We start from the raw sequence: 56,766 nt of genomic DNA on the forward strand, positions 1-56,766 counted from the left end.
CGGTGGTATAGAGATCCGCAAGGATACGGAGATATCGGTTGTTCGACAGTTTGCCGGCAGCACCGAGAAATCCGAAGACCACCGATACGGCGTAGGAAACCAACGAGACCTGCAGGGTCATCAACAGACCCCAGGCGAATTCATCGCCCCAGCCCTCTCCTCCCCAGGCAAGCAAGTGCCAGTATGCGTCCATGCGTTGTTACCTGTCTGGCATTCTGAATAGCGGGCTAGCACGTACGCCAAAACGGGGTACCGTGCATGCTTTCGCTTACGCAAATGAAGCCGCCCGTTTAGCTATGCTGGCGCTGTATTGCGCAACGGCACGGCTGAACGCGCGGCCAACATATGGGCTATTTTTTGCCTTGCACCCATTTCGCGTCGAGCTGCTCAAGCAGCTTTTCGGCCTTCAGGGCAGCAAGCGCGGCGTCGATCCTGCCCAGAGTGACTGCATCCCCTTTGTGAACAGCGTAGGCAATTCCGTTGCCCAAAACCGCGTTTGAGGGAAGTTCGAGCTTGACCTCGAAGTCAGCGCCTTGTGATCCGCTCACCAAAGCTTTGCCAATCACATCGGGCAGAAGAGCATAGTCCAATCGGCCAGCGACCAGATCCGCTACGGCGTTGTCCGCTGTGTCATACAATTTGACATCCGTTTCGGGCAGGAACTTTGCCAAATAATTCGCTTGTGCGGTGGCAGTTTGCGTGCCGATGATCTTGCCCTCGAAACTCGCGTCGCCAAGTACCTTTCCCGAACCATCCGGGGCGTCGATTGTGGCGATGGGAGCGTCATGACCTTTAGGACCAACAAGGGTCGTTCTTTCTTTGTAGTAGGGCGAACTGAAGTTCACAATTTTCTTGCGTTCAGAAGTGATTGCGAAGCCGGCAATCGCGAAGTCGATCTTACCTTCCGTAAGCGACGGGATTAGACCATCCCAGGCCATCGACTGAAGTTCACATTCCACATCCATCTTCGCGCAAAGGGCTCGCGAAAGGTCTGCCTCGAATCCCTCCCACTGACCGGCAGCGTTCACCTGCGTGAAAGGCATAAACGGCTCCGGCGACATGCCGAGCCGGAGCTTGTCCTTGGCATCGGCATGGCCGGTTGCTGTAAGCAATGTCAATGCTGCTAACGTAAAGAAACTCAAACCCCTCATAAAATTCTCCTCCGAATTGCGTTTGAATTGTTTGTTGGGCGAAGCCAGGAAACTGCAGTTCGATGCGTTCAGATGATCCGCCAGTTGGCGTCAAACTCCCAATCATCTTCGAACGCTTCAACACTCCTCCTCGCAAGCGTGCTTTCATTTGTTTGCGTTCGCCACTAGAGCCATTGGATACTTGCCGATTGGCTAGTGGAACAATATGTGCAAAATGCACATATTGCAATATGCACGAAATTATTGGAGCGAAAATGAATGCAGTAAAAAGTTCATCCCGCCATTACGTCTCCTACCGTCTGGAATTACTGGCGCGCAGCGTCAATGAGCCTGTCGACAGGATCTACCGAGAGAAATTTGGATATGACATCCGGCAGTTGCGAGTCCTTCGCGTAATTGACGAATGTCCTGGCCGATCCGTCTTTGTCGTGGTGCAAGAATCCTTTCTGGAGCGTTCTCTTGTCTCCAGAATCATCAGCTTGTTCGTACGCAAAAAACTTGTCCAACGGACTATTTCCCCCAACGACGCACGGCAGTATCTGCTTGAAACGACGCCTGCCGGCAACGAACTGGTGCGCCAAGCCGATATGCTCGGGGAGGCATTAAACAATGACTTTCTCGATGTGTTGGATAGCCACGAGATCGAGGTGTTCGAACGCTGCCTCGTAAAACTCGCGAACTGGCGCCCAGGCAAACAAGTTGCCTGAGCTCCACCTTCGGCAGAAGGCGTAACTGCGATCTACGAGATTCAACGATGAGCTGATTAATTCTTGGCGAGGACCCAGTGGTCGGCCAGCTTTTTCAGCGTGCCATCCTTGTCGAGCTCGGCGAGCGCTGCGTTGATCCTGTCGAGCATGGACGCATCACCTTTCCGGGCAATATAAGCGATGCCTTCGCCCAATGTGGTGTTTTTCGGAATTTCGATTTTCACCTCATAGTCGGCGCCTGCATCCGATTTCAGGAACGTCTGGGTGTAGAGATCCGAGGTCAGGATGTAGTCGACTCGGCCCGAGATAAGGTCGGCAACCGAGTTGTCGCCTGTGTCATAGCTCTTGACTTCGATCCCCGGCAGGTATTTTTCGACGTATTTTGCCTGCACAGTCCCGGCCTGAACGCCGACGCTCTTGCCGGAAATGGTTGCCGGATCGATGGCCTTGCCGCTACCGTCAGGCGCATCGGCCGTGCCGATCTTGGTGTCATCGGACTTGGCGCCGAGAAAGACCGTGCCTTCGGCGTAATACGGTGTGCTGAAGTCCATGGTCTTGCGACGTTCGGCGGTGATCGAGAAGGCGCCGATGATGAAGTCGACCTTGTTCTCCTTCAGCGACGGGATGAGGCCGTCCCAGGCCATCTGCTTGATCTCGCATTTGGCCTGCATCTTGACGCACAGCGCACGCGACAAGTCGGCCTCGAGGCCTTCCCATTCTCCTGCCGTGTTGATCTGCGAGAAGGGCATGGTGGGCTCGGGTGTCATGCCCAGGCGGATGGTATCCTCGGCATGCGCCAGGCCGACTGACAAAACGAACCCAATGCCAGCTGTAATTGTTGTTCTAAGGCTGTTCATATTTTTCCTCCCAGTTTTGCCTTTCAGGCGTTTATTGGCTGCTCCGCCAATCGAAGCTTCATTCCCCTTGATTATCGAAGTGAAGTCCCGGCCAAATGTCTGCTGGCTGCTCAATGTTACCGGCAACCTGCTGCAGGGTGATACGGGCGGCTTCCCACTCATCAGGCCCATGGCGGAACGTTTTTAGTTGCCGGTCGTCAAGCCTATCGGGCAGATCGGCCGCCGGCATGGCGAACATGGCGCCTTGATCTGCCTCATCAAGTTCGATCACAAGCCGGACACGGTCGTCAGGGTTGCAGTCGCCATGCAAGTGGGCAATGACCGATGGGCCGCAATCCAGTTTAACAATGCCGGTCCGCCAAGGCAGCATTTCCTTGAAGTAGGGATCGCCGGTGACACGCGTGATGGTCGCTGCCACCAAGACGCCGTGATTGTCGACATCGTTCCAGACCAGCTGATCGGAAAGGCATTTCCCGCATATGTCGCGCGGTGGATATTGTACCGTGCTGCACTCCTCACAGACCTGCAGGGCAAAGCGCTCTTGAATCGCTGCAAAACGCAAGCCCTGTGCGGCCAGACTGCGCTGCTGTGGTGGCAGAGGGTTTCTATTTTCGGATTTTTCCATCATGCATCCTGAGCCGCTAGCAAAGCTGCCGCGGAGCAAAGCCCCCGGTCGTAATTGATCATGCCAAAACCTGAAACCAGTCCGATTTTTGCGTCGGCAACGGGGGCGCCGAGGGGCGCTCCGGTCAATTGCCGGACCGCTTCGACAAGGCCCAAACTGCCACCGGCGGCCCCTGCCTGGCCGACGGAAAGCTGGCCACCAGACGTGTTGTGCGGAAAACTGCCGGTGTTGGTAAAACTATGGGAACGGACAAAGCCTGGTCCTTCTCCCTTTGCACAAAACCCAAGATCCTCAAACTGCATCATCGAAATGACCGGATAATCGTCGTAGGTCTGGACAAAATCGACGTCATCCACGGTAATGCCGGCCATTGCCCATAGCTCGTCCTTATCGACAGCCCAGCCGCCACGTTCCTGTATCGGATCGGTTGCATATGCATTGTGACGCTCGATGGCAGACAGCAGCCTGGCATGGCGAACGCCCAGCGCGGCTGCGGTTTGCGCACGCATCACGGCATAGGCTTCCGCACCCGCACACGGCATCACGCAATCGAAAAGTGTGATCGGGTCTGAAATCGGCCGTCCAGCCAGATATTGCTCAAGACTGAGCGGTTTTTTCATCAAAGCATGCGGAAAAGCCATCGCATTGTGTCGCTGGGCAACGCATAATTTGCCAAAATCTTCCCGTGTCGCGCCATATTTGCGCATGTAATGATCGGTCAAAAGCGCAAAACTGGCATTGGGGCCGCCTGCGCCGTAGGGGTAGGTGGCGTCTTCCGAAAATCGGCTGAAACGAGCGAGTAGATTTTGAAACGAGCCCGGCTGGTTGGTATCGCCTGCTACGCACACAATGATATCGGCATCGCCGCTTTGCACCGCGCGGGCCGCGCGTCGCAGCGCAACCAGACCCGATGCGCCACCAAACGGAATATGATCCAGCCAGCGCGGCGACAGGCCAAAATGCTGGGTTAGGGAAACCGCACTGTCCGAACCCAGTGTAAAGCTCGAAACACTCAGGCCATCAATGGCATCCGGCGTAATCCCAAGTTGGTCAATCACGCCGCGGATCGCTCTGCCAATCCACCAATGCGCCGGTTTGGCAGAGGTTTTTTCATAGGCAACAGTTATGGGAGCAGCAATCGCCACACCATCGTAGGAGGCCCGGTTGCTGGTGCGATGTCGGTTCATCATCAGCGCGTGACCTTATAGCCGGCAACATCGCGATCCCAAGTATTCTCGGTAACGCCCCGCTCACGCAATTTGAATTTCTGAACCTTGCCGTTTTCCGTAGTTGGCAGTTCTTCAACGAATTCGACAAAGCGCGGCACGGCAAAATATGGCATACGTGGTTGGCAGAAATCGAGCAACTCCGCTGCCTGCAAGGCAACGCCTTCCTTCAGTACAATGGCGGCCATCACTTCGTCCTCCGCCAGCTCCGATTGAACCGGAAATACAGCCGCGTTGCGCACGCTGGGGTGGCCGACCAGCACCTGCTCGACTTCAAACGAAGAGATGTTTTCTCCACGGCGCCTGATGGCGTCCTTCATGCGGTCAATGAACTGGAAATAGCCGTCTGCGTCTCGCACAACGCGATCACCGGTGTGGAACCACAGGTTTTGCCAGGCCTCGACAGTTTTTTCCGGCATTCCAAAATAGCCGGTTGCCATGGAAAACGGTTCATCGGCGCGGATGACGAGCTCACCGGGTTGACCATCGGGGACCTGGTTGTCCATCGCATCCACGACACGCGCCTGAAAGCCTGGCCTTATACGCCCCATGCTTCCGGGCCTTTGTTCGCCGAGCAGAGAGCCGATGGCGAAATTGGTTTCAGTTGAACCGTATCCATCCAGGATCTCAATGCCGAACCGGTTCGTGAACGCATCATGAAATTGCGCAGGAACGCCGGGGGCCAGCGTTATCCGCGTTTGATGGGCCTGATCATCAGGGCTTGCATCCTTGGAAAGCAGAATTGGAACCATCGCGCCGAGCAGATAGGTGACCGTTGCCTGATGGCGGGCTAGCGACTTCCAAAAACCGGAGGCCGAGAACCGGGGTTCCACCACCAACGTTGCCCCGGTCAGGAGCGCCTGATAAAAAGTATTCAACGCATTTGTGTGAAATAGGGGCAGGCAGGTGAGCAGAATGTCGGTTTCGCCGATATCGAGCAGGGTTGCCGTGTTGATGCCCCACCAATAATATTGCGCGTGCGGGCAGCAGACGCCTTTCGACAGTCCTGTCGTGCCGGATGTGTAGAGAATGGCAACCGTATCGGACGGACGCGATGGATGCGCCGCCCGTTCTTCCGTCCCCAGCGGCATTTCAATACACGGCACGTTGAAGATGGCGCCCGTTTCCGCTTTTCCAATCGTCCAGATTTTCTCGAACGACAATTGCTTGTCGCCAAGTCCCGTTATCGCCGACAAATATTGGGCTTCGACGACCAGAAGGCGGGCAACGCTGTTGTTCAGGATGTGCTCTAATTGACTTCCACGTGATGCGACATTGACGGGTACAGCAACGGCGCCAAGCCAAGCGCAGCCCAGATAGATGTCGATGAACTCAATGCGATTGCTGCAAATGATTGTAACAGCATCACCTGGCCGCACGCCTGCATCATAAAGTGACGCCGCTACTTGCGCCGCAACTTTGCAAGCGTCGTTAAAACTACGTGCCACCTCATTGACGACGATCAGGCGTTTATCGCCATGGCGCTCTGCTTGCTGTACCAGCAAGGCCGGCAATGTACGCGCTTCGGGCGCAAAGGATACCGGCAGTTCAGCTGAGAACCCGGAATTGCTTTTCGTCGCTGAGAGGCAGGTCATTCCCGTAGCAGGCATTGTTCATTTCCATAGTTATGAAAACCGGACCCAATAACCAAAACGACTTGATATTGGTGACGCCGATAAAGATTGCAGCCGTTGCGATCGCGTGGGCGATAGCCCGGAAATCGTAATGCTGACGAAACTCCAATGAATTAAGCCCTGGCGGCGTCAATAATCAAACGACTATCATTGCTATGACGATTACTTCTAGTAATATCGATTGTAGCAATGCGGACATATCAGGGAGTGGGATATGGAGCTAAGACAACTTCGGCATCTGGTCGCCGTGGCGCGGTTTTCCGGCTTTGGCGCTGCCGCCAATCACCTCAATCTCACCCAGCCGGCGCTCAGCAAAAGTGTGCGGACGTTGGAGCATTCGATCGGCGTTCGGCTGCTGGAGCGCGATCCATCTGGAGTGCGGCCTACCATCTACGGCGAACGCCTGATCGAATATGGCAAATTGATATTGGCCCTGACGCAAGAGGCGGAGATAGAAATAGACGCCATGCGAGGCTCTCGCCGCGGCACATTGCATATCGGTGCCTTGACATCGGCTTTGCGGGAAATTGTTCCGCAGTCGCTCAAGCGATTTCTAATCAATTACCCGGACGTAGATATTCGTATCAATGAGGAGTTGAATGAAGCGCTCTATTCGGCTTTGCTGAATGGCTCCATCGATCTGGCCATCATGGCGCGCCCTGTCGATCCCAATATGGAGGAAACCGAGTATAAGACGCTGATCGAAAGCCCCATTGATGTCATCGCAGACAAGGATCATGCGCTAGCCGGCCGCGTCGATATTTCGCTGGCAGAGTTGGTGCCATACTCTTGGGTCATTCCGCCTCGTCCGGAGCCAGACAGGCTGAAACTGGATGCATTGTTCGTCGCGGCAGGCCTGCCCAGGCCGAAAGCCATCACCGAAACAACATCAGCGCCGTTTCAGGCGTCGATGATTGCCGGTTCGCCTTGGCTTAGCTATCTGCCGCGATCGAGCATTGAAAACCAAATTGGAGGCGGACGCTTTATCGCACTCAAACTTGCTCAAAAAACATGGTCAAGATCCGTTTGCGCTGTATTCAGGCGACGCGGTATTGTGCGCCCGACGGTTCTCTCATTTTTGCAAGAATTAGAGACGACATGCAAAAAGATGGAATCCAATATTTCATCATAACTGTTTGCTGTGATGGGTGACACTGCGCGATACTTCCGGATGAGGGTATAGCACTATCCGCAGTCGCGACGAGCATTATTTCTAATGCAGCCTACTTTCGGCAACGCGGCGTGACGGTGAAATACTCTGCTTCGTGAAGCCTTCCCATGACATCAAACAGGCCCCAGTATGACGGCTGAGCTGATCACCCTCAATGAGGCCTGACGCCAAGCTTTGGCCTTCGGACGCGAAGAGAGTGCCGCGTCCGTCCCGGGGCGCGACGCTGCCGAAGTAACTTGGCAGCTTTGGCGCGAAGCGGAAATTATTTCCGCATTTGGCCCGAAACCGCCATTAGGCTGTCACAAAAGTCGATAGCGAAACGTAGACCCTTGCGCAGGATGTTGCGACAGCGACGTGCTCCACCTTGTCGTGAAGCTCAGGATTTGCGCGACGTAATCACGGCATTTGCTGCCTCAATGAAGCCGGCACCGCCTGGCCCGCGTGTGATCCAACGTGGCGGCTGCGGGAGTTGGTCCAGATAATCTGCCACGGTAGAGACACCTACTGTGTGCAGAAAGAACGAAAACATGGGCGCGTCGTTTGTGGAATCCCCGGTATAGAGGACGCTTGAACGGTCGGCATCTATATCGAGGCCGTAGTGGTCGAGAAGCACTCGCCGGGCCATCGCCAGCTTATCATACCCCCCGAGCCAACCGAGCACCCAAAGGTTGTTGACCGTCGCATCGGCCGAGGCGCGTTGCAATGCATCGAGAATTGCAACGCGCGTTTCTGCATTCTGGGGCTTCGCAAAGGCAAAGCTGGTGAGCCTGAACGGCTGATCGTCGGCAAAGCGCGCCGAAGGAACAGCACGTTGCACCTGCTGCCCGATCTCCGCGAGTTGTTCGGATATGACCGGGCGTTCCTTGTCACCGTGCCAGAAATGCCGCTCGATCCCATGTCCGTCATCACGGCGGCGGAAAAAGAACCCGCCATTCTCCCCGATCACGCCATCCACCGGCCACATACGGGCCATCTGGTCGCACCAGCCCGCCGGCGCGGCGGTCACCGGAATGACTTTCACCCCTGCCGCTTGGAGTTGCTCAAGAGCTGCATAGGTTCCGGCAGCGAGCCGCCCCTGATAGGTCAACGTCTCGTCCATGTCAGTGAGGACAAAACGCACATCGCGAAACTTAGTAATATCAGCTTGCTCTAGCGGCCGCACATAGTTCTCCAAAGCATGCTTTCGCGAAAATCTCGATGAATGCGCCCCTTATTCCAGACTTTTGCGACATGGTAAGATGGATAATGTCGCGACAGCCGGAATGACCGCTCATGGCGCGAAGCTGCTGTGATGAGTCGGCAGCTCTTGGCCGGCCTGAAGGAGACATTCTGGATGCGGTTTACAACTCAGCCGGTTGAGTCATTTCAATAATCCATTGTTTCTGGCGTATTTATCCCGCGCGAGGATGAATTCCCTGCTCCAGACATCAACGGCATGATAGCCGCGATCCAGCATTTCCTGGAGGGCAGGGTCCGTGTCTATCTTGTCCACCCGTACCCACTGATTGCGAGGATATTCCGGCCCAAAGGCGTTGATGAGTTGCGTCATGATGGTCGTGTAGTGGCGCAATTCCATTTCTTGAAACGCATCCCGAACAATGGGAGCCAAAACGCCGGATGAGTTCTCAAAGAACTGATGGAGGCCACCATTGGCGACTTCCCCGTCGAAAATCACCGTAGCATAGAGATAGACATAAGGCTGACCCAGCCGTTCGACCGTCCCCGGAATAAGTTCATCTTCAATGTTAATCCCGCGCTCGGCCTGCTCGAGCGCTTGCCTTAGAAGCCAGTCATCGAGCGAGCCTAGATCATTGTAAGACGTCGTCATCATTACTCCCAACCATCCAAGCCGACCTACACAAGGTTGTTGATACAGTACGGGAAGTCACAAACGGAAAACTGCTCGGAGGGAGCCAGGCCTTGCGTAGAGAATCGAAGGAAATTTGGATTTTTGGGTTCCGAACCGCCGTGTCTACGGAGCGGCCGCATTGGGGACGCTGATTTGTCGACCATCGCTCTACCCTTTCGCTTCCTGCCACAACCAGTGAGACATATCGCGGGTTTTTGGGACGTTTTCCCCGCTAGGCTAGATAGCAGATTCATGCAACATTGGCGAGTGGTCGGGACGATGGCCAAGCATAATCGGCAGCGATTCGACAGCTTTATTCAGGCATGGAATGCATTTGCATGAGAAGTATATCAATAGGAATGGGACTTGCGCCCAGGAACTCCCATCAAACAATGCGTCTAGTCATGAAGCGGTTAACGAAGCCAATAACCCGCTCACGCCCAAAATCACGATCAACTTCCAAGACTACTTCGTTCCGAGTATGCATGGAATACCGGACAAAAGTGCGAACCAGTTCCTCTTTCGCGGGTTGATACCAGCCGATCTGTTCGGTGCGCCACAACTTTTCCGGTTCACGCTTCCGGTCGCAACTTCTCCGGAGTTTCCGCACGGCTCTGTAACAGGCCTGGGTGACTTGACCCTGATGGACCTCTTCGTCTTTCCGAAGGTTGGTGACGTCACATTCGCGGGCGGCCCACTGCTCGTGGTGCCCACGGCTACTGACGACGCGCTGGGCGCAGGCAAATGGCAAGCGGGTGCGTCAGGCGTTGTAATGGCACCCCAGAGCTGGGGCATTCTCGGTGGGCTTTTCACCTACCAGACGTCGTTTGCGGGAGATGATGACCGTGAAGACGTTTCCTTGGCGACGGTGCAACCCATCGTCAACTTCAATCTTTCCGATGGTTTTTACCTACGTTCAACAGCCGTGTGGAATTTCAACCTTGAAAACGGCAACCATTTCATCCCCGTCGGTCTCGGGCTAGGCAAGGTCATTCCCGTCAATGACAAGATCACGATGAACGCTTTCATCGAACCCCAATACACCATCGTGAATGAAGGGGCGGGCAATCCCCGGTGGCAAATTTTTGGCGGGCTGAACTTTCAGTTTGCGCTTGGACAATGATCGGGGAGAACAGGGCATGTCAAGATTTGGAAACTCTACACTGGTCGTGGCATTGGCGTTGTCTGCCTTCGCGTCGATACCAGCAAGTGCGGATGAGGGCGGCGTCGCTTTCTGGGTGCCGGGCATCAATGGTAGCTTCGCTGCGGTTCCGGGTGAGCCCGGTTGGTCGTGGGTAACTGTCTACTACCATACGAGCGTGAGCGCAGGCGGCGACATAGAGTTTCCAAGCGGCGGCGATGTGCAGCTTGGGATACGCGGCCGGGGCGACCTGGCGATGTTCGGCCCGAGCTACACGTTCGAGGAAACCTATCTCGGTGGGCAGCTTTCGGTAAGCTTGCTCGGAGTTGCCGGGCGCAACCAGGCCTCCGTCGATGCCACGCTGACTGGGCCCAATGGGAACTTGATCTCTGGCTCGCGGACCGAAGCGCTAACATCCATCGGCGACGTCGTGCCGCAGGTCACTATGAAATGGAATGACAGCGTCAATAACTACATGACCTATGTCACGGGCGACATTCCCGTCGGTGACTACAATCCGGATCGCCTGGCAAATCTCGGCCTAGGTCACGGAGCCGTGGATGCCGGACTGGGCTACACCTATCTCAATCCGGCGACGGGTCGGGAATTCTCCATCGTGGGCGGCATGACCTACAACTTCGAGAACCCCGATACCGACTACAAGAATGGCATCGACGGTCATATCGACTGGGCTGCGTCGCAATTCCTGAACGAGCAGTGGCATGTCGGTGTGGTCGGTTATGCCTTCCAGCAGCTGACAGGCGACAGCGGGAATGGCGCGACGTTGGGCGACTTCAAGTCGCGGGTTTTCGGCATAGGACCGCAAGTGGGATACAAGTTCCCCGTAAGCGAAGCTGCGGCAGGCTATGTCAACCTCAAAGGCTACTACGAGTTCGGCGCGAAGAACCGGCCAGAGGGATGGAATATGTGGCTGACGCTCGCCTTCTCTCCGGCAGTGCCAAAGGCCGTTGGCCAATAGCGATGTTACCGTAACGTACTTGCCATTCCGGCGAGCCCGCCGCACCAAGATGGTATCGTGGAGGAAAGAATGCGTGCATTTCTTGTGTTTCTTGCGTTGTTGCTAGTGTCGCCAGCCGCATATGGAAAGGATCGTGATGGCGATATCGATCATCAGATTATGCGTGGCCGGGCTGCCCAAGCCGTTATCTGGGGCATGGCCGCCGTCAACACTGACCTCATGCTGCAAGCAGCGAAAAAGGCAGGGGCTAAGGAGAACGAAGTCGTATTCTGGTCCAGGCCGCCCGACTGGCGCAACCAGACCCTGACACCCAATCCCGACGCGGTCTATTTCATGGTGTTCTTCAATACCAAGGATGGCCCGGTAGTGATCGACGTGCCGCCAGCGGGAGCGGACGGATCGTTCACAGGCAACATCGACGATATCTGGCAAATGGCGCTCGAAGACGTCGGCAAGTTGGGCGTGGACAAGGGAGCCGGAGGCAAGTTCGTGGTCACCCCTCCGGGCTATTCCGGAAAGGTCCCGGATGGATTTTCCGCACTGCCTGCCCGCACTTATTCCGGTTACGCATTGATCCGGTCTGAGCCTCCAAGTCACAGCGATGCCGATATCGCCAAAGCCGTCGCGTACGGCAAGAAACTCAAAGTTTATCCACTGGCTGCAGCCACCAACCCGCCAGCCACGAGATACACGGATGCGACCGACGATATCTTTGAGGCGACGATTCCCTATGACGTCAGATTCTTCCGGTCGCTTGCGAGGGTGGTTGACGAGCAGCCCTGGCTAGAGCGTGACAAGGCAATGATCGATCCGCTGAAGTCGATTGGCATCGAAAAGGGAAAGCCGTTCAAGCCCGACAGCAAGCTAGAGGTTGCGCTGTCTGCTGGAGCGGGGGATGCCCATCGGTGGCTCGACCGTAAGCTGCCCACCGCGTTTGAACCCTATTTCCCCAATACGCATTGGGCAGTGCCAGCTTCGCCGGACTTGGTGAAGGCTGGATCGAATGGCTATTCCGATGCGGACATCTATCCGACTGACGCGAGGGCCATCACCTATTCAATTGGTTATGTCGGCATCAAACGGCTGGGAACCGGTCAATTCTACTTGCTGTCTGCCGCAGACCGGAAAGGCAGAGAACTGGATGGAGGCCGCCGTTATCGCCTGCATGTTCCTGCCGACGCTCCTGCGCACCAATATTGGTCCGTCACAGCATACAGCCGAAAAACGCACGGACTCATCAAGAACGTCGAGCGAGCAAGCCGGTCGTCGCAGCTAACGGACCTGGTCAAGAACGCGGACGGTTCGGTCGATATCTACTTTGGGCCGAAGCCGCCTCCAGGCAAGGAGGCCAACTGGGTGCCGACGAAGAAAGGCGAGAATTTCGAGCTTCTGTTCCGACTGTATGCACCGACGAAAGCCCTGTTTGAAAAGACCTGGACGCTTCCCGATGTTGAAAGGGTGAAGTGACAGATCGCTCATCACGCTGATCGCCGCAGCTGCAGGTGAAACTGAGTCCAACGAAAAAGCTGTGGCTGGAAAACAGATTCACATGAGGAGAACCCCGATGCATTTCGCGACGCTTGCGTTCACCGCTCTTGGATGGCTGGCTGTTTCTGTGCCGATTGCAGGAGCGCAGGATTACGAGTTCAAGGGCGGCTATCCGACGGCCGAGACGGCAGCCCATGTTCAGGACGAGCAGGATTACCAGCGGGCGATCCAGACATACCGTTTCTTCTACCCGACCGTTTCCATGGAGGGGACCTTTCAGGGAACACGTGAGGCTGGCGTTCTCGACAACAAGGGGGTCCTCGTCCTTGCGGGTGGTCCACGCCACACCCTTTACACGGGAAACTCCGACACGCCTTACATGGGCGGCGTGCTGAATCTGAAGGAAAGTGGGCCTTTCGTCATCGAGCTGCCGCCAGGCGCATATCTGGGTATCGTCAACGACCATAATTTCGGGTGGATCGCGGACATCGGTCTTCCAGGCCCCGATGCGGGCAAAGGTGGCAAACACCTGATTTTGCCTCCTGACTACAAGGGTGAAATTCCGCCGGGCTACTTCGTCTCGCAGTCGAAGACCAACATCGTACTGGTTGGGGCACGTGCGCTTCCCCCGAACGGTGACATGAAAGCGGGCGTGGAAGCGCAGAAGAACATCAAGCTCTATCCGTTGTCGCAGGCGGACAATCCGTCACCCTATCAGTACGTGGATCGTACCAACGACGAGGTGGATGTCACGCCGCTGCGATGGGAAGACAATTTTCAATACTGGGAAAAGCTGAACAAGGTCGTCCAGGAAGAAACCGCCCCTGAAGAGTTCCGGCCGATGTATGGCATGCTCGCCATGCTCGGTATCGAAAAGGGCAAGCCGTTCCAGCCAGATGACCGCATGAAGGCGATCCTTCAAAAGGCGGCCAAGGCAGGCCGGGACCAGATGCTGGTTGCGGGCTTTGCCAGCAGCCGTCCCGACCGTTTTGTGTGGCCGGACCGCAAATGGGAATATGCGACCCTTCGCTGGGAAAACGGTGACTTCGAATTGCCGACAGGCATCGATCTTGAGGCCCGCGACCGGTGGTATTCACAGGCCGTGGGAATGTCTCCCAAAATGGTCCTTCGGGTGGAAGGGGCCGGATCACTTTATTGGTTGGGGCTTCGAGATAAGGACAACGCATATCTCGACGGTAGCAAGACCTACAAGCTGAGTATCCCGCTGCCTGTTCCTCAGAAGCTCTTCTGGTCGGTCACCGTCTACGATGCCATAAGCAGATCGCAGATAAGGACTGATCAGGACAAGGCGGCGCTGCGTTCGCTGGCTGAGCTGAAAGACATACCAAAGGAAGGGACCGTCGATCTCTATTTTGGCCCCAACGAGCCGAGCGGCCATGAGGGGCATTGGATCAAGACGATTCCAGGCAAGGGATGGTTCGTCTATCTGCGGCTTTATGGGCCTGAAGGACCAGCTTTCAACGGTTTGTGGAAACCGAATGATTTCGAGGAAGTGAAGTGACGCTGCGGTAGTAGCGACATGGAAATCTTGCGTTCGACGGCGGCGCACATGGTTTGCGCCGCCTTTCCATGACCGCTATTGGCGCAGAGCAGCCGTGAGGTCATGGCAGCTATTGGGTCCACAGCGGACATTTGAGGTTAGATCGACCTACGGATGAATTTGGGGTCGGTAGCGGACAGGCAGGTTTCGGGCGGCTCCATTGCGAGAGCAGCCTTCATCAGGCGAATGGGACGCGTCGGTAACGCGCCCCCAGCGGCACCGCCTTGGAGACTGCATAGGCCCAAATGCGCAAAATGATTGGTTTCGCCATGATCCGGTCAGGATTGTTATCGCTGGCGATTGCGTGCCATAACCCTCTTCTGTTCATGTTTCTCTCCGATCCGAGTGCCAGCGAGACTAAACTACGATGTTCCAAGTGACTACGAGGCTGGCCTTATTGGTAAGCTGCCCTGCACGGGCAAGTGCTGCATCCCATGCAGCGTGAAACCTTCGACACCGTTATCCTCGGCGCGGGCGCGGCGGGCATGATGTGCGCGATCCATGCCGCTGCGCGCGGCGGCCGCGTGCTGGTAGTGGATCATGCGAAGGCACCGGGCGAGAAGATCCGCATCTCCGGCGGTGGCCGTTGCAATTTCACCAATATCGGCACGAGCGCGAAGAACTTCATCTCTGATAACCCGCATTTCTCCAAGTCGGCCCTGGGTCGCTACACGCAGCACGATTTCATCGCGCTCGTCGAAAAACACGGCATCGCCTGGCACGAGAAGACGCTCGGCCAGCTCTTCTGCGACACTTCGGCGAAACAGATTATTTCGATGCTTCTAGACGAGATGAACCAGGTCGGTTGCGAATTGTGCTTGGGCACCATGCTCGAATCAATCGAGCGCGACGTTAGCGGCTTTACCGTCACCCTCGGCGGCGATCGGGCAGCGATAATCCGCTGCCGGCATTTCGTCGTCGCCTGCGGCGGCAAGTCTATTCCAAAAATGGGCGCGACCGGTCTTGGCTACCAGATCGCGGAAAAATTCGCACTCGCCATCACCGAAACGCGCCCGGCACTCGTACCGCTCACCTTCGGCGAGGACGTCCTCGCCGGATTTAGAGAGATGGCGGGCGTCGCGGCCAACGCGCGCGTGTCCTGCGGCAAAACGGCGTTCGAGGAAGCATTGCTCTTCACGCATCGAGGCCTTTCCGGGCCGGCGATCCTGCAAATCTCGTCCTACTGGCGCGAAAGGCAGCCGATCCGCATCGCTTTTTTGCCCGGCGACAACGTCATTGCCTCGCTTGCCTCGGCCAAGCGAGAAAACGGACGCCGTGCGATCTCGACCGTGCTCAGCGACATCCTGCCCAAACGCTTGGCCGCCCATCTCGCCGAGACCCATGGCTGGACCGGACCGATCGGCGAGGCGAGCGACAGAAAGCTCACCGCCATCGCCGCGACTCTTCAGAACTGGGAGGTTTTTCCGATCGGCTCGGAAGGCTACCGTACAGCCGAGGTGACGCTTGGTGGAGTCGACACGGACGGTCTGATTTCGCGGACGATGGAGGCCAAAACCGTCGACGGGCTCTATTTCATCGGCGAGGTGGCCGATGTCACCGGCTGGCTCGGCGGCTACAATTTCCAGTGGGCGTGGTCGTCCGGCTGGGCGGCGGGCACGGCGATTTCGGAACGGGCGGCATGAAAAACGCGTTCGCTGAACATCTCGCCATCGCCGTCGGCGGTGTTTGCTCAAGGCAGTCACCCCGCGCGCTCGAACCGGAGGGTGCCGATGATGGAGGCAGCTTGACGCTCCAAGAACGACGTCTTTTGGGGAACTAACGGTCCCGTTTGAACGACCACAATGGGGTCGGGAGCGGACCTTCGCGAACGCTTCGTGATATGACCGCTATTGGCGCAAAGCGGACAGGCAGAAAGTCGAACCGAAAGCAGAAAAGATTTCCGCTCTTGGCTGTGGGTTCAACTGATCGCGGCAACTCAACGAACGTCCCAGAAAGACCTTGCGTTATCAGACCCCAGCAGAGAAGTTCGCACAGTGTGTTGCCGCGATCAGTTGAATCCACAACGCATTCCGGACGGGGCAAACGGCTGTTTTTGGCCCAATGCGGAAATCATTTCCGCTTTGCCGGGTGCTATATGTCTGAAATTACAAGTCTCTGTGTCATCAGGCCCCCGCAACCAAACATAAAGCCTGCTTTTGCAGGCTTTTTTTATGTAAATAGTTGAATTATTATAGCTTTCGGCTGTCAAATTGAATGCGACTGTCAGTCGACGCCGACATTTGTTATTCTACCAAAAGAGTTCCTGTTAGGACTAATTTTATCCCTGTCCTTCTTATTCAGAACCGATTTTCCCGGAGAAACCCGGAATAATTCGCCGTCAAAGGAATGTTTCTATCCCGGCCTGCGCGAACCGCTCAGAGTATTCATTCGGCCACGCAGCATAGGAATATTGGCCAACTCCAGTGGGCCGAAGGTTCGGGCTGATATCAAGAGCAATTCTCGTTGAAGAGTATATCGCTTTAGGACTGGCTATCTGAGTAATATGGCCTCGACAGCATCGCTTGCAGAAATTATCTATAAAATATGAACATTGCCACAGAAGACACGATTGCCAATCGCATCAGCCGCGTTCTCGCGGACCGGATTATCACTGGCGTGCTGGAGCCAGGCAGCAAACTCAGACAGGATCACATTGCCGAGGAGTTCGGTGCCAGCCATGTGCCGGTGCGGGAGGCTTTCCGGCGCCTTGAAGCTCAGGGGCTTGCCGTCAGCGAGGCGCGCCGTGGCGTGCGGGTCGCATCGTTCTCATTGGCTGAGGTGCAGGAAGTTGCCCGCATGCGCTCGGTTCTGGAAGGGCTGGCGCTCAGGCACGCGGCGCCGCATTTAACTCCGTTCATTCTGGATAAGGCGGATGCGGCGATGGTGGCAGGCGACGATGCCGCCGACATCAGGTCATGGGACGAATCGAACCGTCTGTTTCACAGGCTTCTCCTGGTGCCATGCGAGATGCCAAGGCTTTTGGCCGCCATCGACGATCTTCATATGGTTGGGTCGCGGTTCCTGTTTGCGACCTGGCGCTCCGGATGGGAGCCGAGGGTGGATGCCGACCATCACGCCATTCTCGACTATCTCAGGAAGGGGAAAGTCGATCAGGCAGTCGTCGTGCTCGAACGTCACGTTCAGCGAATTGGTCAGAAGCCCATTCAATACGCTTCAGGCGCAACACATGCCGCATTCGCAATCGAGGGATAGGTCTCGGCTCAACCCATTGATTTCCCCCAGGAGTATACCACTTCAGGGGCATCGGCCGGATCCCCTTTGCGACTCTAATCTCCTTCTGGTTGTCTGACTCGTCGTTCATTCGCGGAATGGGCGGTTGCCAGTTTGTGTCCTTTGCAAAATTATAGATAAAAATTGATTCTATCTATTATGAAGCAAGGGCGAGATCGCATGTGTCTGAATATTACGGCAAAGAATGATCGTTTTTCCGAAAATCGCGCCTCAAGCCAGACGATCACGCTGGTGGAGGCGCAGATTATCTATAATTCGCCGTTCAATGATCTTCTCTTCCGTGCACAACAGATTCATCGCCAGCATTTCGATCCGAACGCGGTTCAGATGAGCCGGCTTTTGTCGATCAAGACAGGCGGCTGTGCGGAAGATTGCGGCTACTGCAGCCAGTCCGCTCATTATCCCACCGGCCTCAAAGCATCGAAGCTGATGGAGGTCGAACGGGTCCTCGACGAGGCGCGCAAAGCCAGAAAGGGCGGCGCCACCCGCTACTGCATGGGCGCCGCCTGGCGCAATCCCAAGGATCGGGACATGGACGCGTTGGTCGCGATGGTTCAAGGCGTGCGTTCGCTTGGTCTCGAAACCTGTATGACACTCGGCATGTTGACGCCGGACCAGTCGCTACGTCTCGCGGCTGCGGGGCTCGACTACTACAATCACAACATCGATACATCGGAGCGCTATTATTCCGAGATCATTACTACCCGCACATTCGAAGACCGATTGGACACCCTCGCCAATGTTCGCGATGCCGGTATCAAGGTCTGCGCAGGCGGCATCCTCGGTATGGGCGAAACGGCCGAGGACCGCATTTCCATGCTGGTGACCCTTGCCAATCTGCCAACGCCCCCGGAGAGTGTGCCGATCAACATGCTGATCCCGATCCCGGGCTCCAGGCTTGAGGATGCTGCCCCGATCGATCCGATTGATTTCGTGCGCGCCATCGCGCTCGCGCGCATCCTGATGCCGCGTTCGTATGTGCGTCTGTCCGCCGGCCGCACCGATATGAGCGACGAGACGCAGGCGCTCTGTTTTTTCGCCGGCGCCAATTCGATTTTCGTCGGCGAGACACTTCTGACAGCGGACAATCCTGGCGAAGATCATGATGCGGCGCTCTTCCGGCGGCTCGGCCTGGTGCCCCTGTCGCTGGAGCCTGCGGAATGAGCGAGGCGGGGCTCGCCCGCTACGAGGCCACGATCGCGGGGCTGCGCCGCAAGGCCCGGATCCGGACCCTCGTTCCTCAGAACGGAATTGACTTCACTTCCAACGACTATCTGGGGCTCGCCAACGCGCCACGTTTGAAGGCGGCGATATCAGCCGCGCTCGACAGGGGTGTGCCTGCGGGTGTCGGCGGCTCACGGCTCCTGCGTGGCAATCATCCTGAGCATGAGGCACTTGAGGTGGAAGCTGCGCGCTTCTTTGGGGCGGAAAGGGTGCTTTACTTCTGTAGCGGATATGCTGCCAATGTCGCGCTTTTCTCGACCTTGCCACAGCGTGAGGACATCATCGTCCACGACGCGCTGATCCATGCAAGCGTGCATGAAGGTATGTCTCAGAGCAAGGCGAAGGCAATTTCCGTGCAGCACAACGAAGTCGAGGCTATTGACCGGGCGATCCGGCAATGGCGGCACAGCGGCGGCTCGGGTCATCCATGGATCGCGGTAGAAAGCCTCTATTCGATGGATGGTGACAGGGCGCCGATTTCCGAGCTTGCGGCGTTGGCTGACCGGCATGATGGCTTTCTCGTGATCGACGAGGCGCATGCGACGGGCGTGTTCGGGCCAGGCGGCCGCGGGTTCGGCGCGGAACTCCAGCATCGCCAGAATATTCTCGCGCTCCACACTTGCGGCAAGGCACTCGGCGTCTCCGGCGCGCTGTTGAGCACGCCGACTGTCCTATCTGACTATCTCGTCAACCGTGCCCGTAGTTTTATCTATTCGACGGCGCCATCGCCCTTGATGGCAGCCGGTGTTCGGGAAGCGCTACGTATTCTGGCCGATGAGCCGGAGCGGCGGGGCAAGCTCGAGAAGCTCAGGGCGTTTGCCAATGCGCAACTCAATTCGGCGCTTGGCATGGACGGAAGCGGTTCGCAAATCCTGCCCGTGATGATCGGCGACAATGCCCGTGCGTTGTGGATCGCCGAGCGGATGCGCGCTGATGGGTTCGATATCAGGGCGATCAGGCCGCCAACCGTGCCGGAGGGCACCGCGCGCCTTCGCATTGCCATCACGCTTAATGTCGATGAGGGCCAGATTGCCGACATGTTCGAGCGGCTTGCCAGGGTGATCGCGGAGGAGGGGCGACCATGACGCCTCGCTTTGTCGTCTCCGGCACAGATACCGGCATCGGCAAAACGATGCTGGCCGCAGCGCTCACCGATGCATTGGGCGGCTATTATTGGAAGCCCGTTCAGTCCGGGCTCGACGAGAAAACCGACAGCGAGACGGTCTCGCGGCTCGGGCGAATCCCGCGGGAACGCATTGTTCCGGAAGCCTATCGTCTCATAACGCCGGCTTCACCGCATCTTTCAGCCCGGATCGATGGCGTTGTCATCGACCCCGCACGCCTCGTTCCTCCGGTCACGGACGGAGCGCTGGTGATCGAAGGCGCGGGAGGTCTACTGGTGCCGCTTTCGGAGGGGGTGGTCTTCGCCGATATCTTCGCCCTCTGGCAGATCCCGGTCATCCTATGCGCCAGGACGTCATTGGGGACGATCAACCACACGCTGCTTTCGCTGGAAGCGCTGAGACATCGGGCTATTCCGGTGTTCGGCGTCGCCTTCATCGGCGATGAGAACCGCGAGACGCAACGGATCATCACCAAGCTCGGAGGCACCCGCTCGCTTGGTCGTTTGCCCCTGCTGCAGCCGGTCATTGCCGATACTCTCCGGGATGCCTTCCGGGAGAATTTCGACCTGGCCTGTTTTACGGAGACCTTCGCATGACCCGCTCGCCCGTCTGGCACCCCTTCACCCAGCATGCGCTGGAGCCGCCGATGAAACGTATCGTCGCGACAGAAGGCGCCTATCTCACCGATGAAAACGGCCATCGCATGCTCGATGCCATTTCGTCGTGGTGGGTCATCACGCACGGTCATCGCCATCCTACAATCATGCAGGCAATTCGTACGGCGACTGAAACTTACGACCAGATCATCTTCGCCGAATACACGCATGCCCCCGCCGAGCAACTCGCCAGGGGCCTGATCGAAATTGCGCCGGCCGGCTTGCAGCATGTGTTCTACTCGGACAGTGGCTCGACGGCAGTGGAGGTGGCGCTCAAGATGGCGCTCGGTTACTTCCACAATTCTGGCACGCCACGCAACCGGATCGTGGTGATGGAGCATGGCTATCACGGTGATACGATCGGCACCATGTCGACGGGTGCGCGCGGTGTGTTCAATGCTGCCTATGAGCCGTTGCTGTTCGGTGTCGATCAACTGCCATTTCCCGAACCGGGTGATGAACAAGCGACGCTTGCTGCTTTCGAAACGTACTGTAAATCCGGAGGTGTTGCTGCCTTGCTGATCGAGCCCCTGGTCCTGGGTGCCGGCGGTATGAAGATGTATGACGCGAAGGTGCTTGCCGGACTGAAAGAGATTGCCAGCCGCTATGGTTGCCTGTTCATCGCCGATGAAGTGATGACGGGCTGGGGCCGGACCGGCGCCATGTTTGCCTGCGAGCAGGCGGGAATCTTGCCGGACATAATGTGTACGTCCAAGGGACTCACCGGCGGCGCGTTGCCGCTCGCGGCGACGCTCTGCACCGGAGAAATATTTGACGCCCACCTTTCCACGGACCGGCGCAAGACCTTCTTTCATTCGAGTTCCTATACGGCAAACCCGATCGCCTGCGCGGCCGCCGTCGCCAATCTTGAGGTCTGGCGGACGGAACCGGTCGGGGAACGAATTCACGGCATTGGACAATTTCACAGAACGAGACTTTCCAGGTTCGAAGGTGACAAACGTTTTGCCAACATCCGACAGGCCGGAACGATCGCTGCACTCGATCTCAAAGTGCCCGCTGGCGGCTATCTCGCCGAAGTCGGGCCGCGGATGAGGGCTCTGTTCCGGGAACGTGGACTGCTCATCCGTCCACTCGGCAATGTCATCTATCTAATGCCGCCCTATTGCGTGAGTGAGTCCGATCTCGACCGCGCTTATGACGCTATCGATGAGGTTGCCTCCACCGTGCTGGGACAGGGCTGATGGTCTCCGCCTGCGCTTCCCGGCTTGTCGGTTTTGGCCATGCTGTTCCTGGCCGTCGCGTGGAGAATGCGGAGATCGAGAAGCAATTGGGTCTTGAGGATGGCTGGATCGAGCGTAGAACCGGTATCCGGACACGACATTGGGCCGAGGATGGGGACACGCTGAGCAGTCTGGCCGCAAAGGCCGGGAAGATGGCGCTTGACGATGCGGGAATTGCGCCGCAGGAAATCGCGCTGACGCTGCTCGCAACCTCGACGCCTGACCACCTGCTGCCGCCGTCGGCGCCGCTTCTGGCACATCGCCTGGGCCTCACGAACGCCGGGGCCATCGATCTGGCCGGCGCCTGTTCAGGTTTTCTCTACGCACTGACCCTGGCCGATGGCTTCGTCCGTACTCATGGTCGCGCGGTGCTGGTGGTCGCCGCCAATATCCTCAGCCGCCGCATCAATCCCGCCGAAAGGGCGAGTGCCATCCTTTTTGCGGATGCCGCCGGCGCCGTGGTATTGGCTCCGACGCGTGATCGTGGGAGCGGCGTTCTAGCGGCGGAATTGGCCGCAGACGGCAGTGGCTATGAACTGATTACCATCCCAGCCGGCGGCAGCAACAGGCCGTTCGCCAGCGACATAGCTGCGGAAGAGTTCCTGATGACAATGCGGGACGGCCGTGAGGTGTTTTCGCGCGCAGTCGCCCTGATGACAAAAACCTCTCGCAAGGCACTGGAGCAGGCGGGGTTAAATGCCTCAGACGTCACTCGATTTATTCCGCATCAGGCCAATGCGCGAATGTTCGACGCGGTCTGCGACACCCTTGGCATCGAGCCCACAAGGACAGTTCGCACAATCGAAACTTTTGGCAATTCTTCCGCTGCAACCATCCCGCTATCGCTGTCCATCGCGAATGGACAGCGGCGGTTGGAGTCTGGAGAAAAACTGTTGCTCACCGCTGCAGGGGCGGGATTGACAGGTGGTGCGATCGTCCTCGGCACGTAGCTGTCTGCGAAAATGGCGCATTGACTTGTTTTTGTCGCAAAATCTTCGCAGTAGAGAAATGCCGCCAGACGCTTGCTGATCCGATTGATGAGGCCGCGGGGGCTTGCCGAAACGCATCGTCATGGACAAGCTTCGCTCCTACGGTGCGGCACGGCGTCAGCTCATGCCTACGGTCGAGCACCGATCACACAAAGGCTTGAATAACCGCGCCGTAAATTCACAACCGACTCTGCGAAAGCGCGAGCGTGCGATGCAAGCGGTCCGAAATCTCTTCGTCCCGCCACGCTAGAAGCACTCAGCCATTGCCGTCCATCTGCATCGCCTCAGAGCGATCGCACATTGGAAGGCGGTCACCGGGACGGCGGCCTGATCCGAGCAGCAGCGCAGATGTCCCGCGCCTAGAAAGCGGCGCTGACGGTCAGGTGTCCGGAGACGAAGCCACCGGCCGTCAGAATCCGGCCTTCGAGCGATGTCATGGAAATTATGCTCCACAGTACGATTTACAAACAAAAGATTATGTTGTTATAACCTATCTCGGAAATGCGCACTACCCGATAAATTCACAGCACATTCCGAGGGGAAAAATGAAAACTTTGACCGGAATCACTTTGGCGGGGGCACTTGCAGCGTCCCTATTTGCGCCTTTTGCCGCCAATGCCCAGGACATCGAGCTCACGTATCTCACCCACTGGTCGCCCGAAACCGTCGCACTTCTCGAGAAGGCGGCGGGCGCCTACAGTTCCCAGCATCCGGGCGTCACCGTATCGGTCCGCGCGGTGCCGTTCGGTGACCTCCTGACGACCATCCGCTCGGGCGGCGCGCCGACTATTGCCAGCATCTACGACCTCTGGCTGCCCGAACTCGTGCGCGACGGGCTTGTCGCGCAGGCGCCGGAAGCCGTTGCCAAGGATGTCCAGGCCAACTGGTCCGAAGGCATCGCCGCGGCTGCGGGTGTCAAGGGAACGATCTACGGCATTCCCAACGAAATCAACGTCTACGCCCTGAACTACAACAAGGCGCTCTTCAAGGAAGCGGGCATCGAAAAGCCTCCGGCGACATGGGCGGAGTTCAAGGACGCGGCCGCCAAGCTGACCAAGAAAAATGGCGATCAAGTCACCCAGCAGGGTTTTGGCTTCATCAATTCGTGGGCGGCAGGCGTCGTTCATCCCTTCGCCTCGCTGCTGGCCTCGAATGGCGGCAACCTGATCGAGGACGGCAAACCCAAGCTCGACAGCCAGGCGGCCAAGGAGACATTCGAGCTCTACGATACCTTCGTCAAGGACGGCTATTCGGTTCCCGCCATGGGCACGGCCGACGCCAACACGACGGGTCCGTTCCTCGACAATTTCGTTTCCGGCAAGACCGGCATGATCATCATGGCCAACTGGTGGGAAAGCGCGCTGAAGGCCGGCATGGGCGACAAGTTCGCCGATATCGGCACGGCGCCCATCCCGGTCGGCCCGAGCGGCGACAAGGCTCACTCCATCTCCTATTCTTGGATGACCGTCGTCAACGCGTCTGCCAGCGACGCCGAACGCACGGCCGCCTGGGACTTCCTGGCCTGGCTGAATGGCCAGGGTTCCGGCGAGAAGGGCGCATCGGCGATGGCCGACATCCTGCAGTCCATGGGCATCTTGCCATCGCGGACCTCGGACATCGCCGCCTACAAGGATGCGCTTGGCCGTCCGTTCCTCGAAGGCTACGTCGCCTCGCTGGCCGATGCGCGCGCCTTCCCGGTGGTGCTCGGCGGGCAGGAATTCTCCGAGGAAATCCAGCAGACGCTCGAGCAGCTCGAATACGGCAAGCTCTCGGCTGCTGACGCCCAGAAGAACGTGCAGGAAAACGCCACGTCTATCCTCGAACGCGCAGCCCAGTAAGCGGCAGCGCTCGCGGTGGATTGCGCATGCAGTCCACCGCAATCACCGGAAAGCAGGCATGAACCGCGCATTGAAGCATCCCACCTTCGTCATGGTATCACCGGCGGTCGTGCTGATCGGGGTGTTCATCTTCATACCGATGGCGCTCACCATATGGTTGTCGTTTCACCAATGGTCGACGCAGACGAGTTTCGGCACGGCTCGTTTCGTGGGTCTGCGGAATTACGAGGATCTGTTCGGAACGCTTTCGGCGGGCCGCGACTTCCGCGGCGCCTTCATCAACACCGCGATATATACCGCGCTGTCGGTGGTGGTCATCCTGCCGCTTTCCGTGGCCCTGGGTCTCCTGGTCTACCAGACCCGCGTCGCGGGCGGGCAGCTGCTGCGCGCTATCCTGTTTTCCACCTACATGGTGCCGATGATTGCCGTGGCTCTGGTCTGGTCCAAGCTCTATTCGCCCACCGAAGGGCCCATAAACCAGATCTTCGCGTGGTTCGGGCTTGCGCCGCAGCCGTGGCTTTCGTCACCCGATACCGCGCTTGTCTCGATCGTCGTTCTCAATGTCTGGCAGCAGGTCGGTTATTTCACAGTGCTGGCCATCGCCGGCATGACCCAGATCCCCTCGACGCTCTATGAAGCGGCAAAGGTGGATGGGGCCAATCCGGTCCAGGAATTCTTCGGCGTGACGCTGCCGCTGCTCAAGCGGACCTTGTTGTTCAGCACCGTCATTGCCGTTATTAACGCCGTGCAAGTGTTCGAGCCAGTCGCGCTGATCACGCAGGGCGGGCCTGCAAACGCAACCAGTGTTCTGACCTTCTATATCCGCCGCGTCGGCATAGAGCGCGCCCAGGGCGGGCTCGGCTCCGCCATGGCGGTCATGCTGATGCTGTCGCTGATCGTGGTCATCGTCTTCATCTTTACGCTTGCGCGTGAAAAGGGAGAAGAAAAATGACCGTGGTTACAGGTCGCACCTTCAAAATTCGCCGTGCCCGCCGGCGCACGGTCGACGTGCTGCTGTTTGTCCTCATCATCCTCGTTGCCGTCGCATCTGCCTTTCCGCTTGTCTGGATGGTGCTTTCGAGCCTGAAGACACCGGCAGAAAGTATGCAGACGCCGCCGGTCTGGCTGCCGGGCTCCCCATCGCTGGCCGTCTATGGCGAAGTCGCCTCGGTCATCGATGCCGGCCGCTCGTTCTGGAATTCCGCCGTCATCGCCACGACCGCGACGGCGGGCATTCTCGTCACCTCGCTGATGGCCGGCTATGCATTTGCGAAATATCGCTTCTTCGGCCGGGACCTCTTGTTTGCCGTGCTCATCTCGACGATGTTTCTACCGCCGATCGTCACCCTTATCCCGCTCTATCGCATGGTTTCCGCGATGGAGCTGAATGCCAGCCTGATCGGGGTCATCCTGCCCAATCTCGCCAATGCATTCGGTATCTTCCTGATGCGGCAGTTCATTGCCGGCATCCCCGACGACCTGATCGATGCGGCCCGCGTCGACGGAGCCTCGGAGCTCCGCATCGTCTTCTCGGTCGTGGCGCCTTCGATCATTCCGGCAATCGCGGCGCTGGCGCTGTTCGCCTTCGTCTATCACTGGAACACCTATCTTTGGCCGCTGACCATCCTGCAGGGCAACACAGAAAACTACCCGATCGTCATCAGCCTCAGCCGCCTGCTGAGCTACAATCGCGGAGCGCTGAACACTAACCTGGTCATGGCCGGGGCGACGCTCGCGGTCCTGCCGCCGCTGGTGCTGTTTGTCTTCCTGCAGCGGTTCTTTGTCGACAGCATCGTCAGCGCGGGGGTCAAGGGATGAGCGCCGTCCTTAGTTTCGATCTCGGGGGTACGAATCTGCGGGCAGGCCTGGCCAAGGCTGGCGATGTGGTCGCGCCCGTGTCCCTTGGCCACTGGCCGGCACCGCAGGATCTCGCGGAATTTCGCGCTCGCATCTGTGGCCTGATCGAAGAGCATGCAGCAAGCCGGATCGGCATCGCCATTCCAGGCCTCGCATCCGGCACGCGCTGCGTCTGGGTGCCGAACCTGCCCTATCTCGACAGTGTAGATCTTGCCAGCCTCTTGCCCGATATCGTGATTGCGCTCGGAAACGATGCGCAGATGGCGCTGCTGGCGGAAGCCGCGCTTGGTGTGGCGCGCGGCCTTTCCGATGCGATCCTGCTTGCGATCGGAACCGGCATCGGCTCGGCGGTGCTCGCTGACGGGCGGATCGTTCGCGGCCATTCGGGCGGTGCAACGTCGTTCGGCTGGGCGTCGGCCGCTACGGACGATCCGGGTGACGAGGTTCACGGATGGCTGGAGCGCGTGGCGTCGGGACGGGCGATGGACGCGCTTGCCCGACAGGCGGGGCTCGCCAATGGCGCCGCCCTGGTCTCTCGGGCGCGTGGCGGTGACGAAAGCGCCCTCGCCGCACTTGAAGGGCCTGCCACTGCGCTTGGAACGGCACTGGCCGGTGCCGTTGCCCTGCTCGGTAGTCGCTCAGTGATCATATCGGGGGGTGTCGCCGACAGTCTCGACGTGCTGGCATCGCCGCTGCTGGCGGCGATGCGGCGCAACCTGCCGCCGCATCTGCGGGACATTCAACTCTTGGCGGGCGGCTTTGGCCCGCGGGCGAGCCTCATCGGCGCGGCCATCGCGGCCCAGGGCAGCCCACTCTGGAAGGAGATTTCGACATGACTGGTCCGGCCACTTTCGCCCGCCCCGACCGCCGGCGACCCGAACCGCTCTGGCATCAGGCCGGCGAAGCGCTCAGGGCGCTGATCGCCGACGGCACCTGGACCGACGGCACGCAGATACCCAACGAGGCGAAGCTGAGCGAACTCTTGGGCGTCAGCCGCATCACCGTTCGCCACGCACTGCGCAACCTCGAGGAATCGGGGCTGCTGCGGCGCGAGCATGGCCGGGGCACCTTCGTGCGCAGTTCCACCGTGATCGCCGGAGTCCGCGGGCTGACGAGCTTCACACAGGAAATGGCCGAGCGTGGCCTCGTCGTAGGGTCGCGCCTGATCGAGATGGCGGAGATCCCCGCCTCCTCCGAGGTCGCCGATGCACTGGAAATTCCCGCCGGCTCGCCTGTCTGCATGATCCGCCGCCTGCGCGGGGGCAACGATTTGCCGATCGGCATACAGACGGCCTACCTGCCAGTGAGCCGCGTACCCGGTCTTTCTGCGATGACCGGTCCACTGCCGTCACTCTACGAATTGCTGCGCAACCGCTACGGCATCGCCCCGCAGGTCGCGCGCGAAATCTACCGGGTCGGCTCGGTCAGCGCCGAAGACGCAGAGTTGCTCGATGTGCGCGCCGAAAGCCCTGCTTTCATCGTCCATCGCATCGCCGCCGATAATCACGGCCCCTTTGAATTCACCGTCTCGATCATGCGGGGCGACCGTTACGAGATCCGCTCCAAACTCTACCTCTAGAAAGCCAGGGAAAGGCAGAAAATCAATGACAACCATGTATATCAGCCGTCTGATGAAGCTTGCCGAACAGGCGGGCGAGGCCAACAGCGACGCCTTCGAAGCAGCCGCCAGCAAGCTCTCGGACAGTCTTGCGAACAAGGGCCTCATCCACCTCTATGGATCGGGCCATTCGGTGCTGCCGGTGCAGGAGACGTTTCCGCGCTACGGCAGCTATGTCGGCTTCAACCCCCTCACCGACCCGCGCGTCATGTGGCACAATGTGCTTGGCGCCGGCGGCGTTCGCGAACTTCTGTGGCTCGAACGCACCGAGCATTATGCAGAAAAGTTCCTCGATCATCAGCCGCTCAATCCGGGCGACAGTATCGTGATTTTCGGCCATAGCGGCCGCAATTCTTCCGGCATCGACACAGCCCTCTATGCCAAGAAGCGCGGCCTGACCGTCGTGGCGATTACGGCGAAATCCAATCTCGACAAGCCCGCCACCCACTCCTCCGGCAAACGGCTGGCGGATGCCGCCGATATCGTCATCGATACCTGCGCGCCGATCGAAGATGCAATCGTCGATGTCGAGGGCTGGTCGCGCCCCGTGGCCGGTTCGTCCACGGTGCTCGCGATGATCATGATGCATGAACTCGTCGCCCGCGTGGCAACGAAACTTGGCGAGCGCGGCATCGAACTGCCGACCTTCGCCTCTCCGACGATCGCCGGCGTGACGTTGCACGATACCGACCAGATCTACGGTATCTATCGCGAGCGGATGATCGACGCGCAGCAGAAGCACCTTGGTTTCTTCAAGGAGCGGATGGCCGGCGACAAGTAATCGCCGCCGAGGCAGTTGGCCGCCAGGTAATGGCCTGCCTCGCATGGGTTTGGCGGCAGGGCGATGGACTAGGCCTCCATCGCCCTCGCCTGCCCCGCTTTTGTTGAAAAGCCTTCTGAATGCCCGAGCCGACAGGAAAAACCAGCGTAATGGCCACTTTGCAACTCGAAAACGTCTCGAAGTCCTATGGCACGGTCAACGTCATCAGGAACGTCGATCTCGACATCGCCGAGGGCGAGTTCATCGTGTTCGTCGGCCCCTCCGGTTGCGGCAAGTCGACGCTTTTGCGCATGGTGGCCGGTCTCGAGGACATCACCGGCGGCGCGGTGAAGATCGATGGCGAGATCTGCAACGAGATGACGCCGAAGGAGCGTGGTATCGCCATGGTGTTCCAGAGCTACGCGCTCTACCCGCACAAGACGGTGTACCAGAACATGGCTTTCAGCCTGAAACTGTCGCGGCGGCCGAAAGAGGAAATTGACGCCCGGATCCGGGAGGCCGCCCGGATCCTGCAGATGGAGCACCTGCTCGACCGGCGCCCCAGCCAGCTGTCGGGCGGCCAGCGGCAGCGCGTGGCAATCGGCCGAGCCATCGTCCGCCATCCGAAGGTCTTCCTGTTTGATGAGCCGCTCTCCAACCTCGATGCTGCGCTGCGGGTCAGCATGCGTCGGGAAATCGCCAAGCTGCACGCCGATCTCAAGGCGACCATGATCTATGTCACCCATGACCAGGTGGAGGCCATGACGCTCGCCGACCGGATCGTCGTTCTCGACGCCGGCGAGGTTCAGCAGGTCGGTACGCCGCTGGAACTCTATCACAACCCGAAGAACCTCTTTGTCGCCGGCTTCATCGGCTCGCCGAAAATGAATTTCCTGCCCTGCAAGGTGTTGGGCGCAGACGCTGGCACTATACGGGTTGCGACCGACGCATTCGGCGAGGTCGCCGTTCCGGTGGCGCTTTCCTTTAAGGCCGAGCCGGGCGCGCTGGCGACATTGGGCGTACGGCCAGAAAATCTTGCTATAAAGCCCAAGTCGGATGGCCAGGGAGCGTTTACAGTCACACTGGTCGAGCAACTCGGCGACGAGACGCTGATCGAGATTGAAACGAGCGGCGGTGTCCAGTTCGTCGTCAAGACCGGCCCGATGGACGGAATGCGCGCGGGAGACCGGATAGGACTGAGTTTTGCGCCCGACGGCGCCCATCTTTTCGATGCTCAGGGGCTGGCATTCAAGCGCCGAACATCCTGATTTGCGCAGGCTCCGGGGCATCCTTACCGGCCCATGGATGGGTCGCCGCCCTGCCCTGCGTCATCGTCTGTCTGACTGTTAACGTCTTACCACCCTTCGTGGGTGGTGAGACGTTTGATGCTGATTTCGCCGAGAGGGCGATGACGGCGATTTAGAACGCCTTAGAGATCGATGTGCATATTCTCGATCGCGTGATCCACATCTGCGATGATGTCGTCAATATGCTCGATGCCGACAGAGAAGCGAACGAGGCCGTCGACGACGCCCATCGCCTCACGTTCCTGGCTTGGGATGTCGAGGAAGGCCATGGTTGCCGGGACCTGCGTGGTGGTTCGCAGACCGCCGAGGCTGGCGGCAAAGCAGCACAGCTTCAGGCGCTTCAGTAGCCGGACGCCCGACGCTTCGTCATCGACCTGGAAGGAGAGCATCGCTCCGCCGCCCTGTAGCTGCTCCTGCGCAGATGCATAGTTCGGATGCGACGGCAGGCCGGGATAGAATACCCGCTTGACGCGCGGGTGAGCCTCGAGATGCTTGGCGAGCGCCATCGCATTGGCGCACTGCTTTTCAAGGCGCAGCGACAGTGTCTGCGCACCGCGCAGCAGCAGCCAAGCGTTGAACGGCGAAAGTGGAGCTCCGAGCTTGTTGAGGGTGTTCCAGCGCACATCCTCCACCCAGTCAGCCGGCAGGATATCGGATTTCAGCGTGATAACGCCACCCACGGCGTCGTTGTGTCCGCCGATAAACTTGGTGGCGCTTTCAACGACGACATCGACGCCGAATTCGTGCGGACGGCAGACGGCCGGCGATGCGAACGTGTTGTCGCAGATGACGACGATACCGCGCGCATGTGCAATCTCGACCAGTTTGCGCAGCGGCGGAACCTTCATTGTCGGATTGGCGATTGCTTCGACATACAGGACCTTCGTCTCGTCAGTGAAGGCGTTTTCGACGGCGCGGACATCGGTGCAGTCGACCAGGCTGACCTTGAGGCCAAAATCCTGGGCGCGATGGTCGAAGAATTCATGCGTGCTGGAATAGGTCGTCAGGTCGGCAACGACATGGTCGCCTGCCTTGAGAATACCGAACAGCGCGTGGGAAATCGCCGCCATTCCGGATGCGGTGGCGAGGCAGGCGGTACCGCCCGTCAACTGGGCGACATGTTCCTCGAGCTTGTATTCGGTCGGGTTGCCGCAGCGTGAATAGATGTTCACTTCCTTGCGGGCACCACCGACGATCTGGTCATAGATGTCGCCGCCATACTGGAAATTCGCCGACATGTAGATCGGGTAGCTGATCGACTGGGAATGCTCTTCCGGCTCGTAGAATACGGCGCGGCTGGAAAAGTGGAGATCTTTTGACGTCATGGGTGTTTCTCCTGGTATGGCATTGCCCCGCAAAGGGCATGCGTTATTCTTTCACTGCGCCGCCCACGAGGGCTGCAGTGATCTGGCGTTCGAAGATGACGAAGAGGACGAGGGGCGCAAGCGCTGCGATCAGAATCGCCGCCAGCATCACCGGATAGTTGGTAATGTGCTCTCCGACGAAATCGGTGAGACCGACCGGCAGGGTCTTGCGCGCCGGATTGTTGATGAAGACAACCGGGAACAGAAAATCGTTCCACACCCAGATCATGTTGACGATCGCAACGGTGAACATCGCAGGCCGAGCGATCGGCAGCGCAATGCGGAAGAAGATTGTCCACTCGGAGGCCCCGTCGACGCGGCCCGCATCGTAGAGTTCGCGCGGAAGCGTGTTGAAGAAGGCCTGCATGATAAAAATGGAGACCGGAACGTTGAAGGCTGCTGTTGGCAGGATCACGCCGAGATGGGTGTCGAGCAGGCCCGCGCCGCGCAGCATGACCACCAGCGGTACAAGCGCCACATAGGCGGGGATGGCCATGGCGGCCGTCATGCCGAGTTCGACGACCGGCATCCAGCGTGGCCGATAAACAGCCAGCGCATAGCCGGCAGAGGTCGCGACGATCACGGTGATCAGGGTAGACCCGGCCATGATGATCAGCGAATTGATCGTGTAGCCACCGAGCGCGCCGCCGCTCCAGGCACTGATGTAGGCATCGAAGGAAAGGCTGGTCGGGAAGGACCAAACCGAACGCATGAATTCCTTGTTGGTCTTGAAGGTGCTGTAGATCATCCAGATGAACGGGAAGATGACGATCAGCACGTGCACCGAGAGAAACAGCAGGACGGTGGCGCTGGTGAAGTTGATACGGCGTTCGTCGGACATCATGCAGTCCCTCGGGCAAAGCGCGTCCGCGCGAGGTAGCGGAAGATGATCCAGGCGCCGATTGCCGTCAGCACCATCTGGGCAAAGCCGACAGTAGCCGCATAGCCCATCTCGAAGCTGCCGAAGCCCATCTTGTAGAGGTAGGTGGAGACCACCTCGCTCGCATGATTGGGCCCGCCATTTGTCAGGACGAAGACAAGCGAGAACGTCTTGAGCGAACCGATGATCGCCAGAAGCGAATTGGCGCGTACAGCGTCCCAAACCATGGGGATGGTGATCGATACGAATTTGTGAAAGTGGCCAGCGCCATCCAGCGCTGCCGCCTCGTAGACGCTTTCGGGGACGCTGCGAACCGCTGCGGTAAACAGCAAGACATAGAGGCCGAGATAGGTGAAGCTCATCACCACCACCACAGCCAGGAACGCCGTGTCGGATTCACCCAGCCACCCGCGTCGCAGGCTATCGAGACCGATGGCTTTCAGCCCAGCATTCACGAGGCCGAAGTAGGGATTGTACATGAAGCGCCAGAGCAGGCCGATGCAGATCTCGCTGACCATTACCGGCATCAGGTAGAAAAACAAGAAGATACGGCTGAAGGCAGGAACTATGCGTACCAGGCAATAGGCGATCAGCAGCGCCAGCAGTACCTGGAATACGATCGCAGAGGCCGCGACGAGAAGGTTCCTCAGCAGCGCGTGCCAGAACAGCGGGTCGCCAGCAAGGCGAATGAAATTGCCGGCGCCGACAAAGACAGGCGCCGAAGCACCATCCCAGGAAAACATCGAGAGCCAACCCGCATACGCAACGGGATAGGCAACGAAGCCGACGACCATCAACAATGCAGGCGCGAGAAAGGTCAGTGCCGCGCGATTGTATCGTCTCGCAAGGCCGGTCTCAGCATTCATGATCGTCGTCGCTTCCCTTCAGGCGCGGGCCGCATCCGGTTGGGATGCGGGCCGCGATTTTTATCTTGGACCAGCTTACTTGTTGGCCTTCAGTGCTTCTTCGAGGCGCGCGGCGGCATCGGCCGGCTTGACCGAACCATCCAGAACACCCTGGAGCGAAGAATAGTAGATGTTTGTTGCCGCCGGCGGCATCGCCGTGTCATAGAACGAGTCGAGATGGCCAGCTTTGTTCATCAGGTCATTGCTGATGCCGTACAGGACCGGTCCGGCTGCCGCTTCCGTCGTTGCACCCTTGACCGTCACCATCGTCTTGCGAAGCTCGACATACTTGGTCATCACTTCGGTCGACGACAGGAACTTGAGCAGCGTTACGGCGTCGACCTTGTTTGCCGCCTTTTCAGAAACCCCGAACGAGGCTGCCACGCCGGCCAGAACGTCGGACTGGTCGCCTGCGCCATCCTTGACGGTCGGGAAAGCGAAGAAGCCCAGCTCAAAGCCTTCCGGAGCATCGGCCGAGGCACCGATTTGCCAAGTTCCGTTGAGAAGCATTGCGGCCTGACCGTTGAGGAAGAGCATATTGGCTTCCTGGTCACTCATGCCGTTGAAGCCGGTCGGGAAGTAATCCTTCTTGGCAAGTTCTGCGACCATTTCAAAGGCCTTTGCGCCTTCTGTGCCGAGCGTCGCATTTGCATCCTGGTTGACGAAGGATGCAATGACGCCCGAACCCTTCAGGCGCATTTCCAGATACTGGAACCAGAATGTTGCCGGCCAGGAATCCTTGTTGCCAAGCGAGAAAGGTACGATGCCGTCTGCCTTGATCTTGTCTGCGAGCGCCAGCATTTCGTCGTAGGTTGCGGGAGCGGTCCAGCCCTTTTCGGCAAACAGTGCCTTGTTGTACCAGAACACGACCGAATCCACGTCGACCGGCACAGCATAGGCATGGCCGTCCTTGGTGGTCTGGGCAATCGCGCTTTCGAGGAAGCTGTTGCCCCAGCCATCCTTGGCCAGATCCTGATCCAGCGCATACATCTGCCCGCCCTTGACGAAGGCGTTCAGGAAGCCGCCCGGCAGGGTGTAGAAGACATCAGGAGGATTGCCGGAGGCCATGGCGGTGTTGAGCTTGGTCTTGTAGGACGACTGTTCCGCAGCCACGACGTCCAGCTTGATGTCCGGATGCTTCTTGGCAAATTCGCCCAGTGCGAAATTGATGAAATCGACCTTGTCCTGCTGGCCCGCATAGGCATGCCAGAAGGAGAGTTCACCGGCCATCGCCGGGAACGCGGACAGCGCAAACGCCGCACCGGCGATGAAAAGATTCTTAAGCCTCACGATATCCTCCCCAATAGTGTCAGTCAGCTTTGTATAGCTCGCCGCAGTGATGCCACACCAAAAATCTCATGTCTATAGTGACACCACAACGGCCGCATGCTAGTCACAGGTTGCTGGCGTCAGCCCGCATCAGCCGCAAAAGAGCCGCCATGAATGTTGATTTGCGTGGTCCATCAAGCCCAGCCAGCAGCCGGCTGCGGAGCGTCCTGCCGAAATTGTCGGACTCGGAGCGCCGTGTTGCCCTGTGGGTGCTCGACAACGTCGAGAGTTCGATCCGGCAATCCATGTCGGCAATCGCCCAGGCAACCGATGTCAGCGACACGACGGTTCTGCGCATGTGCCGCACGGCAGGATTTGAAGGGTTTACGGACCTCAAGCTTGCCTTGGCGCAGGAGCCACGCGAAAGCCGAGGCGAAGCCGCCGCCGAGCCGCACGCCGGCGATCTGCAAGTCGCAGGCCGGCTTTTCCGCGCGGTGGCGCAGGCGATCCACGACACGCATGGGGTCCTCGACGAGGCAATATTCGCCAAGGCCTTGGATCTGATCGCGGGCGCGCGCCATATCCTGGTTGGTGGTGTCGGTGGTTCGGGCATCGTCGCTCAAGCTTTCTACCAGCGCTGCGTTCGTCTGGGTCTGCGCTGTGACGCGCCGATCGATTCCCAGTTGCAGATCATGCATTCGGCATTGACGGGTCCGGGGGATCTCGTCGTCGCCATTTCCTATTCGGGCATTTCCAGCGATCCGGTCCTGGTGTTGCAGGAGGCGAAGGCACGCGGTGCCGCGACGCTCTGCATCACCGGCAACAGTGCCTCGCCCCTTGCCCGTCTTGCCGATGTCGTTCTCGTCAGTGTCTCGCACGAGCAGGGCAGTGAACCGATGGCGGCACAGATTGCGCAGATAACTATGGTCGATGCCCTCTACTCGGCGCTCGTCGCGCGCAATGTCGAGCGTGCGCAGCTCACCGAGGAGCGCATGGTCAATGCGATCCTGCCGAAATCAATGTAGTGGACCTTGCAGGCCCCGGCGCTGCCGCCTGCCCGCCGGCGCTTGGGATTCCGGCGGGCGTCCTTGAGTTCCTTCACGGCGCTTTCATAGGTCTGCGAGCCATTGCCCCAGATCAAGCTTCCTTCTGGTCGCAGCTTTTGGACAACAGCAGGAACGCGATCGTCGCATAGGGTAGAAGTGCCGGCACCGATGCTAGCCGCTCCGGCGTGTAGTAGCCGGCCTCATCCAGCAGATTGATTGTGCCGATTACTTCTCCGCCGACGACGACGGGAATGTTCGCATTGGATTCGCAGCCGAGGGACTGGATCAGTTCCCAGTCAAAGAAGACTTCGGCGATCTCCTCAATCCTCAGGCTGGAAAAGACCTCATGCCGGACCAGGACCTTGTCCCACCACTTGTCTTCCGAAATCGGCTTGAAGCCTCCAACCGGATAGGCGACCGGATTATCTGAAAACACCCGACGCGATTGCATTGCCTTCATATCGAAGACAGACGCGGTCAGAAGTTTGGTGCCGATCGTCGCCCGCACCAGTTCCGCCAGTGCCGAAAACGCGACATCCGCCGACTGCTGACGGACGGCATTCATAAATGTCTGGATTAGCTGTTCTGGCAACATGTGTCCCCCTCTTCTCATGGGCAAAAATAGTCGGTATTCAGTATGTCGACAAGAGCAAATTTTTAGTATGAGTGAAAAAATGCATGACGAGGAGTGGGCTTCATGCCAATGGTCAAGGCTCGTTGCCAGAACAAGGAGCATCCGATGGAGGTACCGGTGGACAACGGAACCAATCGCGCGACTTCACAACTGCGGTTGAGGCCCAGGATGCCCTTGCTATGATCGAGGCGAAACGCGAGTTTCTTGTTGCCATCGCGAGTGGGAGCACGAGAACCTGATCCAGGCTGGCGACGTCAACAACGCCGCTTTCCTTCCCGTCCACAGGCCCTAGTTTTTGCGTTAAATTCATCCTGCGTCAGGGGGCCGTCCCGCGATCCCGGCGCTTTGTATCAAAAGGAACCAACATGTCGTCAGCTCCCCGCCCTACCCCCATTTCAGATGCCGAACGCCAGTTGCGGCTCGGCCGACTGCGCGCAAGTATGGATGCGGCAAACGTGCAAGGCGTGCTGCTTGGTTCGACAGAAAGCCTGCGTTATTTCACCGGCCTGGTGTGGTATCCGAGCGAGCGCCTGCTTGGCGCACTCGTGACAGCAACGGGCCTCTTCTACATCGTGCCGGGCTTTGAGCTGAGCAAGGTTGACAGCATGCCGAAGCTAGCTGGCGAGATCGTCACCTGGCAGGAGGACGAGAGCAACGCCGAACGCATTTCTGCCTTGCTGGGACCGAAGGATCGGCTCGCGCTCGACGACGCATTGCCGCTTTTCGCCTATCATGCGCTGGCAAAAAGCTTCGGTGCGGACCGGCTGGTTGATGGTGGGCGGTTGATCCGCGATATCAGGCTGCGCAAGTCTGCAGCCGAAATCGACATCATTCAATACGCCATGAACCTGACGCTGGAAGTTCAGCGCCGTGCCCATGCCTTCATCAAGCCGGGCATCAAGGCGTCCGAGGTTATCCGCTATATCGACGAGCAGCATCGTGCACTCGGTGCCGCCGGCGGTTCGAGCTTCTGCATCGTCTCCTTCGGCGAAGCGACATCCTTGCCGCATGGCGCCGAAGGCGAACAGACCTATGCGTCGGGCGACGTCGTCCTGGTCGATACCGGTTGCCGGATCGACGGTTATCATTCCGACCTGACCCGGACATATGTTCTTGACGAACCCGATGCCGATTTTGCCCGCGCCTGGGCGATTGAACGCGAAGCCCAACAGGCAGTGTTTGACGCCGCCCGGCTTGGCGCTGCTTGCGGCAGCCTTGACGATGCCGCGCGTGCGACGATTGAGCGGCACGGATTGGGCCCGGATTATGCGCTTCCCGGCCTGCCCCACCGCGCCGGACACGGTCTCGGTCTCGAGATCCATGAAGAGCCCTACATCGTTCGCGGCAATGCTACCAAACTCGATATCGGCATGTGCTTTTCAAACGAACCCATGATTGTCTTCCCGGGTCGCTATGGTATCCGCCTAGAAGATCACATCTACATGACCGAATCCGGGGCGGCCAAATGGTTCACATTGCCGGCAAAGGGTCCTGCAGAGCCATTCGCCTGATCCGCAGTACTGAATTGTTGCGCCCTTTCCACGCCTTAGGCACGGAAAGGGCGCTTCTGGCGGCGTCCCATGCATTCGCGCGACGGCCGGCCGAGGCCTTTTCGAGGAAGGCACTCGACAGTCATGAAAGCACTTTTTTCTTTTTTTTCAGCTATTTGACTTTCACGCTGAACTGTCCCATCATCCCGCAAATGAACAACACGGCCTTTCTCATAGGCACTCTCCAGGTGCGGCTTCAAATAGGCCCTTAGCCCTGGTTCGAACCGTTGCATTGGCAACGTCGGGCCAGGGGACCTTTCTCACCCACTATTTCTCATAGGCAGATACGGTCCTGTGTCGCGTTTGACGTGGCAGGGCTTGTGGCTGCCGGAAAGGTACCTGCAATGGCCAAACGTATAGGCAATCGCGAAGCTCGCAAGCCAAAGAAACCCAAGGAAAAGAAGGCGGAATCCGGCTCGGTCTCAGCACTGAGCCCAAGCGGTTCCAACCTGCGCAAGGGTAAGTAAGGACGACTTTGTTTCCTTCTCACGCGAAGCTGGCCGGCATTGCAGACTGCATTGCCGGCCGCCTTCAAGAGAACCGCGAATGCCTTGACTTACCGGCACATTACTTTAGGACAGCGGCATGTTGGCATTGCATTTCCATATGAGACGGGAGCCTCTGCGTCTCAAAACCGGATCATAGCCCGGGCGCGACGCCTCGTTCGCGGTCGGGAATTATGTTTGCGCCGCAGCCCTCTCCATACGCTGCGAAGATGAAACCGACATCAGGAGCAATCCACCGCTGCCCTCCCCTTTGCGACCAAGGGTTCTAGACGCATGCTGGATTGGTTCGTCACACGGGCCACTATGAGACAAGCAAGCAACTGGTATGCCGACACGCTCCGCAAGCGTGAGCGCGCGCGAGCGTTTGGAAAAGATTTTTCGTCGACGGGGGGCCTTGTGGATCTTCGTGGGCTTGGACTTTGCGATGTCTCTTCTGCACTGCACGCCATGGATCGACGGATCCCCCGGCGCAATCGGGCCCGCTTCGGCCTTTTCTGCCCCCTCTTGGAAGACTAGGCCTGCGAGCATCCAGCCTGGATGAACGAAAACTCCTTCGGCAATAACGAGATATCAGCCCCCATGATCCAGACCCCCTACTACCTCATCGATAAGGCAAAGCTGCTCCGCAACATGGAAAAGATTGCCTATGTGCGCGAAAAATCCGGCGCCAAGGCGTTGCTGGCTTTGAAATGCTTCGCCACCTGGTCTGTCTTCGACTTCATGCGAGAATACATGGATGGCACTACCTCGTCGTCGCTCTTCGAGGTCCGGCTCGGTCACGAGCGGTTTGGCGGTGAAACCCATGCCTATAGCGTCGCTTATGGTGATAACGAGATCGAGGAGGTTGTCGCCTGCGCCGACAAGATCATCTTCAACTCGATCGGTCAGCTTGAAAGATTTGCCGGCAAGGCGGATGGGATTGCCCGTGGCCTGCGCCTGAACCCGCAAGTGAGTTCCTCGAGTTTCGACCTTGCGGACCCCGCACGCCCCTACAGCCGGCTTGGAGAATGGGATGTCGCGCGGGTCGAGCCGATCATGGATCGAATCAACGGCTTCATGATCCACAACAACTGCGAGAACAAGGATTTCGCCTTGTTCGACCGCATGCTGACGCAGATCGAGGACCGGTTCGGGTCGCTGCTCGGCCGGGTTGATTGGCTCAGCCTCGGCGGTGGCATCCACTTCACGGGTGAAGGCTATCCGGTCGATGCGTTTTGCGACCGCTTGAAGTCATTCTCGGACCGCTATGGGGTTCAGATCTACCTGGAACCTGGCGAAGCTTCCATCACCGGTAGCACCACGCTCGAAGTCACCGTGCTCGACACGCTGTTCAACGGCAAAAACCTCGCCATCGTCGACAGCTCGATCGAAGCTCACATGCTGGACCTGCTGATCTACCGCGAATCCGCGAAGGTTTCCCCCAACGAAGGTCCGCACAGCTACATGATCTGCGGGAAGTCCTGCCTTGCAGGCGATATTTTTGGCGAGTTCCGCTTTGCCGAGGAATTGAAAGTGGGCGACCGCATCTCGTTTCAGGACGCGGCCGGCTACACCATGGTCAAGAAGAACTGGTTCAACGGCGTAAAAATGCCGGCGATCGCCATCAAGGATCTGGACGGAAGCGTCAGGACAGTCCGCGATTTCACCTACGCGGATTATGAACAGAGCCTCTCATGAGGCTCTGCGATACACGGGCATAAGGAGATATCCCCTCAAATGAAAAAGAACGTTCTCATCATCGGCGCCGGTGGCGTAGCACAGGTCGTGGCGCATAAATGCGCCCAGAACAGCGATGTATTGGGAGATATTCACATTGCATCGCGCACCGTCGGCAAGTGCCGCACGATCGTCGAATCGGTCCTTCAGAAAAAGAGCCTGAAGAGCGATGTGAAACTGGAAGCACATGCACTGGACGCCATGGATGTCGAGGCCACAAAGGCCCTCATAAAGAGCACCGGCGCCCAGATCGTCATCAATGTCGGCTCTGCATTCCTCAACATGTCGGTGCTGCGCGCCTGCATGGACACCGGCACGGCCTATCTGGACACGGCCATTCATGAAGACCCGAACAAGATCTGCGAAACGCCGCCGTGGTACGGAAACTACGAATGGAAGCATGCCCACGAGTGCAAGCAGAAGGGTGTCACCGCCATTCTTGGCGCCGGCTTTGATCCAGGCGTCGTCAACGCTTACGCACGTCTTGCCAAGGACGAGTATTTCGACAAGATCTCAGCTGTCGATATCGTCGACATCAACGCCGGCAGTCACGGTCGGTATTTTGCCACCAACTTCGATCCGGAAATCAATTTCCGGGAGTTCACCGGTGTCGTCTATTCCTGGCAGAACAATCAGTGGCAGACGAACAAGATGTTCGAAGTCGGCAAGGAATTCGACCTGCCGGTTGTCGGCAAGTGCAAGGCTTACATGACCGGCCACGACGAGGTCCATTCCCTGTCCAAGAATATGGATGGCGCCGACGTGCGTTTCTGGATGGGCTTCGGCGACCACTATATCAACGTCTTTACAGTGCTGAACAATCTTGGACTGCTGTCCGAAAAGCCGGTGAAAACCGCCGAAGGTCTTGAAGTCGTGCCGTTGAAGGTCGTCAAGGCCGTGTTGCCCGATCCGTCATCGCTGGCACCTGATTATCAGGGCAAGACCTGCATCGGTGATTTCGTCCGCGGCACCAAGGACGGCAAGGAGCGCGAGATCTTCATCTACAATGTGGCTGACCACAAGGAAGCCTATGAGGAAGTAGGCTCCCAGGGCATCTCCTACACTGCCGGGGTGCCGGCTGTTGCTGCGGCTATGCTAATCGCGACCGGTGAATGGGACGTCAAGCAAATGGCCAATGTCGAAGAACTGCCGCCCCGGCCATTCCTCGCCATTCTGGACCGGATCGGCCTGCCCACCCGGATCAAGGATTCCGAGGGCGATAGGGCCTTGTCATTCGAATAGAAGGTTTGCGGCCGGTTAGCCGGTGCACTGTCGAAATCAAGGAAGGTCGCGCAGGTTGCTGTCTGCGCGACCTTTCACACATGAATTTCAGGGTCAGTCGCTACGCGCCGGCTTCTTTGGTACGATGTCGTTGTCTTCCGCCCTGTCTCGATGGAGTGCCGCGCGGGCCAGCAGCATATAGGTGACTGGGGTAGTGACAGTGACAAAGGCCCATATCAGGATTTCGTGAGCTACCGGTCGCGACGCGAGTACGCTGAAGAAGATGATCGATGCCACCATCACTCCGCCGGTGCCCAGGCTGGTACCGAGCGTGGCCGGGTGAACACGCTGGTAGAATGTCTTCATCTGAAGCAAGCCGATCGAGCCGAGCAGCGCGAACCCGGCGCCTCCGATCAGGCAAATCGAGATCAGAACGGCAACCCATGCCGGAATGTCGGCAGCGGCATTCGTCATTCGACGACCTCCCCGCGCATCAGGAATTTCGCCAGCGCAACCGACGACACGAAGCCGAGCAACGCAATGACGAGAGCGGCCTCGAAATAGATGGTGCGGCCGCTGCCTATGCCGAACGTCACCAGAAGCAGCATTCCGTTGATATAGAGTGTATCGAGACCCATGATCCGGTCCTGCGCGCGCGGCCCGCGGATCATCCGTAACGTGGCCGCGGCCATGGCCGCAAGCAGCATCAGTTTGGCGATCGAAACCGAGGCGAACAAAATGGTGGCGCTCATGCGAATATCTCCAGCAGCAGCTTTTCGTAGCGGTTCTTGAAGTGATCGCGCCAGTCCGTCGCGTTTTCGAGGCTGGCGACGTGGATAAGTACCGTCCTGTCGTTGGAGTTATACTCGAGCCATGCCGATCCGGGTGTCCCTGTTACGATCATCGCCATGACCGAGAGTATCACGCCGCTGCCACTCTCCACCGGCAGCGTGACGAAGCCGGGCGGGTGGGGGCTTCGCCCGCCCCTCAGGACGGTGCCCGCGACATTCAGATTGGACAGGAGGACATCCCATAGAACGATGCCAAATAGCTTCGGCAACAGGTACCACTTGGCAAATCTGGGTTTTTCCGGTCGTAGCGCGGCGAGCGACCACGAGGCGAATATACCCACCAGCGTGCCAAGCAGGATATGCCCTGGCGTGACGCGGTTGAGAAGCAGCCACATCAGAACGATCGACACGGTCAGCAACGGATAGGGCAGCATCTCAGTCCGTTTCCTTTCCCGCTTCAAGCGTTTCCGCTTTCGGCACCGCGGCGGCGTCTCGCACTGCCCCGATATAGTTCGCCGGATTGGACAGGGCATGGATCGTCTTGTCCATATATTCAAGCGCAGGTCCCGCGCGCAACGTCAGGGCTGTCGTCAACGCAAGCAGGAAGATGATTGGGGCGATCTCGATAATCCGAACGCGCGGCACCGTGCCTTCGATAGAGCCCCAAAACGTCCGCATGCCTGCGCGGGTCATGGAGATCAACGATGCCACGCCCGAAAGAATGATCAGGATGGCGAGCATCCACACGGCGGGAGTCGGAGACACCCCGGTTGTGCCCGTTCCCATCATCACCGAGAGCATTGCGAACTTGGCGATGAAGCCGGAGAGCGGCGGCAGGCCCGAAAGCAGAATGGCGCAAGCCGCAAAGCAGGTGCCGAGTACGGCGATCGTGCCTGGCATGCCAGTGCCTTGCTCCTCCTCGGGATCCTCCTCGTCTCCTTCGCCATAGGCCTCCATGGTTACGGCAAGCACGTTCGCGCCCGCATCCTGGCCACGTTCGACCAACTCTATCAGCATGAAGAGAGCGCTGATCGCCAAAGTGGAACTGACAAGATAAAGCAGCGCGCCCGAGGAAATCGTCCCTTCGTTGATGCCAATCACCGTCAGCAGTGTACCGGACGAGACGAGAACGGAAAAACCGGTCAGCCGGGTCAGCGCCTGCGAGGCAAGCACACCGATGGTCGCATAGACAAGCGTTGCGATTCCGCCGAAGAGCAACACGCTGGAGCCGAATCCCGCAGAGGGCCCATCCGCGAAAAGCAGCATGGTCAGGCGCAGGATGATGTAGATGCCGAGTTTGGTCATGACTGCGAATATCGCCGCGATGGGGGCGGAAGCTGCACTGTAAGCAGCGGGCAGCCAGAAGCAGAGCGGCCACATGCCAGCCTTGATGAGAAATGCGACGCCGAGCACTCCGGCTCCCGCTTCCATCAGCATCCGCTTGTCCGCGCTCATCACCGGTATGCGTTCTGCGAGATCGGCCATGTTCAGCGTTCCGGCGGTGCCGTAGATCAGGCTGACCCCGATCAGGAAAAGCAACGCCCCCGCGAGGTTGACGGCGATATAGTGCAGTCCCGCCTTTACCCGCAGCGGCCCTGACCCGTGCAGGAGCAACCCGTAAGAGGCAGCCAGCATCACCTCGAAGAAAACGAAGAGGTTGAAGAGGTCGCCCGTGAGGAATGCTCCGTTGAGCCCCATCAATAGGAGCTGAAACAGAGTGTGGAAATGGGCGCCCACGGCGTGCCAGCGGGCAAGCGAGAAGACGAGGACAGGTACCGCGAGCGATGCCGTGAGCAATATCATCAGCGCCGATAGTGGATCGAGAACGAGCACGATGCCGAACGGAGCGATCCAGTTTCCCAGAAGATAGACGTTCTCGAGATTCTGCTGGCCGCTCTGCATGGCGAAGAGGATCAGTGCAACACAACCCAGCAGGAGCGTCGACCCGAGGCTTATGAATGCCTTCAGCGTGCGGCGCCGTTCGTCGAAGAACAACAGCAATGCGCCAGAAACCAGGGGAATGAGGATGGGGGCGATGACGAGATGATGAATCCAGCCGATCATTTCGGGTCTTCCCTTCCATCGACATGATCAGTGCCGGTCAGCCCGCGCGACGCAAGCAGCACCACAAGAAACAGTGCGGTCGTGGCAAAGCCGATGACGATGGCAGTCAGGACGAGCGCCTGCGGAACGGGGTCAGTCAATGCGGTATTTGGCACCCCGTCGGTCACGATCGGCGGGACATTGCTCTTCACGCCCCCGACCGAAAAGATGAACAGGTTGACGGCGTACGAAAGCAGGGAAAGGCCGATGATGACCTGATAGGTGCGCGGCCGAAGGATAAGCCAGACCCCGCAGGTCGTCATGACGCCGATAGCAATGGAGAGTACCAGTTCCATCACGCTTCCTCCTTCTTGGCGGCGTCGATGGCCTGCAGACGATTGATGCGGATCGACTGATGCGCCAGGGCAACGAGGATCAGCACCGTTGCCCCGACGACCAGCAAGAACACGCCCAGATCGAACAGTAGCGCCGTAGCGGCCGGTACCTTGCCGATTATCGGCAGTTCCAGGTATTGGAAATGGGACGTCAGGAAGGGGTAGCCGAACGCCCAGGCGCCTGCGCCTGTCGCCGCCGCGAGCAATAGTCCTCCACCTATCCAGCGTAGAGGCTGTATTCGTATCCGATCTTCCGCCCAGCGCGTCCCGCCCGCAAGATATTGCAACAAAAAGGCGATCGACAGGGTAATGCCTGCGGCGAAACCCCCTCCCGGAAGGTCATGGCCTCGCATGAAGACATGCACCGAAAATGCGATGACGAAGGGAAACAGCCACTGCATCATCACCGAGGGAACGAGCAGATAGTCGCGGACTGTGTCGCCTTCCGCCCGATCGGGCTGCTCCATATCAAAGCGATTTTGTAGCTGTTGCTGTTCCGGTCGGCTCATGCTGTCGGCCGCCGGGCGGAACCGACGCAGCAGTCCATAGACCGTCAGCGCCACGATGGCGAGAACGGCCATCTCGCCCATTGTATCGAAGGCGCGGAAATCGACGAGGATGACGTTAACGACATTGCGTCCCCCACCCTGAGTATAGGCGTTGTCGAGAAAATAGTTCGCGATCGCGTCGGGAACGGGCATCATCATGACGGCATAGGCCATGTAAGTCATGCCGGCTCCGCAACCGATGGCGAGCAGCAGGTCCCTGAAACGGCGGTAGCGCGATCGCAAATCGACCTCGTCGCCAAGCTTTTCCGTGCGCTTGGGCAGCCAGCGAAGGCCGAGCAGGATGAGAACCGTCGTGACCACTTCCACCAGCAACTGCGTGATCGCAAGGTCTGGCGCCGAAAGCCAGACGAAGGTAATGCAAACCACGAACCCTACCCCGCCCAGCATCACAAGCGCCGCCAGCCGATGATACTTGGCGAGGTATGCAGTGGCACACGCCAGGCATATGCCGACCAGCCAGAGTGCCACAAACGCGGGATCATATTCCTTTGGCAGCGAGATGGCCGGGTCGAAACCGGAGAAATAGAGTGGCACCAGCGCTGCAAGGAACCCTGCAGCCACCACAAGTCGAAGCTGCGGCTGGAGGCTGCGCGTGCCGATCCATTTTTCGAGGGACCTGGCCCAGCGCCAGGAGACTTCCACCAGGATGCGCTCGAAAATGCGTTGACCGCCCAAATGCCGGAAGAACGGAGGGCCGTCGTCGCAGCGTGAGAGGTATCCACTGATGAAGTAATAGAGCACCGCCCCACCGACGAAGGCGATCGTGCTCATCAGCAGGGGAATCGTGAACCCGTGCCAGATTGCCAGGCTGTACTGCGGCGTCTGGTCGCCCAAGACGCTTTTGACGGCGGTGGCGAGAAACGGCCCGATGGTCAACCCCGGCAGCACCCCAACGACAAGGCAGATGACGACCAGGAATTCGACCGGGAAGCGCATCCAGCGGGGAGGCTCGTGTGGATGTGGATTGGGCAGGCTGTCATTCACGCGCCCGAAGAACACCGTATGTATGAGACGCAACGAGTAGACTACGCCGAACGCGCCCGCGAGCACCGCCAGATACGGAAGTGCCCGGTCAAGGATGGAATCGGCATGGGTCTCCACGGCCTCGGCGAAGAACATCTCCTTCGACAGAAAGCCGTTCAACAGCGGGACGCCAGCCATGGCCGCACTTGCCACCATGGCCAGTGTTGCGGTCACCGGAAGAAAACGGAAGAGTCCGCCCAGCTTTCGCAAGTCGCGCGTCCCGGCCTCGTGGTCGATGATACCGGCCGCCATGAACAACGATGCCTTGAATGTAGCGTGGTTCATCATGTGGAAGATCGCGGCAACCGTGGCCAGTGGGCTGCCGAGGCTGAGCAAGGTGGTGATCAAACCGAGATGACTGATCGTCGAATAGGCAAGCAGGCCTTTCAGGTCTTGCTGGAACATCGCGAAATAAGCGCCGAGTACGAGCGTCGCGATGCCCGCCAATCCGAGGATCAAGAACCATTCATAGGTCCCGGAGAGCGCCGGATAGAACCGCGCCAACAGGAAGACGCCCGCCTTGACCATGGTGGCCGAATGCAGGAAAGCGGAAACCGGGGTCGGGGCCGACATGGCGTTCGGCAGCCAGAAATGGAACGGAAACTGCGCGCTCTTGGCCAGGGCGCCGAGCAATATGAATATCAGCGCAGGCAGATAGAGTTTGTCACTGCGGATTGTATCGCCGGACGCGAGGATCGTATCAAGATCGTAGCTCCCGACGATGTTTCCGAGAAGCAGCAAGCCGATGAGCAGGCAGAAACCGCCGATACCGGTGATCGTCAGCGCCATGCGTGCGCCATCGCGCGCGGCTGAGTTGTGGTTCCAGTAGCTGATCAGCAAGAACGAGAATATGCTCGTCAATTCCCAGAAAATCGACAGCAGGATCACGTTGCCCGAAACAACGATGCCCAGCATGGCGCCCATGAAAGCAAGCAGGAACGAGAAAAAACGCGGAATAGGATCGTCGGGCGACATATAATACCGCGCGTAGATCACGACGAGCAGGCCGATACCTGTGATCAGCGACGCGAACAACCAGGCGAAGCCATCCATGCGAAGCGTGAAGTTGAGGCCGAGCTGCGGCAGCCACTCACTCTCGAAGCGGATAATTTCGCCACTCTCGATGGCTGGATAGAGCGAGGCGATGATTGCGAACGAAGCGAAGGTTGTGACCCCGGCTACCCAGGCGGGCAACGCGCGCGACCGTGTCTGCAAAAGCAGCACGCCGACCAGACTTCCGATGAACGGCAGGACCAAGAGCAATAGGAGGTATGGTCCTGAAGTCATCCCAATGTAAACTCTCCCATGGGTTCAATATCTCGAGATTGGCGCTGGAATGCGACCACAAAACTATCTGGCAATGCAATCAGATTTACGCTATATAGCCGATGTTAACCAATATGGGCGACATTTGGCGATGGGTCAAGTCGAACGGCAAATGATTTTGACACCGGCGCTCTGTCGGGCGGCCCGGGGGTTCCTTGACTGGACCCAGTCCGAGTTGGCGGCGCATTCCGGTGTGTCGCGCAGCACTATCCGCGACTATGAAGGCTACCGCCATGAGGCGCACCGGGCAACCGAGGCGCAATTGCGCTTGGCGCTGGAGCGCGGCGGGGTGACTTTCATTGGCATGGAAGATGGCAACCTCGGTCTTTTTGGCGAACCACCCCGTCCGCTGCCCGTTTGAACCTTCAGCCACCTGAGCAGCTCCGACTGTCTTCAAAAAGGGTCGACTGTGATGTCGCCCATCCATGAATGCCCCTTGTCGGGTGCGATGTAGGGGCAAGTCATCGCGTCTTCTCTCGGGCACGGCATTCGGACACCTGTGGGCTGGCGCCTCGTCGGCTGGTTCTAGCTTTGCTCTCCCCTCCCCCACCTCGGCAAGTTAGCGTCGGTGGTTCCGTCCTCAGAGACGATCAAAGCAGCAGGTCGTTCCTTGTCTGCGCGTAGACATGCAGCTAACTCGGCGAAGTCTCTGGGGTGGTTGAGTACAGAGGCGGTAACCATGTGGTAGGCTTGTAAGCAGGCGTGGGCGTCAGATGTGGGCCGATCGGTTCCAACCGGAAGCGAGATTCCTGGGGAATACCCCTGGGATCAAACCGCAACCAGTCAGGCGTCCATGTTCAGCTAAGTGTATGACGTATATTGCTAAAGTGTGAGTGCTGCCCTTGGATTTGTCGTGATCTTAGAATTGCTGTTAACCTTTTGTTAACCCTAATCTTCTTGCCAGATGCAGGGAATCGGATAACAGTGACGATAATTTGCAGGTTTCAACCAAAATATCGTGACTAAGGGCATCTGAGAGAATGAACGTGACAAGGCCAGTTTCAGAGCGATTACTGAGTTTTGCCGACACAATCCTGGAACAGGGCGGCGAAATTTCAAGCAAGCTCGATATGCTGCGATTCGAAAAATTTCCTCCGAACGCACAGAAGACGCTGCGTCAATTCTCACTTGGAGAAGTAGCTGAGTTTGTGGGAGTCTCCCAGAGCTATTTGAAAAAGCTCCACCTTCAAGGCAAAGGCGTTGAGCCGACCGTGACCTCGACGGGTCGGCGCTATTACACCGCTGATCAGATGAACGAGCTGCGGTCGCTTCTCGATCGTGTACCGCACAGAAAATCCGGGGAAAAGCTCCAGGTCATTGCCGTCGTGAACTTCAAGGGCGGCTCGGGCAAGACAACGACTTCGGCTCATCTTGCTCAGCATCTGGCGCTGAAAGGCTACCGTGTTTTGGCAGTCGATCTCGACCCGCAGGCATCAATGACTGCCCTGTATGGCATTCAGCCTGAACTGGATGAAAAGCCCTCGTTTTATGAAACCCTTCGGTATGACGGCGAACGCAAGTCGATTTTGGAGATCATACAGCCGACGAACTTTCCGAACCTCGATATAATCCCCGCCAATCTGGAGTTGCAGGAATATGAGTATGAAACTCCGCTCGCAATGCAGCGTAAAGACTCGACCGAGGGTAAGCTATTCTACACAAGGATCGGCGCGGCGCTGACCGAGGTCGATGACCGCTACGACGTTGTGGTAGTGGATTGCCCTCCCCAGCTTGGCTATCTGACGTTGACGGCCCTTACTGCGGCAACGTCCGTCCTCATTACCGTTCATCCGCAGATGCTGGACATCATGTCGATGTCTCAGTTCCTGTTAATGCTGGGCGATATCCTCAAGAGTATCGAATCCGCAGGCGTTACCGTGAGCCTCGATTGGTTCCGATACCTGGTTACGCGCTATGAGCCGATGGATATTCCACAGCAGCAGATGGTCGGCTTCATGCAATCCATGTTTGCCCGGCAGATGATGAAGAACCATATGGTGAAATCAACGGCTGTTTCGGATGCCGGTCTGACGAAGCAGACGCTCTACGAAGTGGAGCGCTCGCAATTTACTCCGGCCACCTATGATCGCGCGCGTGAGGCGATGGACCTTGTTAATTCTGAGGTTATCGAGTTGGTGCGCCAGGCTTGGGGGCGATAACATGCAGGGAAAATTGTCAGCCGTACATATCGCGTTTTATTGTAACGTTTTCACTATGTTAAGCGAGAATTGGGGTGGATTGAATGGCTCGTAAGGATGTCTTCCTCAACATAACCAGTGGAGACAGTGCTAGGCCTGAAAGGAAGGCCACGCCTGGATATGCAAGCCGAGGCGCCTCCCGATCGATGATCAGTTCGCTCGGAGAACTCGCAGAGAAAGCTGCAAAGGCAGAGCAGATCCTGCAAGGTGAAGCAATCGTCGAGCTGGATCCGAAGGAGATCGACGCTTCGTTTGTTTCCGATCGTCTGGACGACGATGAATTGGCATTCAACGAACTTGTCGAGGCTATCCGAGAGCGCGGCCAGGATACGCCGATTCTGGTCCGCCCCCATCCAACTGACGAAGGCCGCTATCAGATCGTTTTTGGTCATCGACGCGTGCGGGCCGCAAGAATTCTCGGGCGACCCGTTCGAGCAGTTGTGAAAGCGATCGCTGACGTTGATCATGTGATTGCCCAAGGGCAGGAAAACTCGGCGCGCGAGAACTTGTCGTTCATCGAACGGGCCATGTTTGCTCAGCAGTTGCTGGAGCTCGGCTACGAGCGGCGGACTATTGAGCTGGCGCTGTCGATTGATCCGCCGATGCTTACGAGGATGCTGTCCGTCGCGGGCAGGATTCCGACTGAAATCTCGACCGCGATCGGAGCAGCAAAAGGGGTCGGACGTGATAGATGGCTTGAGCTGGTTCAGTTGCTTGAACAGCCCGGCAACATGGTGTTGATGCGAACGCTCGTGTCTAACGGGGGCTTCGCCCAGGCATCTTCCGACCAACGCTTCGAGCAGGTGTTCACCGAACTCAAGAAGGCGAGGAAACCCGCAAAGCGGACCGCTGTGGCGACGGCATGGCAGCCAAACGATGGCGCCCTGACCGCAGAGTTCAAGAACACCGGCAAGAGCTTCTCGCTTTCCCTGAAGGCGAAGAATGCCGGAAAATTTGGAAAATTTCTCACAGAGAATCTGGATCGCCTCTACGAGGAGTTCCAGACGAGAGAGAGAGTGCAAGGAGACTGAGAGCCGCAAAAGAAAAAAGCCCCCGAACGTCACCGTCGCGGAAGCTTTCCTCATAGTCTAAGCAGCTTGAGAATCGCATTTCCACGAATCGCTGTCAAGAGTCTTTGGCGTCGTTTTGGCGGGCGGATTTCTTTTGCCTTTTGAAAGGTGAAGAAGATGCAGACTGGAAATGTGACGACGCCTTTTGGGCGGCGGCCGATGTCGCTTGCCATGTTGGCAAATCAGACCAAGGCTGGAAATATCGACGTGGCGAAAGCCACCGACAAGTGGCGGCTGTATCGTGCGCTCTGCGAGGCACGGCTACGGCTGGGCGTGACCGATCGGGCCATGGCGCTGCTGAATGCGCTTTTGAGTTTTTATCCGCACACCGAGCTTTCGGTGGAGAACGGCCTGATCGTTTTTCCATCCAACGCCCAGCTGTCTCTGCGCGCCCACGGGATGGCCGAACAGACGATCCGCCGGCATCTCGCCGGGCTGATCGACGCCGGGCTGTTGACGCGCAAGGACAGTGCCAACGGCAAGCGCTATGCACGCCGGGATGGGGCAGGGGATGTCAACGAGGCTTTCGGGTTCTCGCTGGCACCGCTTCTGGCGCGTGCCGAAGAAATCGAGGCGATCGCCAGCCAGGTCGTGGCGGAACGCGTCGAATTCCAGCGGCTCAAAGAGCGACTGACGATCTGCCGTCGCGATGTGTCCAAACTGATCATGACCGCGCTAGATGAACAGGCGCCGGGTGACTGGCAGGCGATGCATCTGCATTTTCGCGCGCTGGTCGATGCGCTCCCCCGGTCTCCGTCGATGCATCAGGTTGCCGAAACCCTCGACGAGATGGAACTGTTGCGCGAAGAAGTGGTCAACAGATTGGAAATGCAGATCAAATCAGAAAATCATAGCGTCAATCCCCTCCAGAATGAGCGGCACATACAGAATTCAAAACCCGAGTCCATATCTGAACTTGAACCTCGCTTCGACACGAAGCTGGGGCGCGATCAGCATGTCAAAACCACCGACGCGCCTGAAGCACCTGACGTAATTGTAAATGAATACCCTGGAGGGGAGGGGAGATCGGATCCGGAACCTATGCGTCGCAGATGGCGTGAGCCGCAGGACGGGGCTGCCGCGGCGGCGGGGCGGTCGTTCCCACTGGGCATGGTGCTTCAGGCCTGCCCAGATATTGCCATGTATGCTCCCGGCGGGGCGATCGACGGCTGGCGCGATCTGATGGGCGCTGCGGTCGTGGTACGCTCCATGCTCGGGGTCAGCCCGAGTGCTTACCAGGAGGCCTGCGAGGTGCTGGGCGCCGAAAATGCGGCAACGGTGATGGCCTGCATTCTCGAAAGGGCAGGGCACATCAATTCGGCCGGCGGTTATCTCAGGACGCTGACGGAGCGGGCGCGGAAAGGAGAATTCGGGCTTGGACCGATGCTGATGGCTTCGCTCAAGGCAAATGGCGGCAACGCGCGGAAGGCGGGGTAGGGCGTCAATCCAATGGCTGCGAGATGTCCGCGCTGACCTGGAATCATAATGCTGCTCGACGGGGCACCAAGCTCGGCTATCTCATCGGCCAGTCCCCAAATTTTCACGACAGGCATCGTGCGGTGCACGACTGTTTTGGGTTCCTGGAAGGGCACTGCAACGTTAACCGAGCAGCGATCAAACCGGCGATGGTTCGCCAAGCCGTGTTGATTGATCGGAAACCATCGATATCAGGCATGTTCTTCTTCACCCGAAAATGGTCACTCACGATGCCTTGCTGGAGATTCTTGGTGGCATAGTGGACCAGATCTGGATGCAGGAGCCGTTCATCACCCGCCGTTTTAATCGTCGAGGGAAAGGTATTGGCTCCATCGCCAGATTTGGTCATCGATTGAGAAACTTTGCACCCAGCAAGCGTTGTCGCTTCATCAAGGCAACAAGCGCGCGGCGCGCCCGGTTCGCCGCGTCGCATTGTTGTAGTAGCTGGACGCCTGCTGCACGGAGCGATGCCGTGACTGTTCCATCGCCTCGGGAAGCGGGACGCCGCGGTTGGCAGCTTCTGTGAGGTAACCGGATCGCAATCCGTGGGCGGAAAACTCCCCAGCATCCAGCCCGGCCATCGCCACACGCTGCTTGACAATGTCATTGACCGCCTTTGGGTCCAGCGCCCGGCGGGACACATTGCCCCAGCGATCGATCGATCGAAACACGCTGCCGCTGTCGATCTTCGACGCCGCCAGCCAAGCGTTTAGGGCGTCGACCGGCCGGCCGGTCAGATAGACGACCTCGTCGTGTTCGGCCCCACTGGTTTTGGTGCGGCCGAGATGGATCGAAAGAGAGGGCAGGGGAGCGCCACCATCGACAGTGACCGGTGCTTCGATCGTCAACTGCTCTTTGCGCAGACCAGCGATTTCGCTCCGCCGGCGGCCGCCCGAGGCAAAGCCGACCATCAGGATGGCCCGATCGCGGAGATCACGAAGGTTATCGCCCGCACAGGTGGCAAGCAGTTTTGCCAGAACATCGCCGGTCACGGCCTTGGCACTCCTGCGGCGACGTTGGCGTGGTGTCGCGCGGACAGCGAGACGGATCGCCGATTTGAGGGCGGGGGAGGCGAAAGCGCCTTCGAGACCGCGCCACTTCGTCAGCGTCGACCAGCTGGCGAGCCGCCTGCGCACCGTATCTGGCGCGTGCGGGCCGAATGATCTCAAGAAACCGTCTTCACGGAGCGTCTGGTCGATCCCGGATGGCATGCCATGATCAGGATCTGTCTCGCGCCGACGAGGATCCCACAAGTGGTGGGCCACGAACTTAAGCAGCAGCGCTTCTGGCGCCGGCCAGGGGAGGGGGGCGCCAATTGCGGCGAGCGACCAGGCTTCCAGGTAGGCGAGGTCCGAGGTCAACGCCCGCAGCGTGTTTTCGCCCATGCCTTCGTTAACCAGATGGCGCAGCGTCTCGACATCCTGGTCGGTGAGCAGTTCGGCGAGCTTGTCGCGCCGGTCGATCGGCAGTACGGCGGCGATCGTGTCGAGGGTCTCAGCCCGAGCCGAAATGTTTGAAGAGCGATCAGTCTCCATGGGCAAAAGGCCCCAGTATAGCGACACCTTCTTTGCGGGCCGCAGCCGCCAGCTTTCTGTCGAGGGTTGCCAGGGGTGCGGTGCGGTTGGTAGCCAGAGCCAGATAGGCTGCGTCGTAGGCGCTCAGCGCATGATTGGCCGCCAGAAGAAGGATTGCGCCGTCGCTGCCACTGCCTGCGTCGTCAAGCGGCAGGCGCCTGACCCGCTCCATGCCGAGCAGCGCGCTTCCGGCAGCGATCCGGCCACGCCGCTCGGCCATCGCCAAAATATTGCGGACTTCGAACCAGAAGAGGGATGGGACAGGGCAGGGTTCTGGTATCGACGCGATCACCGCCTCGGCGGCTTGGCTATATTCCTCCGGCAACAGCCATGCCGCTACCATGGACGCATCGATGATGAATGCCATTACCGACGACCTTCGCCCCGCCAGGACATCAGTTCGTCATGGGAGGAAAGCAGCGCTTTATCGCGGGCCACGCGAACCTCGTTCACAAGCAGTTGCAGATCCGTCTCCTTGCGGATGCGCGAGAGACGGGCAATGGGATCGTTGCCTCGCGCGATGATCACGTCTTCGCCGGCCTCGACGCGGGCCAACAACTCGGACAGATGGGTTTTGGCTTCGGACACCTTGACGGTGGTGGTCATGATACGCTCCTGCGGGCTTTGTTTGGCGGAAGATACGACCGATAAACAGGTTGGTCAATCAGCAAACCATATCACTTCCGATAAGAGGTACTTATCGGTGATAAGAAACTATTTCGGCGATACCATGCACTGACGTACGGTAACCATCATATAACATTCGTACACTGAATAAATAACAATAAAAACAAAGTGTTATCACATTAAGAGGATTTCCAATCCGCTGGGTAAGCACTACATCGTCTCGCAGCGCGCAGACCCTTTTTTGCATCGCAGTGATTGGATGTTTCGATCGGACTGCGGCCTGGAGGATGCCTCCAGACGGGTGAGTTAGGGCTCCACATCTTGCGCCGCCGTTCCGGTGGACCGATAGCGTGACAGCATCCAATTCATGTCTGATTTTTTAATCGAAAGCGCTGGATCTTGCCTGACTCGGTTTTTGGTAGCTCCTCGGCGAAGACGATTGAGCGGGGATATTTGTAGGGTGCGATCATCGCTTTGACGTGATCCTGTAGGTGTTTGACCAGGTCTGGGTCGGCCGTGGCACCGGCCGCGAGCACTACATAGGCTTTGACGATTTCGCCGCGCGCGTGGTCGGGCGCGCCGATGACGGCACATTCTTGTACTGCCGGGTGAAGCAACAACGCCGCTTCTACTTCCGGACCCGCAATGTTGTATCCTGCAGACAGGATGATGTCGTCAGATCGGGCGGCGAAATGGAAGAATCCATCTTCGCTCTGGATGAAGGAATCGCCGGTCAGGTTCCAGCCGTCGCGCGCATAGTCTTTCTGTCTGATATCATCGAGATAGCGGCATCCGACCGGCCCCCGCACCGCCAATTGTCCTATCGTGCCCCGCGGCACCTCGCGCATGTGTTCATCGACCACTCTCGCCTGGTATCCCGACAGCGGCCGGCCTGTGCAGCCGGGCTTTTGCTCGCCGAGCCGATTGGAAATGAAGATGTGGAGCATTTCGGTGGAGCCGATGCCGTCGATGATCGGCCGTCCGGTCGTACGCATCCAGTCCTCGAAGACAGGACCGGGTAGCGTCTCGCCCGCCGAGACTGCGACGCGCAGCGACGACAGGTCGGCGCCCTCGCCGTGTGCAGCAATCATCGCCCGATAGGCGGTCGGTGCGGTAAAGCATATGGTTGCCTGGTATTTCTGGATGATCTCGATGAGGTTCGGCGGCGTGGCATTCTCGATCAGAACGGCGCTGGCGCCGAAACGTAAGGGGAAGACCGCAAGCCCACCGAGTCCGAACGTAAAGGCGAGCGGCGGCGAGCCTACGAAGACATCGTCTGTCGTCACTTCAAGCACCTCGCGCGCATAGGCGTCGGCAATGATGAGGATGTCGCGATGGAAATGCATCGTGGCTTTCGGCACGCCGGTTGAGCCGGACGTGAAGCCCAGGAGTGCGACATCGTCGCGGCCTGTTTTCACGGCGTCGAACTTGACTGGCTTGTCGAGTGCGGCGCGGTCGAGCTCGGCATCATGATTGGCCGTACCGTCGAAGCCGACCACCGTCCTGAGAAAATGGCTGTCCTTGGCACAGGCCTGCAAGTCGTCCAGTAGCCTGGTGTCGCATAGCGCGAGGGTAATCTCGGCCTTGTCCACGATCTTTGCCAGTTCGCCGGCACGCAGCATCGGCATGGTGTTGACCACCACGGCGCCCGCTTTCGTAGCTGCCAGCCAGCAGGCCACCATTGCCGGATTGTTGGCGGAACGGATCAGCACTCGGTTGCCAGGTTCGAGCCCGAAGTTTTCCACGAGCGCATGCGCGAGCCGATTGGTCCAGTCGGTCAATTCCTTGTAGGTGCGTTTGCGCCCATTGCCGATGAGCGCAATACGATCGCCAAAACCCCGCTCTACCATCCGGTCGGTCAGTTCCACTGCGGCGTTGAGCCATTCGGGATAGTTGAAGGTACCAAGATCTATGTCCGGCCATAGTGAAAACGGCGGCAGGTTGTCGCGCGCGAAGCTATCCGAATGTCCCGTCGGTCCGAGCATGTGCATATCCCTTGTTAGCCAGCAGAAGCATTCTCTGCCGCGAAGCAGAGCAGCCTTGCCGGGTTGTCGACCATCAAATTGGTGAGCCTGTCCTGTCCGATCCCGGCGGCGCGGAACCGCGGCGCGAGGCTGTCAAGGATATGGGCGAGCCCGTGACCGCCCCAGTTGCGCTTTCCGGTCTGGTAGCAGACGTCCTGGGAAATCAGCAGTTGCCCGATGTGGCCGCGCTCGATCAGCGTCGCCAGTTCGGCGATCCGCTGGGTGTCGGTGGGCAACTGGATATAGGCTTCGCCGAAGGCAAAGACACCTTCCGAACCGAACGTATCATATTCGAGCCAGAGTC

Annotated in this window: 52 protein-coding genes and 4 pseudogenes (1 of these 56 only partly in view); 31 read left to right on the forward strand and 25 right to left on the reverse strand. The window is 58.5% G+C overall.

The window, feature by feature from the left end; all coding sequences use genetic code 11:
• Together JJB09_RS15060 and JJB09_RS15065 are read right to left on the reverse strand one after the other, a co-directional pair.
• A pseudogene (locus tag JJB09_RS15060) lies at positions 1-193 on the reverse strand (ABC transporter permease); the annotation flags it as partial.
• A gap of 157 nt (positions 194-350) precedes the next feature.
• Positions 351-1,151, reverse strand: a complete 801-nt coding sequence (locus JJB09_RS15065; protein ID WP_201659722.1) for a transporter substrate-binding domain-containing protein — start codon at positions 1,149-1,151, stop codon at positions 351-353.
• Positions 1,152-1,405: 254 nt separating this feature from the next.
• Between JJB09_RS15065 and JJB09_RS15070 the strand changes: the two genes are divergently transcribed.
• A complete protein-coding gene (locus JJB09_RS15070) occupies positions 1,406-1,858 on the forward strand; it encodes a MarR family winged helix-turn-helix transcriptional regulator (protein ID WP_210341749.1) in 453 nt (150 codons plus the stop codon).
• Between the two features lie 56 nt (positions 1,859-1,914).
• Here JJB09_RS15070 and JJB09_RS15075 read toward each other — a convergent pair whose 3' ends face one another.
• The 4 genes from JJB09_RS15075 to JJB09_RS15090 are packed head-to-tail and all read right to left on the reverse strand — an operon-like array spanning position 1,915 to position 6,176.
• Positions 1,915-2,715, reverse strand: a complete 801-nt coding sequence (locus JJB09_RS15075) for a transporter substrate-binding domain-containing protein (RefSeq protein WP_246748740.1) — start codon at positions 2,713-2,715, stop codon at positions 1,915-1,917.
• A gap of 58 nt (positions 2,716-2,773) precedes the next feature.
• Positions 2,774-3,340, reverse strand: coding sequence for a Zn-ribbon domain-containing OB-fold protein (locus tag JJB09_RS15080; protein ID WP_201659731.1), 567 nt, complete (start codon positions 3,338-3,340; stop codon positions 2,774-2,776).
• Positions 3,340-4,530, reverse strand: coding sequence for a thiolase family protein (locus tag JJB09_RS15085; RefSeq protein ID WP_201659734.1), 1,191 nt, complete (start codon positions 4,528-4,530; stop codon positions 3,340-3,342). Before JJB09_RS15085 ends, JJB09_RS15080 begins: the two co-directional genes overlap by 1 nt.
• Positions 4,530-6,176 (reverse strand): ATP-dependent acyl-CoA ligase, encoded by a 1,647-nt coding sequence (locus tag JJB09_RS15090; RefSeq protein WP_246748741.1) that lies wholly within the window; start codon positions 6,174-6,176, stop codon positions 4,530-4,532. Before JJB09_RS15090 ends, JJB09_RS15085 begins: the two co-directional genes overlap by 1 nt.
• 238 nt (positions 6,177-6,414) lie before the next feature.
• On the opposite strand from JJB09_RS15090, the gene JJB09_RS15095 reads away from it, so the two are divergent.
• The gene (locus JJB09_RS15095; RefSeq protein ID WP_201659737.1) at positions 6,415-7,332 is read left to right on the forward strand and encodes a LysR family transcriptional regulator; all 918 of its coding nucleotides are present in this window, start codon (positions 6,415-6,417) and stop codon (positions 7,330-7,332) included.
• A 415-nt stretch (positions 7,333-7,747) separates the two neighbouring features.
• Here the strand turns inward: JJB09_RS15095 and JJB09_RS15100 are convergent, their stop codons facing one another.
• Together JJB09_RS15100 and JJB09_RS15105 are read right to left on the reverse strand one after the other, a co-directional pair.
• On the reverse strand, positions 7,748-8,545 hold the full coding sequence (locus JJB09_RS15100) for an HAD-IIB family hydrolase (protein WP_246748742.1): 798 nt from the start codon (positions 8,543-8,545) through the stop codon (positions 7,748-7,750).
• Between the two features lie 186 nt (positions 8,546-8,731).
• A complete protein-coding gene (locus JJB09_RS15105; RefSeq protein WP_201659740.1) occupies positions 8,732-9,199 on the reverse strand; it encodes a DMP19 family protein in 468 nt (155 codons plus the stop codon).
• Positions 9,200-9,554: 355 nt separating this feature from the next.
• Here JJB09_RS15105 and JJB09_RS15110 point away from each other — a divergent pair, with 355 nt between their 5' ends.
• From JJB09_RS15110 to JJB09_RS15200, 19 genes and pseudogenes are all read left to right on the forward strand, one after another.
• Positions 9,555-10,343 carry a hypothetical protein gene (locus tag JJB09_RS15110; protein ID WP_246748743.1) on the forward strand — a complete coding sequence of 263 codons (789 nt, stop codon included), beginning with the start codon at positions 9,555-9,557 and terminating at the stop codon, positions 10,341-10,343.
• A gap of 16 nt (positions 10,344-10,359) precedes the next feature.
• Entirely contained in the window at positions 10,360-11,340 is a 981-nt protein-coding gene (locus tag JJB09_RS15115) for a SphA family protein (RefSeq protein ID WP_201659743.1), read from the forward strand.
• Between the two features lie 69 nt (positions 11,341-11,409).
• On the forward strand, positions 11,410-12,807 hold the full coding sequence (locus JJB09_RS15120) for a DUF1254 domain-containing protein (RefSeq protein ID WP_201659746.1): 1,398 nt from the start codon (positions 11,410-11,412) through the stop codon (positions 12,805-12,807).
• 97 nt (positions 12,808-12,904) lie between these two features.
• Positions 12,905-14,350: a DUF1254 domain-containing protein gene (locus JJB09_RS15125; RefSeq protein WP_201659749.1), complete on the forward strand. Its 1,446-nt coding sequence runs from the start codon at positions 12,905-12,907 to the stop codon at positions 14,348-14,350.
• Positions 14,351-14,823: 473 nt separating this feature from the next.
• Positions 14,824-16,032 carry a BaiN/RdsA family NAD(P)/FAD-dependent oxidoreductase gene (locus tag JJB09_RS15130; RefSeq protein WP_201659752.1) on the forward strand — a complete coding sequence of 403 codons (1,209 nt, stop codon included), beginning with the start codon at positions 14,824-14,826 and terminating at the stop codon, positions 16,030-16,032.
• 901 nt (positions 16,033-16,933) lie between these two features.
• Positions 16,934-17,602: a GntR family transcriptional regulator gene (locus JJB09_RS15135; protein ID WP_201659754.1), complete on the forward strand. Its 669-nt coding sequence runs from the start codon at positions 16,934-16,936 to the stop codon at positions 17,600-17,602.
• A 198-nt stretch (positions 17,603-17,800) separates the two neighbouring features.
• Positions 17,801-18,805, forward strand: a complete 1,005-nt coding sequence (gene bioB, locus JJB09_RS15140) for a biotin synthase BioB (RefSeq protein ID WP_201659757.1) — start codon at positions 17,801-17,803, stop codon at positions 18,803-18,805.
• Complete coding sequence (locus JJB09_RS15145; RefSeq protein ID WP_201659760.1) at positions 18,802-19,950, forward strand: 8-amino-7-oxononanoate synthase; 1,149 nt, start codon at positions 18,802-18,804, stop codon at positions 19,948-19,950. Before bioB ends, JJB09_RS15145 begins: the two co-directional genes overlap by 4 nt.
• Positions 19,947-20,585, forward strand: coding sequence for a dethiobiotin synthase (bioD, locus tag JJB09_RS15150; RefSeq protein ID WP_201659763.1), 639 nt, complete (start codon positions 19,947-19,949; stop codon positions 20,583-20,585). The genes JJB09_RS15145 and bioD overlap by 4 nt, the downstream gene beginning before the upstream one ends.
• Positions 20,582-21,847, forward strand: a complete 1,266-nt coding sequence (locus JJB09_RS15155) for an adenosylmethionine--8-amino-7-oxononanoate transaminase (RefSeq protein WP_201659766.1) — start codon at positions 20,582-20,584, stop codon at positions 21,845-21,847. Before bioD ends, JJB09_RS15155 begins: the two co-directional genes overlap by 4 nt.
• Entirely contained in the window at positions 21,847-22,836 is a 990-nt protein-coding gene (locus JJB09_RS15160; protein WP_201659769.1) for a beta-ketoacyl-ACP synthase III, read from the forward strand. The genes JJB09_RS15155 and JJB09_RS15160 overlap by 1 nt, the downstream gene beginning before the upstream one ends.
• A gap of 60 nt (positions 22,837-22,896) precedes the next feature.
• A pseudogene (locus JJB09_RS15165) lies at positions 22,897-23,206 on the forward strand (DDE-type integrase/transposase/recombinase); the annotation flags it as partial.
• Between the two features lie 214 nt (positions 23,207-23,420).
• Entirely contained in the window at positions 23,421-24,713 is a 1,293-nt protein-coding gene (locus JJB09_RS15170; protein WP_201659772.1) for an ABC transporter substrate-binding protein, read from the forward strand.
• A gap of 58 nt (positions 24,714-24,771) precedes the next feature.
• Positions 24,772-25,665: a carbohydrate ABC transporter permease gene (locus tag JJB09_RS15175; protein WP_201659775.1), complete on the forward strand. Its 894-nt coding sequence runs from the start codon at positions 24,772-24,774 to the stop codon at positions 25,663-25,665.
• The gene (locus JJB09_RS15180) at positions 25,662-26,531 is read left to right on the forward strand and encodes a carbohydrate ABC transporter permease (protein WP_201659778.1); all 870 of its coding nucleotides are present in this window, start codon (positions 25,662-25,664) and stop codon (positions 26,529-26,531) included. Before JJB09_RS15175 ends, JJB09_RS15180 begins: the two co-directional genes overlap by 4 nt.
• Positions 26,528-27,406 carry an ROK family protein gene (locus JJB09_RS15185; protein ID WP_201659781.1) on the forward strand — a complete coding sequence of 293 codons (879 nt, stop codon included), beginning with the start codon at positions 26,528-26,530 and terminating at the stop codon, positions 27,404-27,406. Before JJB09_RS15180 ends, JJB09_RS15185 begins: the two co-directional genes overlap by 4 nt.
• Positions 27,403-28,149 (forward strand): GntR family transcriptional regulator, encoded by a 747-nt coding sequence (locus JJB09_RS15190; protein ID WP_201659783.1) that lies wholly within the window; start codon positions 27,403-27,405, stop codon positions 28,147-28,149. The genes JJB09_RS15185 and JJB09_RS15190 overlap by 4 nt, the downstream gene beginning before the upstream one ends.
• Positions 28,150-28,174: 25 nt before the next feature.
• Positions 28,175-28,969, forward strand: coding sequence for a sugar isomerase domain-containing protein (locus tag JJB09_RS15195; RefSeq protein WP_201659786.1), 795 nt, complete (start codon positions 28,175-28,177; stop codon positions 28,967-28,969).
• A 149-nt stretch (positions 28,970-29,118) separates the two neighbouring features.
• Positions 29,119-30,216, forward strand: coding sequence for an ABC transporter ATP-binding protein (locus JJB09_RS15200; RefSeq protein WP_201659788.1), 1,098 nt, complete (start codon positions 29,119-29,121; stop codon positions 30,214-30,216).
• A gap of 161 nt (positions 30,217-30,377) precedes the next feature.
• Here the strand turns inward: JJB09_RS15200 and JJB09_RS15205 are convergent, their stop codons facing one another.
• The 4 genes from JJB09_RS15205 to JJB09_RS15220 all read right to left on the reverse strand — a co-directional run bounded on the left by JJB09_RS15205 (position 30,378) and on the right by JJB09_RS15220 (position 34,694).
• On the reverse strand, positions 30,378-31,580 hold the full coding sequence (locus tag JJB09_RS15205; protein ID WP_201659791.1) for a trans-sulfuration enzyme family protein: 1,203 nt from the start codon (positions 31,578-31,580) through the stop codon (positions 30,378-30,380).
• Between the two features lie 43 nt (positions 31,581-31,623).
• The gene (locus JJB09_RS15210; RefSeq protein ID WP_246748744.1) at positions 31,624-32,463 is read right to left on the reverse strand and encodes a carbohydrate ABC transporter permease; all 840 of its coding nucleotides are present in this window, start codon (positions 32,461-32,463) and stop codon (positions 31,624-31,626) included.
• Positions 32,460-33,365: a carbohydrate ABC transporter permease gene (locus tag JJB09_RS15215; protein ID WP_201659794.1), complete on the reverse strand. Its 906-nt coding sequence runs from the start codon at positions 33,363-33,365 to the stop codon at positions 32,460-32,462. The genes JJB09_RS15210 and JJB09_RS15215 overlap by 4 nt, the downstream gene beginning before the upstream one ends.
• A 75-nt stretch (positions 33,366-33,440) precedes the next feature.
• On the reverse strand, positions 33,441-34,694 hold the full coding sequence (locus tag JJB09_RS15220) for an ABC transporter substrate-binding protein (protein WP_343229036.1): 1,254 nt from the start codon (positions 34,692-34,694) through the stop codon (positions 33,441-33,443).
• Between the two features lie 149 nt (positions 34,695-34,843).
• On the opposite strand from JJB09_RS15220, the gene JJB09_RS15225 reads away from it, so the two are divergent.
• A complete protein-coding gene (locus JJB09_RS15225; protein ID WP_201659797.1) occupies positions 34,844-35,698 on the forward strand; it encodes a MurR/RpiR family transcriptional regulator in 855 nt (284 codons plus the stop codon).
• A 112-nt stretch (positions 35,699-35,810) separates the two neighbouring features.
• On the opposite strand, the gene JJB09_RS15230 is transcribed toward JJB09_RS15225, so the two are convergent.
• Positions 35,811-36,314: a GAF domain-containing protein gene (locus JJB09_RS15230; protein WP_201659800.1), complete on the reverse strand. Its 504-nt coding sequence runs from the start codon at positions 36,312-36,314 to the stop codon at positions 35,811-35,813.
• Between the two features lie 404 nt (positions 36,315-36,718).
• Here JJB09_RS15230 and JJB09_RS15235 point away from each other — a divergent pair, with 404 nt between their 5' ends.
• The 4 genes from JJB09_RS15235 (at position 36,719) to JJB09_RS15245 (ending at position 41,367) form a co-directional block, all read left to right on the forward strand.
• Entirely contained in the window at positions 36,719-37,864 is a 1,146-nt protein-coding gene (locus JJB09_RS15235; RefSeq protein ID WP_201659802.1) for a M24 family metallopeptidase, read from the forward strand.
• A 383-nt stretch (positions 37,865-38,247) separates the two neighbouring features.
• The gene (locus tag JJB09_RS26935; protein ID WP_281431836.1) at positions 38,248-38,370 is read left to right on the forward strand and encodes a hypothetical protein; all 123 of its coding nucleotides are present in this window, start codon (positions 38,248-38,250) and stop codon (positions 38,368-38,370) included.
• A 618-nt stretch (positions 38,371-38,988) separates the two neighbouring features.
• On the forward strand, positions 38,989-40,086 hold the full coding sequence (gene nspC, locus JJB09_RS15240) for a carboxynorspermidine decarboxylase (RefSeq protein ID WP_201659805.1): 1,098 nt from the start codon (positions 38,989-38,991) through the stop codon (positions 40,084-40,086).
• A gap of 39 nt (positions 40,087-40,125) precedes the next feature.
• On the forward strand, positions 40,126-41,367 hold the full coding sequence (locus JJB09_RS15245) for a saccharopine dehydrogenase family protein (RefSeq protein ID WP_201659806.1): 1,242 nt from the start codon (positions 40,126-40,128) through the stop codon (positions 41,365-41,367).
• A 93-nt stretch (positions 41,368-41,460) separates the two neighbouring features.
• Here JJB09_RS15245 and mnhG read toward each other — a convergent pair whose 3' ends face one another.
• The 6 genes from mnhG to JJB09_RS15275 are packed head-to-tail and all read right to left on the reverse strand — an operon-like array spanning position 41,461 to position 47,454.
• Positions 41,461-41,820 carry a monovalent cation/H(+) antiporter subunit G gene (gene mnhG / locus JJB09_RS15250; protein WP_201659808.1) on the reverse strand — a complete coding sequence of 120 codons (360 nt, stop codon included), beginning with the start codon at positions 41,818-41,820 and terminating at the stop codon, positions 41,461-41,463.
• A complete protein-coding gene (locus JJB09_RS15255; protein WP_201659810.1) occupies positions 41,817-42,098 on the reverse strand; it encodes a K+/H+ antiporter subunit F in 282 nt (93 codons plus the stop codon). Before JJB09_RS15255 ends, mnhG begins: the two co-directional genes overlap by 4 nt.
• Positions 42,095-42,571, reverse strand: coding sequence for a Na+/H+ antiporter subunit E (locus JJB09_RS15260; RefSeq protein WP_201659812.1), 477 nt, complete (start codon positions 42,569-42,571; stop codon positions 42,095-42,097). The genes JJB09_RS15255 and JJB09_RS15260 overlap by 4 nt, the downstream gene beginning before the upstream one ends.
• 1 nt (position 42,572) lies before the next feature.
• On the reverse strand, positions 42,573-44,201 hold the full coding sequence (locus JJB09_RS15265) for a monovalent cation/H+ antiporter subunit D (protein ID WP_201659814.1): 1,629 nt from the start codon (positions 44,199-44,201) through the stop codon (positions 42,573-42,575).
• Positions 44,198-44,536, reverse strand: coding sequence for a Na+/H+ antiporter subunit C (locus JJB09_RS15270; protein ID WP_201659816.1), 339 nt, complete (start codon positions 44,534-44,536; stop codon positions 44,198-44,200). Before JJB09_RS15270 ends, JJB09_RS15265 begins: the two co-directional genes overlap by 4 nt.
• On the reverse strand, positions 44,536-47,454 hold the full coding sequence (locus tag JJB09_RS15275; RefSeq protein WP_201659818.1) for a monovalent cation/H+ antiporter subunit A: 2,919 nt from the start codon (positions 47,452-47,454) through the stop codon (positions 44,536-44,538). Before JJB09_RS15275 ends, JJB09_RS15270 begins: the two co-directional genes overlap by 1 nt.
• Positions 47,455-47,527: 73 nt before the next feature.
• Here JJB09_RS15275 and JJB09_RS15280 point away from each other — a divergent pair, with 73 nt between their 5' ends.
• From JJB09_RS15280 to JJB09_RS26645, 5 genes and pseudogenes are all read left to right on the forward strand, one after another.
• Positions 47,528-47,854, forward strand: coding sequence for a helix-turn-helix domain-containing protein (locus tag JJB09_RS15280; RefSeq protein WP_201660310.1), 327 nt, complete (start codon positions 47,528-47,530; stop codon positions 47,852-47,854).
• Between the two features lie 619 nt (positions 47,855-48,473).
• Positions 48,474-49,652 carry a plasmid partitioning protein RepA gene (gene repA / locus JJB09_RS15285; RefSeq protein ID WP_201659821.1) on the forward strand — a complete coding sequence of 393 codons (1,179 nt, stop codon included), beginning with the start codon at positions 48,474-48,476 and terminating at the stop codon, positions 49,650-49,652.
• Positions 49,653-49,735: 83 nt separating this feature from the next.
• The gene (gene repB / locus JJB09_RS15290; RefSeq protein ID WP_201659824.1) at positions 49,736-50,722 is read left to right on the forward strand and encodes a plasmid partitioning protein RepB; all 987 of its coding nucleotides are present in this window, start codon (positions 49,736-49,738) and stop codon (positions 50,720-50,722) included.
• Between the two features lie 156 nt (positions 50,723-50,878).
• Positions 50,879-52,198, forward strand: coding sequence for a plasmid replication protein RepC (gene repC / locus JJB09_RS15295; RefSeq protein WP_201659828.1), 1,320 nt, complete (start codon positions 50,879-50,881; stop codon positions 52,196-52,198).
• Between the two features lie 59 nt (positions 52,199-52,257).
• Positions 52,258-52,347: pseudogene (locus JJB09_RS26645) on the forward strand (3'-5' exonuclease); the annotation flags it as partial.
• A gap of 23 nt (positions 52,348-52,370) precedes the next feature.
• Here the strand turns inward: JJB09_RS26645 and JJB09_RS26650 are convergent.
• The 6 genes and pseudogenes from JJB09_RS26650 to JJB09_RS15325 all read right to left on the reverse strand — a co-directional run.
• Positions 52,371-52,571 (reverse strand): annotated as a pseudogene (locus JJB09_RS26650) (DDE-type integrase/transposase/recombinase); the annotation flags it as partial.
• Between the two features lie 55 nt (positions 52,572-52,626).
• On the reverse strand, positions 52,627-53,772 hold the full coding sequence (locus tag JJB09_RS15305) for a site-specific integrase (RefSeq protein ID WP_201659830.1): 1,146 nt from the start codon (positions 53,770-53,772) through the stop codon (positions 52,627-52,629).
• The gene (locus JJB09_RS15310; RefSeq protein WP_201659833.1) at positions 53,762-54,178 is read right to left on the reverse strand and encodes a type II toxin-antitoxin system VapC family toxin; all 417 of its coding nucleotides are present in this window, start codon (positions 54,176-54,178) and stop codon (positions 53,762-53,764) included. Before JJB09_RS15310 ends, JJB09_RS15305 begins: the two co-directional genes overlap by 11 nt.
• Positions 54,178-54,417, reverse strand: a complete 240-nt coding sequence (locus JJB09_RS15315) for a type II toxin-antitoxin system Phd/YefM family antitoxin (protein WP_201659836.1) — start codon at positions 54,415-54,417, stop codon at positions 54,178-54,180. The genes JJB09_RS15310 and JJB09_RS15315 overlap by 1 nt, the downstream gene beginning before the upstream one ends.
• A 386-nt stretch (positions 54,418-54,803) precedes the next feature.
• Positions 54,804-56,423 (reverse strand): AMP-binding protein, encoded by a 1,620-nt coding sequence (locus JJB09_RS15320; protein ID WP_201659839.1) that lies wholly within the window; start codon positions 56,421-56,423, stop codon positions 54,804-54,806.
• A 14-nt stretch (positions 56,424-56,437) separates the two neighbouring features.
• On the reverse strand, positions 56,438-56,766 hold the 3' end of the coding sequence (locus JJB09_RS15325) for a phosphotriesterase family protein (RefSeq protein ID WP_201659842.1). The gene runs 739 nt beyond the window's last position; the window shows 329 of its 1,068 coding nt (coding positions 740-1,068); its start codon lies beyond the right edge, outside the window; its stop codon occupies positions 56,438-56,440.

Source organism: Phytoamicus setariae, from assembly GCF_016722925.1.
Classification (GTDB): domain Bacteria; phylum Pseudomonadota; class Alphaproteobacteria; order Rhizobiales; family Rhizobiaceae; genus Rhizobium_E; species Rhizobium_E setariae.

What these genes read in the sequence shown, in the direction of transcription:
- JJB09_RS15185 (WP_201659781.1), top strand. Translation starts at nt 26,528, where the DNA reads ATGAGCGCCGTCCTTAGTTTCGATCTCGGGGGTACGAATCTGCGGGCA.
- JJB09_RS15160 (WP_201659769.1), top strand. Translation starts at nt 21,847, where the DNA reads ATGGTCTCCGCCTGCGCTTCCCGGCTTGTCGGTTTTGGCCATGCTGTT.
- JJB09_RS15305 (WP_201659830.1), bottom strand. Translation starts at nt 53,772, where the DNA reads ATGGAGACTGATCGCTCTTCAAACATTTCGGCTCGGGCTGAGACCCTC.
- JJB09_RS15065 (WP_201659722.1), bottom strand. Translation starts at nt 1,151, where the DNA reads ATGAGGGGTTTGAGTTTCTTTACGTTAGCAGCATTGACATTGCTTACA.
- JJB09_RS15155 (WP_201659766.1), top strand. Translation starts at nt 20,582, where the DNA reads ATGACCCGCTCGCCCGTCTGGCACCCCTTCACCCAGCATGCGCTGGAG.
- repB (WP_201659824.1), top strand. Translation starts at nt 49,736, where the DNA reads ATGGCTCGTAAGGATGTCTTCCTCAACATAACCAGTGGAGACAGTGCT.
- JJB09_RS15175 (WP_201659775.1), top strand. Translation starts at nt 24,772, where the DNA reads ATGAACCGCGCATTGAAGCATCCCACCTTCGTCATGGTATCACCGGCG.
- repC (WP_201659828.1), top strand. Translation starts at nt 50,879, where the DNA reads ATGCAGACTGGAAATGTGACGACGCCTTTTGGGCGGCGGCCGATGTCG.
- JJB09_RS15235 (WP_201659802.1), top strand. Translation starts at nt 36,719, where the DNA reads ATGTCGTCAGCTCCCCGCCCTACCCCCATTTCAGATGCCGAACGCCAG.
- JJB09_RS15080 (WP_201659731.1), bottom strand. Translation starts at nt 3,340, where the DNA reads ATGGAAAAATCCGAAAATAGAAACCCTCTGCCACCACAGCAGCGCAGT.
- JJB09_RS15070 (WP_210341749.1), top strand. Translation starts at nt 1,406, where the DNA reads ATGAATGCAGTAAAAAGTTCATCCCGCCATTACGTCTCCTACCGTCTG.
- JJB09_RS15195 (WP_201659786.1), top strand. Translation starts at nt 28,175, where the DNA reads ATGACAACCATGTATATCAGCCGTCTGATGAAGCTTGCCGAACAGGCG.
- JJB09_RS15310 (WP_201659833.1), bottom strand. Translation starts at nt 54,178, where the DNA reads ATGGCATTCATCATCGATGCGTCCATGGTAGCGGCATGGCTGTTGCCG.
- JJB09_RS15200 (WP_201659788.1), top strand. Translation starts at nt 29,119, where the DNA reads ATGGCCACTTTGCAACTCGAAAACGTCTCGAAGTCCTATGGCACGGTC.
- bioB (WP_201659757.1), top strand. Translation starts at nt 17,801, where the DNA reads ATGTGTCTGAATATTACGGCAAAGAATGATCGTTTTTCCGAAAATCGC.
- JJB09_RS15270 (WP_201659816.1), bottom strand. Translation starts at nt 44,536, where the DNA reads ATGGAACTGGTACTCTCCATTGCTATCGGCGTCATGACGACCTGCGGG.
- JJB09_RS15120 (WP_201659746.1), top strand. Translation starts at nt 11,410, where the DNA reads ATGCGTGCATTTCTTGTGTTTCTTGCGTTGTTGCTAGTGTCGCCAGCC.
- JJB09_RS15075 (WP_246748740.1), bottom strand. Translation starts at nt 2,715, where the DNA reads ATGAACAGCCTTAGAACAACAATTACAGCTGGCATTGGGTTCGTTTTG.
- JJB09_RS15230 (WP_201659800.1), bottom strand. Translation starts at nt 36,314, where the DNA reads ATGTTGCCAGAACAGCTAATCCAGACATTTATGAATGCCGTCCGTCAG.
- JJB09_RS15315 (WP_201659836.1), bottom strand. Translation starts at nt 54,417, where the DNA reads ATGACCACCACCGTCAAGGTGTCCGAAGCCAAAACCCATCTGTCCGAG.
- JJB09_RS15135 (WP_201659754.1), top strand. Translation starts at nt 16,934, where the DNA reads ATGAACATTGCCACAGAAGACACGATTGCCAATCGCATCAGCCGCGTT.
- JJB09_RS15170 (WP_201659772.1), top strand. Translation starts at nt 23,421, where the DNA reads ATGAAAACTTTGACCGGAATCACTTTGGCGGGGGCACTTGCAGCGTCC.
- JJB09_RS15115 (WP_201659743.1), top strand. Translation starts at nt 10,360, where the DNA reads ATGTCAAGATTTGGAAACTCTACACTGGTCGTGGCATTGGCGTTGTCT.
- JJB09_RS15260 (WP_201659812.1), bottom strand. Translation starts at nt 42,571, where the DNA reads ATGCTGCCCTATCCGTTGCTGACCGTGTCGATCGTTCTGATGTGGCTG.
- JJB09_RS15280 (WP_201660310.1), top strand. Translation starts at nt 47,528, where the DNA reads ATGCAATCAGATTTACGCTATATAGCCGATGTTAACCAATATGGGCGA.
- JJB09_RS15215 (WP_201659794.1), bottom strand. Translation starts at nt 33,365, where the DNA reads ATGAATGCTGAGACCGGCCTTGCGAGACGATACAATCGCGCGGCACTG.
- JJB09_RS15255 (WP_201659810.1), bottom strand. Translation starts at nt 42,098, where the DNA reads ATGAGCGCCACCATTTTGTTCGCCTCGGTTTCGATCGCCAAACTGATG.
- JJB09_RS15145 (WP_201659760.1), top strand. Translation starts at nt 18,802, where the DNA reads ATGAGCGAGGCGGGGCTCGCCCGCTACGAGGCCACGATCGCGGGGCTG.
- nspC (WP_201659805.1), top strand. Translation starts at nt 38,989, where the DNA reads ATGATCCAGACCCCCTACTACCTCATCGATAAGGCAAAGCTGCTCCGC.
- JJB09_RS15265 (WP_201659814.1), bottom strand. Translation starts at nt 44,201, where the DNA reads ATGATCGGCTGGATTCATCATCTCGTCATCGCCCCCATCCTCATTCCC.
- mnhG (WP_201659808.1), bottom strand. Translation starts at nt 41,820, where the DNA reads ATGACGAATGCCGCTGCCGACATTCCGGCATGGGTTGCCGTTCTGATC.
- JJB09_RS15090 (WP_246748741.1), bottom strand. Translation starts at nt 6,176, where the DNA reads ATGCCTGCTACGGGAATGACCTGCCTCTCAGCGACGAAAAGCAATTCC.
- JJB09_RS15125 (WP_201659749.1), top strand. Translation starts at nt 12,905, where the DNA reads ATGCATTTCGCGACGCTTGCGTTCACCGCTCTTGGATGGCTGGCTGTT.
- JJB09_RS15210 (WP_246748744.1), bottom strand. Translation starts at nt 32,463, where the DNA reads ATGATGTCCGACGAACGCCGTATCAACTTCACCAGCGCCACCGTCCTG.
- JJB09_RS15180 (WP_201659778.1), top strand. Translation starts at nt 25,662, where the DNA reads ATGACCGTGGTTACAGGTCGCACCTTCAAAATTCGCCGTGCCCGCCGG.
- JJB09_RS15190 (WP_201659783.1), top strand. Translation starts at nt 27,403, where the DNA reads ATGACTGGTCCGGCCACTTTCGCCCGCCCCGACCGCCGGCGACCCGAA.
- bioD (WP_201659763.1), top strand. Translation starts at nt 19,947, where the DNA reads ATGACGCCTCGCTTTGTCGTCTCCGGCACAGATACCGGCATCGGCAAA.
- JJB09_RS15095 (WP_201659737.1), top strand. Translation starts at nt 6,415, where the DNA reads ATGGAGCTAAGACAACTTCGGCATCTGGTCGCCGTGGCGCGGTTTTCC.
- JJB09_RS15130 (WP_201659752.1), top strand. Translation starts at nt 14,824, where the DNA reads ATGCAGCGTGAAACCTTCGACACCGTTATCCTCGGCGCGGGCGCGGCG.
- JJB09_RS15245 (WP_201659806.1), top strand. Translation starts at nt 40,126, where the DNA reads ATGAAAAAGAACGTTCTCATCATCGGCGCCGGTGGCGTAGCACAGGTC.
- JJB09_RS15205 (WP_201659791.1), bottom strand. Translation starts at nt 31,580, where the DNA reads ATGACGTCAAAAGATCTCCACTTTTCCAGCCGCGCCGTATTCTACGAG.
- JJB09_RS15085 (WP_201659734.1), bottom strand. Translation starts at nt 4,530, where the DNA reads ATGATGAACCGACATCGCACCAGCAACCGGGCCTCCTACGATGGTGTG.
- JJB09_RS15320 (WP_201659839.1), bottom strand. Translation starts at nt 56,423, where the DNA reads ATGCTCGGACCGACGGGACATTCGGATAGCTTCGCGCGCGACAACCTG.
- JJB09_RS15105 (WP_201659740.1), bottom strand. Translation starts at nt 9,199, where the DNA reads ATGACGACGTCTTACAATGATCTAGGCTCGCTCGATGACTGGCTTCTA.
- JJB09_RS26935 (WP_281431836.1), top strand. Translation starts at nt 38,248, where the DNA reads ATGGCCAAACGTATAGGCAATCGCGAAGCTCGCAAGCCAAAGAAACCC.
- JJB09_RS15275 (WP_201659818.1), bottom strand. Translation starts at nt 47,454, where the DNA reads ATGACTTCAGGACCATACCTCCTATTGCTCTTGGTCCTGCCGTTCATC.
- JJB09_RS15225 (WP_201659797.1), top strand. Translation starts at nt 34,844, where the DNA reads ATGAATGTTGATTTGCGTGGTCCATCAAGCCCAGCCAGCAGCCGGCTG.
- repA (WP_201659821.1), top strand. Translation starts at nt 48,474, where the DNA reads ATGAACGTGACAAGGCCAGTTTCAGAGCGATTACTGAGTTTTGCCGAC.